Below are 57,671 nucleotides of genomic sequence, written 5' to 3'. Positions count from 1 at the left end.
ACGAACAGAAATAGCATACGCCGAAGAGAATTTCGAAGAATGTCCGCCCCGGGCTGAGGCAATGATACACTCACTGAGGGCGTTTGGTTATGACCTCAGCATGGCTGTTGCTGATCTTATTGATAACAGTATCTTTGCTGGTGCAAAAAATCTTTGGATTGAATACGCATGGAATGATGGTAACCCATGGATTCGTATTACGGATGATGGAACAGGAATGACAGAAGATCGGCTGGTTGAAGCTATGAGGCTGGGAACTCAAAGCCCCTTGGAAGAACGGGATTTAAGAGACTTAGGAAGATTCGGGTTAGGGCTAAAGACAGCATCTTTTTCTCAATGCAAGCTTTTAACTGTCATGACAAAAACGAAAGATGGCAAAATCTCGACCAGATTCTGGGATCTCGACAAAGTTCAGACAGCGCGTAACTGGCTCCTAGGCAAAACTCCGCCCACTGATGCCATGAATCTTCTTTCAGGGATTAATGAACTCGGGAGTGGAACAATTGTTCTTTGGCGGAATCTTGATCGTATTGATGAGACATCTGAGACAACCACTTATAACGCTGAGGAGGCATTTCTCGACAAATTCATTACTGTTAAGGAGTATCTTGAAATGGTTTTTCATCAGTACCTTGAACATCATCCAAAAAAGATAAATATTTTTCTCGGCGTGGCTAAATGTGAACCCTGGGATCCATATCTTAGAAAAAATGATTTTACTCAGGAGCTTTCTTCTGAAAAATATGAAGATAGTAAGGTTTCAGTAATTCCCTATGTTTTGCCTCACGTATCTAAAAGAAGTGAATCTGAGAGCACTCATGGCTCAGGACCAAAAGGTTGGAATGCGCAGCAGGGTTTTTATGTTTACCGTAATCGCAGGATGATCATTTCTGGTGGATATCTGAACTTTGATTTGAAAGCAGAAGAACACTATAAGCTGGCAAGGATAAAAGTTAACATTACAAACGATATGGATCATGAATGGTCTATTGATGTCAGAAAGGCAGTTGCAATACCTCCTGACCGATTAAAAGCAGAATTACTGAGAATTGCAAAGGCTACACGGCAGAAGGCTGCGGAAGTGTACAGGGCAAGAACTGGTGCCGTAAGAAAGAGGGGAATTCTGCCACAAACAGATGACGTGTGGATTAAAAAGAAAATAGGGGAGAAGATTTTCTACAAGATAAATCAGGACAACTCTGTGATTAAAATAATTCTTGAAGAAGTTGACAATAAGAAGGGCTGGGCAAAAAAACTCTTTCATGTCATCGAAAGTACGGTTCCCCATCGACTCATTATCATGGACGGGCTGGAACATGAAGATTGCCATGCTGACCTGCCGGCGGACATGAATCTGCCGCCCAAAGAATTGCTTAAAATTTGCTTTGCTCTTTACAACAAATATCGCAGAGAGGGGAAAACTCATGCGCAGACCGCTGATATACTCTGTGGCATGGATATTTTCAGTACTCATCCTGCCTACAGGGCATACTTAGATGATCATGCCCATGAGAGGTTTAAGAAATGAATACATTTGATCAGATTGTTCAACTTTCGTATGCGTATTTTGCCAACAAAAAGGTAACACCTGAAGAGATAAGAAACTTTATCAGCAGAATGATCATTGCATTCCCGGAGGAGCAAATTGACGAGGCAAAGCTTTTCTCCAAAATTGAAAGCATTCATACTGTAACAATTGATGGTTCATTCCTTACGCTTGAAGACAGTGAGGGACATGAAGAGTGGTTTAATGTGTCAACAAATATGTCTATCAATAGGGAATTTCAGTGGCATTTCTGGGATCACCTTAAAACATACCTTATTAATTACAAAGGCCGCACAGCAAGCATAGTCGAGAGCCTTGACCGATTTACAAGTGAAATAATAAGCCGGTTAGAAGATCCTTCTCGCGAGGGAACGTGGGACAGGAGAGGTATGGTCATGGGTAGTGTACAGTCGGGCAAAACCCTTAACTATACTGCTCTCATATGTAAGGCCTTGGATGCAGGCTATAAATTTATTGTCGTACTGACAGGGATACATAATAGTCTTCGCAGTCAAACTCAGGATCGCCTAAACGAAGAGCTTCTTGGCTATGATCTTGATAGAATCCAGAGGCTTACCGGACAGGAAAGGCGTATAGGTGTCAGAAGAATATTTTCTGACCACAGAATTGTTAACACGCTTACAAGCAGTAGCCAAAATGGAGACTTTAGTAGAGCAGTAGCTGCTCAAGCAGGGATAATTCCGTCTCTGACAGGTGATCCGATTGTTTTAATTATGAAAAAGAATGTGACAATTCTTAAGAACCTTGTCAGCTGGCTTAATAGTCTTCCCGGCACGATAGATATTGAGAACCGAAGGGTAGTCCCTGATATCCCATTGCTCCTAATTGATGACGAGTGTGATTTCGCGTCTGTTAACACAAAACAACCGGAAAGAGACGAAAATGGGATTATTGAGGATTGGAATCCAACCGAAACAAATAAGCAAATAAGAACCCTGCTCTTTGGTTTTCAGAAAAGTGCTTATGTTGGATATACCGCGACTCCATATGCAAACATTTTCATCCACAAAGATGATTATCACCCGAGGTATGGGGACGATCTGTTCCCACGGCACTTCATCATAAGCTTGCCTCAGCCCACAAACTATATCGGTCCTGATTATCTTTTCGGAATCACAGGAGATTCTGAGCAGGGGATTGAAAGCATTGACCCGCTTCCGTTGATCAGATATGTAAGAGATCATTCAGGAAAAATTCCTGACACTCACAAGAAAGACCTGAGGGTTGATGATCTGCCCGAATCGATGTTAGATGCCATCAAATGTTTTCTGCTCGTCAGCGCTGCGAGAAGAATCAGGAAAGAAGGTGTCGTGCATAACTCCATGCTTATACATGTTACCCGCTTCACTGCAGTGCAAAGGCAGATTAGGGATCTAGTTGAAAAAGAATTGCGAAAACTTATTGCCAGAATTATGTCTGGTTCGGATTCGTTATCTGACCTTAAGAGAATCTGGGAAACTGATATTGTTCCAACTTCATTAGATATGGAAACAAGGGGCTTCAGCGAAGCAGTGCCTCCTTCATGGAATGAGATTAAGAGAGAACTCTTCAATACTGCCAAAATGGTTAAGGTTAAGGGTATAAACGGAGAAATAGGAGATATTCTGGACTACAGGGAAGCGGATGCTCTGACAAGAGAAAAAATTCAAAGAGGCGAGAATGTATCTTGGGAAGACAGGGGCATTAGTGTAATAGCCATTGGCGGCGACAAACTCTCCCGAGGGCTTACATTGGATGGATTAACAATCTCATATTATTTAAGAGCTTCCCGTATGTATGATACACTCATGCAAATGGGACGATGGTTTGGTTATAGGGAAGGATATAATGACCTTTGCAGAATATACACAACGGAGGAATTGGCAGAGTGGTACCGTCATATAGCACTTGCAAATCAGGAGTTACGCAACGAGCTTGAATATATGGTCGCCATTAATAGTACCCCTGAAAATTATGGTCTAAAGGCAAGAAGCCATCCGGGCAGACTTGCAGTGACCTCGGCTGGCAAGTCGAGAAATGCGGAGAAACTCACTATTTCATTTTCTGGCAAATTCCCCAAAACAATTGTATTCGATCCACGACATCTTGAAAACAACCGGAGAGCACTTCAGACACTGGTCCAGCAAATTGGTAGGGACTGTTCGAGAGATATAGATCCAGAAAAGCCAAGATATCACTGGGAAAAAGTTCAGGCAGCCCCCGTACTGAATTTTCTGAGGAGTTACGCTACGCAGGATGTCGCAAAAAGAGTTGTTGATCCTGCGCGGATTGCTGATTTCATTGAGAGGCAGAACAAGAACGACGAACTCGTTGACTGGCATGTGATTATTGCTTCCAATATCCTGCATGACGCAGAGCATAAGTATCATCTGGGAAAATATACAATCGGATGTGTCAGGAGAACTCCTCTTGAAGTTCTCTCTGACAAAATATCCATAGGGACTCTGACAAGTCCTGCCGATGAATTATTGGACCTCTCGACGCCAGAAATTGAAAGGGCTTCGGAATTTGACCGATCCCGGGGAAAGCAGAGATCGGACAGGCTTCCGACATCCTTGGCCATTCGAGCTGTCAGACCGAAGACAAGAGGACTTATCCTAATATATCTTCCCGCCTGCAAGGATATTGACAATCCAAAGAATAATTATGGGTTAACCGATCAGGAAGTGGTTGGTTTTGCCATCAGTTTTCCGTTTAGTGATACCGCTGTACCCATTGAGTACTGGGCCGGACCGGTCTACATGGAGGAGTACTGATGGGATCAGATGACCGCGTAGATTTTCGTATTAGGCAATTGTGGGAAGAATTAGAGAGAACTTTGCTGCTTGGCACAGGATCTCATCAGCGAGTATATCGCCGTCTTGACCTGGAGACAGAAACAGGGATCAGGCTTGGCTGTGTGGCCCCTGGTAATGTATGGGAATTACTTGTTGAGATTGGGTGCGCAGGAGATTCTTTTTCAGTCGAATATCCGAAGTGGAAAGGAATGGCTTTTGAGACGTTAACTCTGGATGTTCCCAAGGAAAATACCCTTCACATTAGACTTTTTCTCGAGCAAAGAGAAAACAGAGATATTTTTGTAACTGTGTGTGATGATCTTATTCGGGCACTCAATGGCTGCTTGTCAAATGAAAGCCGGCGGAATGAAATTGCGAACTTTCTCGCAAGATGGAGCAGCTTCTTTGAAAAATACGGACAGGAAGGGCTTTCATCAGAAGAACAGCGCGGTTTGTATGGTGAGCTTTGGTGGCTTCGGCGTATGATTCATGCAAGTACTGAGTATTTGGCCGCTATTAATTCATGGAAGGGCTGCAGACGCAACTACCACGATTTTGAAATAAAAGGTCACGTCGTAGAAGTAAAAACAACAATGACAAAAGAACCGCGCAAAGTTCAGATTAATAACGAGCGTCAGCTTGATGACCGAGGATTAAACTCTTTGCATTTGCTTATAATTACTCTTAGAAAATCAGGCGGCGGCGGCGAAACCTTGCCCGATCTTGTTCTGTCTCTGAGAAGCATCTTTTCAGGAAAACCCGTTGCCTATATTTTTGAACAGTCACTCAGAGAGGCCGGATATCTGGATATTCATACAAATCTCTACACCAGCAGCTATACAACCATTAAAGAAGAGCTTTTTCGTATAAGAGAGGGCTCCCCACGCATAACAGATGTGCCGCAGGGCATTGGTGATCTTCATTATACTGTTGTGGTTGCATCTTGTGGAAATTTCGTTTGTGAATTTTCTGAATATTTTGATTTAATCAGGGAATAATGGGATGATTGCCAATGAAGTGATTGATTTCTCCAGAGACTTTCATGATGAAATAAGGGCTGAAGCTCATGCCTATGAGGCACTCAGAGAAGAAGTCTTTGTTGAAAAAATGGGGAATATTCTGGAGGAATATGGAGAAATAGAGAGTCTGGTTCCCTGTCCATACAAGAGCAAAGGCATGAAAGTCGACGGTTACCATTATGATGATGAATTTAAGGATATTACACTAATCGTATCACACTTCTTGGATCATGATGATCCGTCAAAAGCCAAAGTTGCTAATGATGAAATCAACTCTTTATTCAAAAGTGCGACAAATTTTTTGACGCGAAGTCTTAAAGGTTTATATAACAAAATTGATATCTCTAATGAGGCACATGAACTTGCCACACTTATATCGGAATGCAAAGATGATATCCGGACTGCAAAAATTGTTGTTATTACAGACGGAATAACTCAAAAAAAACCTGCGGATATTGATGAGATTGATGGTATTGAAATTATCCGTACCGTCTGGGATATTGAAAGAACATGCCATTTTTATCGAACGGGGGAAAGAGAGAAGATAACTATTGAGTTTGTGGAATACTGCGGTGGACCATTGCCATGTGTATTAAAAAAAAATGAAACAGACCACTATTCTACTTATCTTGGATTTATTCCTGGCTCAGCTCTTGCTGATATGTATGCCAGATGGGGAATCAAAATGCTCGATATGAATGTGAGAGTGTTTCTTTCAGCTCGCGGCAATGTCAACAAGGGAATCAGAGAGACCATACTTAAGGAACCAGATATGTTCTGCGCTTATAACAATGGCATTACGGTTTTTGCCAGAAGTGTTGAAGTCACATCTTCAGAAGCTGGATTCGGACTGGTTAGTGCCGAAGATTTCCAAATCGTCAATGGCGGACAGACCACAGCATCCCTTTATCATTCCAGAAAGAAAGATAGGGCAAATATTGACAATATATTTGTTCAGATGAAATTGACAGTTATAAACAATCCGGAAGATATACCCAAAATTGTACCTAAGATTAGTGAGTATTCAAATACCCAGAATAAAGTTCAGTTGGCTGATCTTGCTGCAAATCAGGCACCTCATCCGGAAATCCAGAATATTTCTAACAACATCTTAGCGCCTGACCCTACCGGAGGTTCCCAGCAGACCTATTGGTTCTACGAACGTGCCCGTGGCAGTTACGAAGAATTCAGGAATCTGAATGCCAGAACTCCCGCACAAAAACGTCAGTTTGATGCTCTCAGACCTAAAAACCAGAAGTTTGATAAGATCAAGTTCGGAAAAGTTTGGAACACATACCTTAGACTTCCACATGTAGTTAGCTTGGGAGGACAGAAAAATTTTGGACGGTTCAATGAATGGTTGAGGGAACAAAAAGAAGAAGACTGGGTTTCTTTTTTCAAAAAAACAGTTGGCTTACTTATACTCTGGAATTCTATGGAAAAGATCGTTCGCAGGCAGGGCTTCCAAGGATATCATCACAACATTGTTTCTTATAGCTTATCATGGTTGTTCCACCTTACAGATTTGCGGATTGATATTGAAAAGATTTGGCAGAAACAGATAGTCAGCGATTCGATTCTTGATGTATTGGAACACATATCACAAATTGTAAATAATCATATTCGTGACACACAACAGAATGTAACGGAGTATTGCAAAAGGGAAGAGTGCTGGAACAGACTGAAAGAGAAAAATTTTTCGCTTCCAGCAAACGTACGGGATGAGTATATCCTTGGAAGCAGAAAATCAGAATATAACCCGAATATCTCAAGCGAAGCAGAAACAATTGAATTCTGCAAAAGTAAAGATGATGAGGCGTGGTTTACCCTATCTAAGTGGCTTAAGGACCGCAATTTTCTGACACCGAAGGCGCGCAGTCAGTGCTTTAATATGGGAAAATTTCTTCGGAAAGGGAAAGAGCCCAGCATTGCACTGAGTATTCCCTGCAAAAAAGCTTGGGAAGAGGCGGAGATTCGTGGTTGGCAGTATAGTCCTGACAAGACGGCATAAGGCTCTCTTAAACATTGAGTTTTTCATTTAAAGCCCCTCACAGGTCGCAATGTTAGTATTCTGGGACAATCCCTTAAGTAATTCAGTAACTTGGGAGCCTTCAAGCCGTGAGAGACCGGGCCATCTTTCAAATAATTTCATGGTCTCGCCTCCGGCGGCTGATTTGCTGTGGGGATGTTCCTACCCGTCGGGCCAGTTCTTTCTGAGACAACCCGGATTCCTGTATCCCGGCTGCGTTTTCATTTTTGGCCTGTCTTTGAGTGAGAATAGATGAGCAATATCATGAAATCAAACGGATGGTCAAGGATATTCCGGCTTCAGTAAACGGATATATGGACGCGCATTACTCCCTTAGACGTCGTGTGAAGAAGGCAATAGGCTTCTGGATAGACCCATGCTTGTAGGCACACCAGACATCCAAGGTATAGGTTTTTTCAAAGACTTTGATTAGGGGCCTTGGCCGGTGCTTGCGGAAGCTTGAGCTTGTATTTATTTGAAGGGATAGCAGTGTAGTCGGTATATTCCATACGCAGTAATTCGTGCATCCGGTGAATTATTACTCCTTTTGTGTAGCATTTTTGAAATAGCCTAAGTCAATAATATCCGGGTCAGCCCAACCAGTCGATCTTTACCAGATGCTCCACTTGTTTGAACTCCGCATCGCCGGTAATTATGGTAGCGTTTTCTTTTAAAGCCGTAGCTACAATGAATGCATCGGCGTAAGCCATAGGATAGCCGGCCTTGATTTCTGCGGCCGTCAGAACCAGATCGTCAGGACAGGAATAAATCCTGATCGGAAGGAGCCTGATCTCTTCCAGAATTCCCCTGGCAAAGGAGATGTCCTGCACCCGGGCACAGCGATAAAAGATTTCGCCCAGGTTGATAATATTCAATATAACCTGTTCATTGCCTCCCTGAGCCCGGTACAAAAGGTCTTCCACCTGTTGCGATCCTTTCTCATTTTGGAGCCAGGCGAGAACGGCGAAGGAGTCGAGCAATGTCTTTTTCTTCACGTTCAACCTCTTTCTTTCTATCTTCCAATAATGCCTTGGTCATGGAAGGCTTCCCTTTCAGAATACCCCTTAAGGATTTGATTGGGTCTTCTGGAAGAGGGGTGATGACCGCCTTATCTTCCACAAGGGTCAGGTTGACCTTCTGGCCGGGTTTTATCTTAAGCTTTTTCCTGATTGCTGCCGGTATGACGATCTGTCCTTTGGCCGAGGTTTTTACAATAGGCATTGGCGTTACCTCTTTTAAAGTTGAACTAAATAAAAGTTTAACTTTTGCAGGGTTGTATGTCAAGATTTTGTTGAACACCATGAAGGGGTCAATTTTCGTTGACAATCTACGGCTCCATGCCTGATAATTAAACAGTAGAATTGTTATTGACTAACCGGAACAATAAGCCGGCCAAAGGGGCCCCACCACATGCAGGAGAGAAAAATCGGACAAAAACGGTATAGGGAAAGCATGGAGATGGCCAAGGCAATAACAGGCTTTTTTATATTTTTTTTCATTGGAATCTTAACGGCCGGCGGGTGTACTAAAAACGAAGAGACGGCCATCGGGAAAAAAGCGGCCTCAGAAACGGCGGGAGACAAAAGAGCGGTATTCAGACTGGCTGTCCAGCCCTGCTGGAGTCCCCCGGATACATTTACCATGTTTACGCCGCTGGCAGATTATCTATCAAGGGAGACCGGACTGAATATAAAGCTGGTTGTCCTGGAAACAGAAGAAGATTTTCATGAGGCATTGGATACAGCGGCATTTACCCTGCAGGACGCCTTTTCCATATACGTGCACAATAAAAAGATTGCTCTTTTTGATCCCTTGGCGATCGCCGTATCGGAAGATGGGGAGACTGAAGAAAGGGGGGTAATCATCGTCAGAGCGGATAGCTCTATTAAAGGCTTAAGCGATTTAAAAGGCAAGACGTTTTTATTTGGCGCCCCGCATAATACGCCAAAGTTCACCGGCGCATACATCACCCTGAAAGAGGCCGGGATCGATCCCGGACGTGACCTGAAAGGCCATGAGTTCGGCGGGGACTGTGACGATAACGCCATGTCCGTATTTTTAGGGGAATACGATGCCGGCGCCGTATGTAAAGATTTTGTGGAGGGGCCGGAGGGTAAAAAGAGGTTCAACTTTAAAACTGACCTGAGGATTGTGGCCGATACCGTGCCCTTACCGAGCTGGATGCTGGCGGCCTCGAAGGATGTGGACAGGGAGGTGGTGGAAAAGGTCAGGAATGCCTTATTAAAAATAGGACCCCGAAGCCCCCTGGCTGAAGAAGTCCTGAAAGAGTGCGAATGGAGCGGATTTATAGCCGTTACCGGCAAGGAATTGTCACGCATCGATAACCTGGTTCGTAAGTATTCGATACCCGTACGGTGATATCAGCCCGCTGGACCCGTGTAATGAAAAACCGGAGTAATAAAAGAGGCGGGGATAGATTATGGCGTACCTCATTAGCTCCCCAGAACTGACTTTCGGCGTGAGATATGAAGCTTAGGACAAAATTAGCCCTTGCCTTTACAGTAATAATAGTCGCTGTTACCGGGACCATTGCCTTCCTGTCCATCCGACGCGAAGTTGAAACCTTTAAAGAAGAGCTAAAAAAACAGGGTCTCATTCTAGCCAATACCCTGGCCGAGGAAAGCAGGGAGGCATTTATTACAGATAAATTTGTTCACACTATGGACTACATCGATACTATCTCCAGGCAGGATTACGTAGTCTATGCCATGGTCATGGATAAGGAAGGCCGGGTGAGGGTCCATAACGATCTTAACAGGGTAGGCAAGGTAATTAAGGACGCAGTCCCTGTTCCGGATAATGTCCTTGCCACAGGCAGGCCGTATATTAGGATCACCGATTCCGGCACAGAAGGCCGGTTATATGACATCGGCGTCCCGGTTATGGTGGGATCAGAGGTGGCTGGAGTGGCCCAAGTCGGTTATTCCTTAAAAAGTATAGAGACCTCCACGGCGAAAGGCATTAGGCAGATAATCCTGGTAACCATGGGCGGCATAATCGTCGGGGGCCTTTTCAACATACTTTACAGCAGACAGTTAGTAAAACCCATTATCAAACTAAAGGAGGCAGCCCATGAGATCGCCGGCAGCCGCTTTAACACAAAAATAGAGGTCATATCCCGGGACGAGATAGGCGAACTGGCCTCTGCTTTTAACCAGATGTCCACCAATCTGAAAAACTCCCGGGATGAATTGATAGAGGCCAAGGGCTATACGGACAATATTATAAGATCCATCGTTGATGCCCTGATCGTAATCGATGCGCAAGGAGTGATAGAGACGGTGAACAGGGCCACGTTGGATATGTTGGGGTACAGCGCAGATGAGATAATTGGGTGGCCCGCAGATAAGATTCTCGCGGGAGACGCACCCCTCAAGGGAGAAGGATTGGATGAACTCATCGCTAAAGGTGAATTAAGAAATTGTGAGACGCTTTATAAGGCCAAAGACGGCAAAGAGATCCCCGTTCTTATCAGCGCCTCGGTAAGAAAGGACAGGGAGGGTAAGACCATACATATAGTCTCTACCGCCAGAGATATCACCGAGCGCAAAAAAATGGAAGAAAATCTCCTGAAGGCCCAGAAACTCGAATCAGTGGGCATTCTGGCGGGTGGTATTGCCCATGATTTCAATAACATCTTGACCGGAATTTTAGGCAATATCGGTCTGGCTATGATACATATGCAATCCGAAGACATAACCTTCAAGAGGTTAACCGCAGCGGAAAAAGCGGCCCTGCAGGCCAGGGATCTGACCCAACACCTGCTCACCTTTTCCAGGGGCGGAGCGCCGGTCAAGAAGGCAGCCTCGATTACAGAACTGTTCAGGGATTCCGTCATGTTTGCGCTGACCGGTTCCAATGTCCAGTGTGATTTTTCCATCCCGGCCGACCTCCGGCCGCTTGACGTGGATGAGGGGCAGATAAACCAGGTTATCAACAACTTGATTATCAATGCCCTCCAGGCCATGCCGGAGGGCGGGACAATTAAGGTAGGGGCGGAAAATATAATCGTGGATGCCGGGCAGGGTCTGCCACTTAAAGAAGGAGCATATGTAAAAATATCTATTGAAGATGAGGGGATCGGTATATCGAAGGCACATCTTCAGAAGATATTTGATCCCTATTTCACTACCAAACAAAAAGGCAGCGGCCTGGGGCTCGCCATTACCTATTCTATTGTCAGACAACATGATGGATATATTGATGTAGAATCTGAGTTGGGGGTTGGGACGAAATTCTCTATCTATCTGCCTGCTTCTGCTGAAAGGATGGTGGCTGGAGGAAAGCCAAAGGAGGAGATAATCGGAGGAGAAGGAATGGTGCTCCTGATGGACGACGAAGAGGTGGTCAGAGACGTGGCCGGAGAGATGTTGAAACACATGGGATACACGGTGGAATTTGCCAAAGACGGCGTCGGGGCGATAGACCTGTATATAAAAGCGAGGTCGTCAGGCAGGCCTTTTGATGTAGTCATCATGGATTTGACTATACCGGGAGGAATGGGTGGTAAGGACGCTATCAAGAAACTACAGGAGATAGATCCTGCCGTCAAGGCGGTTGTATCCAGCGGCTATTCCAACGATCCGGTTATGGCCGACTTCAGGAGTTACGGATTCAGTGGTATCGTAGCCAAGCCCTACAAAATAGAAGAATTGGGCAGGGTATTGAGCATGGTCAGAAAAGGAGACGTTCCGGGTTAAAATCCTCCAACGGTCTTACCGGTACTTCTCAAATTCCTCGCCATACTCGATCTCAGCCTTCTTCTTTAACCCGTCCAGCCACCCTTTTAAGATGACGTCCCTTTGCATAAGTAGAAGTTTTTCCTTTATGGCATCTTTCTGCGTCTCGTAAAGCTCCTTCGGGGCCTCTTTAGTGCCGGCCAGGCTCACAACATAAAAGGCGTCCCCTGTTCTAACCGGTTGTTGGATATACGGATGGGCCGGTGTCAGCATGGACAGTTCCTGCGCGGACCTTGCGAACGGAAATTCATTACCGGAAAGGGCGGTTGGAGCTATATACCCGGTCTCGCGCACCGAAAATCCGTATTTGCGAATCAGATCAGAAAATTGTTGCCCGCCCTTAAGGCCGGATATAAATTTACTGGCCTCTGATTCAGCCAGTTTTGTAGCCTGATTCTCCGTGAAGTCTGCTTTTACCTTTACTTCGATCTCCTCTAATTTTGGTATAAATGACTCTCTTCTCTCCATAACCTCACAGACAAAATAACCCTGGGGCAGTTTAATCAAAGAGCTTACCTCTCCCTTTTTCAGGGCCAGGGCAGCGCGGTTAAAGCCTGCCTCGCGGCCTACTCCATCCACTTCATCCTGTTCAGAAAAAAAGCCGGTCTCTGTCAGAGGAAGGTTTTGCACCCTTGCGTATCTATCGAGACCGCCTGAGCGTATAATCTGTTCGTATGTCCTTGCCGCCCCGGCCATTGCGAACTCCCGGACCTTATTTTCGGTCAGGACCCTTTTGACATCCGCAGCCACTGCGGCCAAGGGTTTTACCGCGGAGGTGACGACCTCAGTCACCTTGATAATATGCAGCCCGGCCTTACTTCTCACCACCGGGCTGATGCCTCCCTTTTCCAGGGAAAAAACCACCTTTTCGAAAGAGGGATCCGTAGTCCCCTGCCGTAAGTATCCGAGGTCTCCACCCCTGAGGGCGCTTTTGTCTTCGGAAAACTGCCTGGCCAGCGCGGCAAAATCCTCGCCGGATCCGGCCTTCTTAAGTGCCTCTTCGGCCCTGGTCTGGGTCCTGGCTATCTCTTCATCCGTCGCCGCAGGCTTCAGGGCAAAAAAGATATGGCTTACCCTTCGCCTTTCCGGTTCTCTAAATGCCTCCGTATTACTTTTATAGTAGTTCTCTACCTCTGCCGGCGACACATTGACCTTAGGCGCATAGTCCTTGAAAAGAAAACGGGCCAGCCGCACCCGCACCCGGGCCGGCACACGATAATCCTCCTGATGGCCGGTAAAATACTGCCGGAGGGCGGGCGACTCTACTTTGACCTGGTTCTTAAAAGCCGCTGCCGTAAACGGGATATAGGCCAGATTTATCCGGCGATTGGCGTACTGAAAGGCATTCCAGACCTCGTCATCCGATACCTTGGCCAACCGGCCCAGCGTATCTGCCACCTTGGCCCAGAGAAGCTCCTTACGCAAATCCTCTTCAAAGGCAGCCGGGGTCATGCGTGCATTTTCCAGAACCCCCCGGTACCTTTCCTCGCTAAACCGGCCTCCTTCATTGAATACCGGCATACTGCGGATATACTCGTTGATCTCTTCATCGCTCACCCGGATATCCAGACCTGCCGCACCTTCCTGTGCCAGGACGTCCTTTATAATACCATCCAGAACCACCTTATCCAGGTTCATCTTCTTAAGCAGGTCCCCGGACAGGGCGTCCCCGTAGATCTGCTGATAGTTTTTCAGGGCGTTATTATAGGCCCTCTGGTAATCAGCCCTGGTTATAATCAGGCCGTTTACTTCCGCCACCATGTCGGCACGCCGGGCGCGTATGGTGCCCACACCCCAGAATATAAAGACCAGGATGACAGCCACCAGGATGATCTTGATAAGCCAGGCACGGGTGTGCCTACGCATAAAGTCGAGCATATAACCTTTCCTCCCTACAGTGTCTCACGGACGTAATTGAGCAGCCCCCCGGCCAGAAGGACATCCCTCTCCCGTTTCTGGACAGTCAGGTTGACCATAAAATGGTGCCCCTGCGTCTCGTTAATAATACGGACCGGTTGTTCAGAAAGGATCTGCTTCCTGATATCCGGGATAGCCAAACGATCATCCGCCTGAATGGAATCATAATCCCCCTTTTTCAGGAACACCAAGGGCAATATGCCAAAGTTAATCAGGTTGCTCCGGTGTATGCGGGCGAAGGACAGGGCCAGCACGGCCTTTATGCCGAGGTACATGGGCCCCAGGGCGGCATGCTCGCGGCTGGAGCCCTGGCCGTAATTCATGCCCCCGACAATGAACCCGCCGCCGGCCTCCCTTGCCCGGTCATAAAAGGTGGGATCGACCTGGCTGAAGATATAGCGGGAAATAGCCGGAATATTGGAGCGGAGCGCGGTAATACTCGCCCCGGCCGGGAGGATGTGGTCGGTGGTAACATCGTGGCCCAGTTTAATCAGGACCAGCCCGGTCAATTCAGAGGGCAGGGCCTCCCGTCCGGGCAGGGCCTGGATATTAGGCCCGCGGATAATCTCTACTCCCTCAGCCCTGGAAGGCTCCAGGGGTGGGATAATAAGCCTGTCATTTATCATGTAGCGTCGTGGGAGGGCTACCCTGACCGGTTCACCCAGGGTCCGGGGATCGGTAAGCGCCCCGGTTAAGGCCGTGACCGCGGCCACTTCCGGACTGGCCAGATAGACCGAGGCGGTCTTTGTCCCGCAACGCCCCTCAAAGTTGCGATTAAAGGTACGGAGACTTACCCCGCCGGTGGGCGGGGCCTGCCCCATACCGATGCAGGGGCCACAGGTATTCTCCAGAATCCGGGCGCCGGAGGCAATAAGGTCACTCAAATAGCCCTTCCTGGCCAGCATGGCCAAGACCTGCCGGGAGCCCGGCGAGATGACCAGGCTTACTCCCGGATGAACCGTCTTACCCCTTAAGATCTCCGCTACCGTGGCCAGGTCTTTATAAGACGAGTTGGTGCAGCTCCCGATGGCCACCTGGTCAACTTTTAAACCCTGCAACTCTGAAACCGGACAGACCTGATCCGGCATGTGCGGCCGGGCCACCAGGGGAACCAGCCGGCTTAAGTCTATCTCTATGACCTCATCATAGACCGCGCCTTCATCAGCCGCCAGCGGAGCAAAAGAATCTCCCCTCCCCTGCGCCCTCAGAAATGCCCGGGTGACCTCATCGCTTGGAAAGACGGAGGTAGTAGCCCCGGTCTCCGCGCCCATATTGGTGATCGTGGCCCGCTCCGGTACGGATAGATGTGCTATGCCGTCACCGCCGTACTCGAATATTCTTCCCACGCCTCCCTTGACCGTGACCCGCCGGAGCAATTCCAGGACAACATCTTTGGCTGTGACCCACGGAGCCATTTCCCCGGTCAGCCTGACCAGTACAATCCGGGGCATAACCAGGTGAAAGGGATATCCGGCCATGGCCAGGGCCACATCCAGGCCGCCCGCGCCGATAGCCAGCATCCCCAGGCCGCCGCCGGTCGGCGTGTGGCTGTCCGAACCGAGGAGCGTCTTCCCGGGCACGCCAAAACGCTCCAGATGGACCTGATGGCAGATGCCGTTACCAGGCCGCGAGAAGTACAAACCATACCGGGCCGCTATGCTCTGCAGAAAACGATGATCATCGGCATTCTCAAAACCGACCTGCAGGGTGTTATGATCGACATAACTTACGGAAAGTTCCGTTTTGACCTTGGGGAGGCCAATGGCCTCAAACTGTAGATAGGCCATAGTTCCGGTGGAGTCCTGGGTCAGTGTCTGGTCGATACGCAGGCTTATCTCCTCCCCTGGCGTCAAGTCCCCATCTACCAGGTGACGTTTTATGATCTTCTCGGCTACAGATAAATACATACGCAAAAATTCCTCACTTTTTGTAGATACTCAGCCACTAAGTCACCAAGACACGAAGGAAGAATGTTAATTTATTGCCGAAAAGAGTTTCAGTATTAAGAAAACTATTCAGTGATCTTAGGGCCTTTGTGTCTTAGTGGCTGAACACACTTACAAATCAGATTTTCTACATAACACCAAAAGGGAAATTTATCAACGACCGCCACAAAAAAGAACCGCCCGGCCGGGACAGGCGGAGCGGTTCGTTCAGAGAACTATGGGTGAGTCAGATCTAAAAACTTAAATTAACTTCGATGTACGGCCAATAATGGCGTTCATAGCCCGAGGCTCCGATAGGCGAAGTCTTGTCGGGGGTGTCGAATTTAAAGTCCATATAACCCAGACGGAACCGGCAATTAGTGGTCAGGTAGTAATCATAATAGATATCCCATATCCGGGCATTTACAGGGTAGAAGCCCACGACCACTGTATCTGTCATAAAAGATGGATTGTAATAGTAATTGTTGGCCGCGTTGTTAACGGACCCCTTACGTCTGAATCCCCTGTAGTTTAAGGGGTTGATCCAGTTGTCATCACCCCGGAAAAATTCCACGCATAACTGCTGGTTGGGGGCAATGGCATCGCCGGTATTCATCCCTACCCACCAGGCATAGCCGTTAAATTTCTCGCCTGAATAGTAATTCGTTGCCGTAGTTGTCCAGGCGTCCGTAGCCGGATCTTTCGTCTGTGTCCGCCAGGAGTGAGGCGGACAACTAAATTCATTAAAGTAAGTCGCCCCATAGACCTGAAACTTCCATATCTGGGTATCCAGATAAGCGCCGGCCAGGGAATAATAGGTAGTAAAATAAGGGATAAATAACCTTTTTAGCCCGTCGGAACTGGTATAGGTCTCACTCCATTTATAAGAACCGGCGGTATCAAAGGAATACCTCGGCATATACCAGTCAGGCATATAGAGGCCGCTGACTACAAGCACAGTATCCCTGGCCAGTTTTAATTGCCCCTGGGCGATATAAACATCCGTATCCGGCCCCTGCCCTTCCAAACCGAGCAGATCTCTCCCGGTGCTTGAACCCTTGGGATTTGTAAAACCCATGTCACGATACTTCGCATAGGACAAGATCAGGCTGTTACCTTCCTTAACTTTCTTTCCATAGGAGCCCAGAGGTCCCTTGCCCACCGGAAATTTCTCTGTCCCCTCTGACGGTATAGCCAGAGGCGACCAGCATTTGTCCAAGGTGGTGTCGGGAAGTTTGTACTCCCACATGACCCCATCTACTTCAGAATCTATAAAAACACGGGGGAACGGGGCATTCTGGCGTGATGGTGGGCCATCCATACCGGCCAGGCGCCCGGCATAGAAATTGGAGTTTATTTTGGGGACGTTAAACTTCGCGTAGATATGTTCTACACGCGTGGATACATCGCTGCCGATACCGGAATGGAAGGAATTGACGCTGTCCAGGGGGTCCTGGTCCGGCCACGTGGCGTAAGTGCCGAACCTTTTGTTGATAGTCAGACGGCCGTAAAGGTCCACCATATCCGGCACCACCTGGGCATCAAAATTCAGACGCAGACGCATCGGAAACCCGGTCTCATTCTTGTATTTTTTGTCGCTGGTAGGCTGGCCGGCTCCGTAAAAACCCTGCGTCGTCTCCGCCCGCTCGGATACCATACGCACCCGGAATTCCCCGCCCCAGTTGATCCGGTCACGACTGGCCTTTTTGGCCACCTTATCGCTGACCTCTTTGGCCGCCTCGGCCTTCTTCTCAACCTGTGTTACCTTTTCCTGGGTCGTGACCTCTTTCTTCTCAAACTCCGCCACTTTTCCTCGCAGTTCCTGCACCTCTTCACGCAGTTTTCTGACCTCCAGTAATAGGTCCGAAAGCTTGGGTTCCTCAGCCAGGGCCGGGATAGTCCATATCAGAACGGCGGCTATCATCAAAAACGCCACCATAGCTCTGAGCCCATTTCTGCGAGCGACGATTGTTTTATGTTCTTGCGCACATCTCAAAAACATATAACCCCCTCTTAAAATAAAAACTCACCTGATCCGGTTAAGGTTAATGAATCAGAATTCATTTTACGTGTGAATTACTACAAACGTTTTCGGAAGTCAAATACAAAATAGAAAACTCCAGTCGCCAAATTATTCTCCTTGCATTATTACTTCCTTTAAATTTAAAATATAAAAAAAGGAGTTAAGTGTACAAAGGAGGTTATATTTTATGGATGATACCAATAAAGAAGTGAAGATAATCGGAGCCTTTTTGCTGGGCGGAATTGTTGGCGCCGGTCTGGCCCTTTTGCTTGCCCCTCAATCAGGCAAAAGGACGCGGGAAGATATCGCCCGCATTGCTACTAAGGCCAAACGTCGGGCTGAAGACGTGGCCGAAGATGCGGCCCATACGGTCAAGAACGTGATTTATGACGTAGGCGAATTATTGTCCGATGTCGTCGGCCACGGGAAGGACCTGACCGAAGATGTGAAGAAAAAATTGCTTGGGGCCATAGAGGAAGGTCAGAAATCATTTGAAGAACAAAAGACAAAAATCTTGAAAATGGTAAAAAAATAGTTGGCGACGGGGCACACAACGCGGCATAGCCGCAGGTAAAAACGCCTTGCGCCAATTTAAATGATAAAACCCAAAGTTCAAATCAATGCCAAATGCCAAAGCTCAAATGGAGTCCGCTGGAGGCGGATGACATTTGTCATTTGAACTTCCTTTGAGCTTTGGGCTTCAGGCTTTCAGCCTTGATCTTTTATTAAGTCCCCACCGTAAACCCGGTTTGTCTCTTGACAAATATCCCCACGATTATTATCGTTAGCAATGTAACGCCAAGAGTGCTAACAGGTTAAGCCAATGGTAAAATCTGATATACAAAGGCAGCGCAAAGTCCTGCAAGCTGTAATTCAGGAGTATATTACGACGGCAGAACCGGTAGGCTCACGTCGCGTCTGTCACAAATACAGCTTTGACGTAAGCCCGGCTACCGTCCGCAATATTATGGCCGATATGGAAGAAATGGGGTTTCTGTTTCAACCCCACGCCTCGGCCGGCCGTATACCGACCGAAAGCGGGTGGCGTTTCTATATAGACAGCATACTGGAGGTCACCCCGCTTTCTGAAGCGGAAAAGGCCTTGGTCGCCGGCAGCCTCAAAAGAAAGCTGCCTGCCGGTGAGGTGCTTAAGGATACTTCACGGGCCTTATCATCCATTTCCGGCCATACAGCCATTGTATCCGCTCCCCGTTTCACACAAGCGGTATTCAAGCATATTGAATTCATCCGGCTGCGTAAAGGTGTTGTTCTTGTAATTTGTGTTTCTCCCGCCGGCATCGTTCAAAACAAGATCATAGAAGTGGAAGAAAACCTTGACCAGGCCAGGCTGGATAGATTGTCCCGCTACCTGACTGAATTGCTAAGCGAAATGACCATAGAAGAGGCAAAGAAAAAAATCTTGCGTGAGATGCAGGCGGAAAAGGACCTGTTTAACCGGTTGCTCTCCAGCGCCCTGGAGATGAGCGAAAAAAATCTTCCGGATGGCGAAGAAGCGGTATATATCGAAGGTAAGACCAACATCTTAAGATACCCGGAGCTCTGCGAAATTGATAAAATGAAGGCTATTTTCGAGACCTTCGAGGAAAAGGGGATCCTCATCAAGCTATTGGACAAATGTATAACCGCGCAGGGAGTACAAATCTTTATCGGCTCAGAGAGTGAATATAATGCCATGGAAGGATGCAGTATTGTGGCCTCACCTTACGTCACCGGGGGAAATGTACTGGGGGCCCTGGGGGTAATTGGTCCGATGCGCATGAATTACGCAAGGCTCATCCCGTTAGTCAGATACACCGCTGACCTCCTGGGTGAATTGATTAAAGAGCGTTCCGGGTAAGCTGAAAGCCGAAATCTGGAATCTCAACCTTGATGGCTTCGTAAAAAGTAAATTTTTACCGCAGAGAACGCTGAGATAACATATTTAATAGCTTACAGTTTTTCTCTGCGGACTCTGCGTGCTCAGCGGTGAAAAAGCTTTTTTGCGAATTCATTAACCTTAAGCTCCGATAAAGGACGGGTTATGTCAATTGACGATAAAGCGACTGAAAATAAAACGGAAGATGTTAAGGTTGAAATAAGCAAAGAGGCCTTGGAAACACAGAAAAGACCTCTTACGGAAAAAAGTGTTGAAGAATTAGCAGCCCTGATTAAAGAAAAAGAACAAGAGGCCATCGCCCATTATGACCGGATGTTGCGTATGGCAGCGGAACTGGAAAATTACAAAAAAAGGGCGGAGAGGGAAAAAGCAGAGCATATTAAGTATGCGAATGAGTCCCTTGCCAAGGAACTCCTGTCCATACTCGACAATCTGGAACGGGCGGCGGAGCACGCCAAAAATGATGATACGGACAAGCAGGCCCTTCTGGCCGGTGTAGAGATGGTTTTGAGGGAATTTATGAATGCGATGGAAAAGTTCGGCCTCAAGGCTGTAGATGCTTGCGGCCAGGTTTTTGACCCGCAATATCATGAAGCGGTTATGGTAGAAGAGAATGATAGCGTGGAAGATAATACCATACTTAATGAGCTTCAAAAGGGGTATATATTTAAAGATCGCCTCTTAAGGCCGGCTATGGTGGTGGTTTCCAGGCGGCCGGTTAGTACCCCAGAAAATGTTTAACATCGACAAATTTAACCAGTTTAACCACAGAGAGCACAGAGAAAAAAATTTTAAAAACTCTGTGTCCTCTGTGGTTAATCTTTCGATAATACGTCTATTTATATAAGGAGGATAAAATGGGTAAGGTTATTGGTATAGATTTGGGAACAACCAACTCTTGTGTAGCTATCATGGAGGGAAACGAGCCTAAAGTAATAGCTAACGTTGAAGGCGGTCGAACCACTCCATCTATAGTGGCTTTTACGGAAAGCGGTGAGCGATTGGCCGGCCAGATTGCCAAAAGGCAGTCTATTACTAATCCGACTAACACTGTTTTTGCCATTAAGCGGCTCATAGGCCGCAAATATAGGGACGCGGAGGTCCAGAAGGCTATTAAAGTCCTCCCATACAAGATCGTGGAAGGAACAGATGGAGACGCCTACGTACAGATCAAGGATAAGGACTATAGCCCGGCAGAGATATCGGCCATGATCCTGCAGAAGATGAAGCAGACTGCGGAAGAATATCTCGGAGAAAAGGTCACAGACGCTGTAGTTACGGTCCCGGCATATTTCAATGACAGTCAGCGCCAGGCCACCAAGGATGCCGGCCGCATTGCAGGCCTGAATGTCCTCCGGATCATAAACGAGCCGACAGCGGCTTCGCTGGCCTACGGCCTGGACAAGAAAAAGGAAGAAAAGATCGCTGTTTTTGACCTCGGGGGCGGTACCTTTGATATCTCCATCCTGGAAATAGGCGAAGGCGTCTTTGAGGTTAAATCCACCAACGGGGATACCTTCCTGGGTGGTGAAGATTTCGATCTGCGCGTCGTTCATTACCTGGCCGATGAATTTAAAAAGGATCAGGGAATTGATCTCAGGCAGGACAAGATGGCCTTACAGAGGCTGAAAGAGGCCGCAGAAAAGGCCAAGATGGAACTTTCCACCTCCCTGGAGACGGATATAAATCTTCCCTTCATCACGGCGGACGCCAGCGGCCCCAAACACCTGGGCATGAAACTTACCCGCGCCAAGCTGGAATCATTAGTGGAAGACCTTATCAATAAAGTGGAAGGACCATGCCGGATGGCCCTGAAAGACGCCGGGCTTAAGCCTTCGGATATAAATGAGGCAATCCTGGTCGGCGGCATGACGCGTATGCCCAGTGTGCAGCAAAAGGTACGGGAGATCTTCGAGAAAGAGCCGCATAAGGGCGTCAATCCGGACGAGGTAGTGGCCGTGGGGGCCGCCATTCAGGCCGGTGTCCTTAAGGGCGAGGTAAAGGACGTCCTGCTCCTGGACGTGACTCCGCTCTCCCTGGGGATTGAGACGCTCGGAGGGGTGCTTACAAAGCTCATCGAGAAGAATACTACCATCCCTACCCGGCGGAGCCAGATTTTTTCCACCGCCGCAGATAGTCAGCCGGCCGTATCTATCCACGTCCTGCAGGGCGAACGCGATATGGCGGCAGATAATAAGACCATCGGCCGTTTTGAGCTCGTCGGCATCCCCCCGGCCCCGCGCGGAGTGCCCCAGATTGAGGTCGCCTTTGACATTGATGCCAACGGTATCCTTCACGTCTCCGCCAAGGATTTAGGGACAGGGCGCGAGCAGTCCATAAAAATTACTGCCTCAAGCGGTCTGTCCGAGGAAGAGATCAGGAAAATGGTCCGGGATGCAGAGGCCCATGCCGAAGAGGACCATAAGAAAAAGGCCCAGGCTGAGGCGCGAAACCATGCCGACACCCTTATATACGCCACTGAGAAATCTATGGCCGATTTAGGGGATAAAGTTGATGCAACCACCAGGAGCAATGTCGAGGATGCCGTTACCCGTCTGAAAAAGGCCATGGAAGGGAACGACGCAGAAGAGATTAAGCGCCTTTCAGAGGAGTTGACCAAGGCCTCCCATAAGCTGGCCGAAGCGCTCTATGCCAAAACAGCTCAGGCTGAAGCGGCCGGCGCCGGCGGCCCGGGGGCTGCGGGCGGCGAAGCGCAGGCAAAAAAGGATGAAGAAGAGGTGGTGGAAGCAGAGTTCGAAGAGGTAAAGTAATTGTGTTTTGTTACGAGTTGCGGGTCCTGTCTAACTCGCAACCCGCAACTCGTAACCCGCAACCTGTAGGTTTCTAATTGATCATCAAATTCATCCAGCTAATTACTCTGACCCTCTTAATCAGCACACCATTTGGTTATTGGCGGGATAAAACCCGTAAATATTCTCTGGCCTGGTTCCTCTCCATTCACATCCCCATCCCCGCTCTTTACCTTATACGGAGGGCGATGGGGCTCTCACTTTACTACTTGCCGGCCGTTAGCGTATTTTTTATTCTGGGCCACATTCTGGGAGCAAGATTGCACAGGCCCCCGGAAAGCCGGTAGAAAATAAGTGCTACTTGTTAATGGCTATTTGTCGAGGTTAGGGGAGGCCAATAGTTAACAATCCTTCACAATTACAAAAAATTTCACTTGTGAAAAAAGTTTTAATCCATCCTCAATCTATGCTATAAATAAAAATTACCGTTATGCCGAAAGGTAATAGAGGTAGTTTAGTGCTCATCCGGAAACCCTGGATTCCGTAGCCTGCCCCGTACTTGATACGGGGTCAGGCACGGAATGACAGATAAGAGGTATTTTCAGGTGAAAACAAGCTTTTTCAAAAAGTCCATACGTAACCGGATCCTTCTGGGTATATTGGCGGTCCCGGCCCTTTCTGTCCTCATCTTCATCCCCTGGAGCCTGAACTTTATCGACAAGACCGCACTAAAACAGGCCCAGGAAAAAGTGGAGTTTGACCTCAATTCTTCCCGCGTTATTTATAACGGCGAGCTTTATCACCTGTCCAGGTTAATACTCTATCAATCCCTGCGGACTTCCATAACTAATGAAATATTTAGCGGCAAACCGGGACCCTTGAAAAAGGAACTGGGAAAGTTAAAGGACCTGGAAAAGGTCGATATCCTCCTGGCCACCGACAATAAAGGACGGGTAGTGGCCCGGGCCGGAATCTCAGAGGTACAGGGTGATGACCTCTCCACAGATAAACTGATATCAAGGGCGCTGAAGGGACAGTGCGTTTATGCCACAGACCTCCTCCCCTTAGAAAGACTGGCCCGGGAGGGAGGAGACCTGGCAGAACGGGCTTGCATTGAGATAATTCCCACACCACGGGCCAAACCGAAGCCCAGACCAAGGCGCCTCGACAGCGGCATGGTGCTGGCAGCGGCTCAACCGGTTATGGCCGACGGCAAGGTAGCAGGAACGCTCTATACTGCACAACTCCTCAACCGCAACTTTGATATTGTGGACAAAACCAGAGATACGGTTTACCGGGATCGGCTCTATAAAGGCCGCATGGTAGGCACCTCGACTATCTTCCAGGGCGAAGTGAGGATTTCGACCAATGTCCAGACAAGGGACGGCCGGCGGGCCATCGGCACCTGTATATCGGCCGAGGTCGGCGAGGCCTGCCTGGAAAAAGGTGAGCGCTGGATCGGCCGGGCCTTTGTGGTCCACGACTGGTACATCACGGCCTATGAGCCTATCTACGACCTCGATAAAAAGACTATCGGCATACTTTATGTGGGAACGCTGGAGTCGCCCTATGTCGGTTTAAAGGATGAGCTATTTACCCAGATCGTCCTCTTCGTCATAGGTATTACCCCCTTTGGGGTGGTGATCTCTATATTTGTCTCCAAGAAGATAGTACGACCCATAAAAGAACTTGCTGTTGCTACAGAGAAAATTGCCGAAGGCGACTACACCAGACGGGCTATCATAGAAAGTCCGGACGAAGTCGGGATGCTGGCCTCCTCTTTCAATCGTATGACGGAAAGTATCCAGGCCAAGACTGAGGCCCTGAATGAGGCGCAAAAAAGTCTCTATAATTACTCCAAAAATCTGGAAGAGTTGGTTAAAGAACGGACCGAACGGCTTCTGGCTACAGAGATGCGCTATACTAACCTCTTCGAGATAGCCAATGACGCCTTTTTCACGATAGACAGAAATTATATCTTTACCTCTATCAACAGCTACGGAGAAAATCTAACCGGATATTCCCGGGAGGATATGACAGGAAAAATGCATCTCCTGGACATCGTCCATCCCGATGAACGGGATCTGGTAAGGAATAAAATCGAAAGGGTCATTGCCGGTAAGGCCGCAACAGTGGGAATCGCTTTCCGCTTAATAGATAAGACCCGTACCGAAAAAATCATAGAAATGCATATTTCCGTACTGAAGGAAGGCAAGGCTGGCGCCGGGATACTGGGCATCGCCAGGGATGTGACCGAACGAAGGAAACTGGAAGAGGATGTGTCCCGCACCAGGGATGAACTTCAGGTGCTCTTTAACAGCATCACCGATGGCATAGACGTCGTGGACAGAGATTACAACGTTATCAAGGCCAATGAAGGTATGGCCAGACAACGTGGCATACCCGTGCAGGACATGATTGGGCGCAAGTGTTACGAAATTTTCTACAAACGTCAAAAGCCGTGCGAGGGTTGTGTGGTTGAGGAGACCTTTAAGACGGGCAAAACATACTTTAAGACACGGGAGCGGACCAGAAGCAACGGGACGGTAGTCAGCGCCGACGTATTTACCTTCCCCATATTCGACCATGAAGACCGGATAATACAGGTGGTAGAGTATTCCCGTGATGTTACAGAAAAAAAACAGCTGGAACAGCAGCTCCTGCAGGCACAAAAGATGGAAAGTATAGGGGTGTTGGCCGGAGGGATTGCCCATGATTTCAATAACCTGCTCTCCGGGATACTGGGTTATGCCTCGCTCCTTAAAACCAGGACCCGGGAGGGAGATTCTTTATATAAGTATGCCGATACCATTGAGCAATCAGCGGTCAAGGCCGCCCGTTTGACCCGGCAATTACTGACCTTCAGTCGTGGGGATAAATCCCGTACAGAACCTGTAAATATAAATAAGATTGCCGAGGAAACCCTTCAACTCCTGGAAAGAACTATCGATAGAAGCATCCGGATACATAAGGAATTCTCGCCGGATATATGGGCCATGGAAGCAGACCCCTCTCAGATGGAACAGGTTCTCCTCAACATCTGCATAAATGCCCGGGATGCCATGCCCACCGGGGGCATCCTAACGATCAAGACGGAAAATGTAACGCTTAACGACGAACCCCTGGCCGATTACCCGGAGACAGCCACAGGCAATTACGTCAAGATTACCATTTCCGATACCGGCACCGGGATAGCCAGGGATATCCAGCACAAGATATTCGATCCATTTTTTAGCACCAAGGACAAGAGGAAGGGAACGGGCCTGGGGTTATCCGTAGTCTATGGCGTGATCAAAAATCATGGGGGGTTCATCAACCTCAAAAGCGAACCCATGAAGGGCACAACCTTTGAGATCTATATCCCGGCGTCAACTAACATAGCTGCCCCATCAGACTCAGCCGCATCAGTAAAGGAATCAAGGGGCGGGCATGAAAATATCCTCTTGGTAGATGACGAGGAGGTAGTAAGGGACCTGGGCAGGGAAGTCCTTGAGAGCTACGGATATAAAGTTATACCGGCGGCTGACGGCATCGAAGCCGTTAGTATCTATGAGAAACAAAAAGACGGAATTGACTTGATTATTCTGGACATGATCATGCCCAGGATGGGTGGTATCGAGACCTTTGAACGGCTACAAGCCGTCAACCCGGCAGTCAAAGTTATCGTCTCCAGCGGTTATAGCTCAGACGGGCACTATCAAGCCGTAGTCCAAAAAGGCGCTAAAGGATTTATCCAGAAGCCTTACAAGATCGACGAATTAATAAGAATGGTCCGCCAGGCCCTGGACGAGAGTTGAGGAACCATGGAAAGCATACTGATCGTGGATGACGAAAAAAACTATTTAATTGTGCTAAAAGAACTGCTATCCGAAGAAAATTATGAGGTCGTAACCGCCGAAAATGCCCCACAGGCGTTGGAAATATTTAAGGAATCTGACTTTGATCTGGTGCTGACGGACATGAAGATGCCCAACATGGATGGCATAGAACTCCTGGAAAACATCCGGTCTGTTAACAGCGAAATCCCGGTAATTGTCATGACCGCCTATGCCACGGTAGAAAAGGCGGTCAAGGCCATGAAGAAAGGGGCGTTTGATTACGTCACCAAGCCTTTTCAGAATGAGGAGTTGAAGATAACCGTCCGCAAGGCAATCGACCTCTATAAGCTAAGACGCGAGAATCTGAACCTCAGACACGAAGTAAGCCGCAAATATCAATTCGGGAATATCATAGGCAAGAGCCCGGCTATGCTTAAACTCTATGAGATGATTGAAAAGGTAGCCGACACCAAGGCTACCGTACTCATCACCGGTGAAACCGGCACCGGTAAGGAACTGGTAGCCAAGGCTGTCCATTATAATAGCCCGCGTAAAAATAATGCCTTTGTCTCTGTAAACTGTGCCGCCATCCCGGAAACCCTCCTGGAAAGCGAGCTTTTCGGCCACGAAAAAGGCTCTTTTACCGGCGCTATAGCGATGCGTAAGGGGCGTTTTGAACTGGCGGACGGAGGCACTATTTTTCTGGATGAAATAGCCGAGATGCCAGCAGCCTTACAGGCCAAACTGCTGAGGGCCCTGCAGGAGATGGAGTTTGAACGCGTAGGGGGTACAAAAACGCTCAAAATAGATGTACGGGTTATTGCCGCCTCCAACAAGGACCCCAAAAAAGAGGTCGAAACAGGTAACCTGAGGGAAGACCTCTATTATCGCCTCAACGTGGTACGCCTGCATTTACCCCCTTTGCGGGAAAGACCCGGTGATATTCCTCTACTCGCCGCACATTTCCTGAATAAATACGGTCAGGCAGTCGGTAAGAGTCATCTGGAAATACTTCCGGCAGCCATGCGTCAACTCTACACCAGATCCTGGCCGGGCAATGTGCGCGAACTGGAGCATGTCATCGAACGGGCGGTTATTCTGGCCTCCGGCCACGAGATAACACCGGCCGATATGGCTTCAGAATCACAGGAAGCAGAAAACATCGACCTGGACATAGACCGTTTTATCCCCATGCAGGTCAAACTAAACGAGGCATTGGAAGACGTGGAGGCCAAGATGATAAAAAGGGCGCTGGCCCGCGCCGGAAATGTGCAGGCCCATGCCGCTGCCATGCTGGGAATTACCAAAAGCCTGTTGCAATACAAGATGAAAAAATACAATATCTAACCACTCATGCCTCCATTTTTTCCCTTGCATATCCATTCGAAAATAGGTTATTAGACTGCAAGTTTTTATAACTAGTTTTCATCCGAAAATTGCCGTTTCCGGATTCAAGCTTTCAGCGATCAGCCGTCAGCTATCAGCTAAAAACCAAGACAAACAACATGTTAAGCTGAATGCTGACCGCTCCATCCGGCCTTAGGCGACCGTAGGCCGGAAACCCGGGGTTTCCGGATGGGAACCAACTAATTACGGGGAGTTTATCGTGAAATTTAAACTGGATATCAACAAGGAAGCCTTGACTGTAGAAGAAAAAAAATCTTTAGAAGTTATGTGGAGAAATTGCGCCCGGCGCATAATCCTGAGCACAACCCTGGCCGGCAGCGGACACCCGGGCGGGTCTCTTTCCTCGCTGCATTTATTAATCATGCTTTATTCCATAATCAGACATAACCCCGTTGATCCGCGCTGGCCTAAACGGGATCGCGTAGTAATCAGTATGGGCCACATATCACCCGCGGCCTACAGTGTCTTAAGTGAGTTCGGCTACTTTTCTGAGGAGCGCTTTTTACTCGAATTCCGCAAGGCCGGGTCACCCTTTGCCGGACATGTGGAACAGGGCGTACCGGGAATAGAATGGAACACCGGAAATCTGGGACAGGGACTCTCCGCCGCCGCTGCCATGGCCCTGGCCTCTAAACTCAAAAAGCAGGACAATCTGGTCTTCTGCCTTATGGGTGACGGGGAGCAACAAAAAGGCCAGGTCTGCGAGGCCAGACGGTTTGCCTTCAAATATCAACTATCCAACCTCATCGCCATCGTTGACCGTAACAGGCTGCAAATCGGCGGCGATACCCAGGAGGTCATGCCGCAAAACCTTCGTGCCGAATACAAAGCTAATGGATGGAATGTTATTTACCTGGAAGACGGTCATGATGTGGAAGATATCTTTGCCGCACTACGGAAGATCAAAAACAGCGAAACAGAAAATCCCCACCTGCCGACTGCAATTATTGCCCGCACCACAATGGGCAAGGGCGTCTCCTTTATGGAAAATCGCAGCAAATACCACGGACAAACGCTGGGATTAGAAGAGGCGCAAAAGGCCTTGGGCGAGTTGGGCTTTACTGACGATCCTTCCCTGTGGATGGAAAAAAGAAAGAAAAACCGAATCCTTTCCCCCTCAACCCATTATACGCCTCCCCTTCCGTCGATTGATAGCGGCGCTCCCATAACTTATGAGGCCGGGAAAATGACCGACAACCGTTCCGCCTATGGAGCCGCCCTACTGGACTTGGCGAAGACTAACAATATCCGCGGCCGCTGCCCGAAAATTCTGGGCTTTTCCTGTGACCTGGAGGGATCGGTCAAGATGGATAAGTTCCGCGACCTATGCCCGGAGGCCTTTTTTGAGGCCGGCATCCAGGAGCATCATGCGGCGTCCATTGCCGGGGCTATGAGCAGAGAAGGGTTTATCAGTTTCTTCAGCACCTTCGGGGTCTTCGGCGTGGGAGAGACATATAACCAGCATCGCTTAAATGACATAAACGAGACCTCCCTCAAGCTCGTATGCACCCACCTGGGGCTGGACGTGGGTGAAGACGGGCCTACCCACCAGTGCATCGATTATATTGGACTTCTTTACAATCTCTTTAACTTTTCCATCTTTCTCCCCGCAGACCCGAACCAGACCGACCGGATTATCCGGTATGTGGCGGCTAATCCAGGGAATCACTTTGTCGGGATGGGGCGGTCTAAGGTACCGGTTATAACCGATAAAAAGGGCAAACCGTTCTTTGGCCCTGCCCATAAGTTTGAACCGGGAGAGGCTGACTGGCTGCGCAGGGGTAAGGACGGCTGTATTATAAGCTACGGAGCCATGATCCCCCGTGCCTTGGCCGCAACAGACATCTTGCAGGAAAAATATGGCCTGGCCGTCAGCTTGCTCAATATGGCCTCTATCAAGCCCCTTGACCGGCGCAGCGTGATCAAGGCTGCACAGACCGGGGTCCTGGTAACAGTAGAAGACCATAATGTCTATACCGGCTTAGGTAAAATCGTAGGAGATGTCCTGGCTGAAAAAGGTATAAAAGTGCACTTCGCAAAATTAGGTGTAACCGGATATGGGGCATCGGGCATCCCGGACGATTTATACCGTATGCAGGGTCTGGATCCGGTCTCTATAGCCAGAACCGTTAAACGCCTGGTTAGGAAGTAAGCTGTCAGCAATCAGCGGTCAGCTTTCAGCTTAGAATTGAAGCTCCCCGCAGCAAGCTGCGGGGAATCTCCGTATGCAACGTAAAATGCATCGTATTCGCTCGCTATGCATGTTCAAGAGTAAAAGTTTTTTATCCTGACTTCTGTATTCTCACCCCATCACTCATCACGTCGCACATGGAAGGCGCTCCTACGGAGGTTGAAGAGATCCTTTGGCGTATCATTCCGTAGGAGCGGCATCCCGGCTGCTAATAGCTACAAAAATTGGCTCTTCGCGTAATCGAATGGGTAATTCTTTACTCTTCTCTATTCCCCTCTTTGGAAAAGAGGGGTTAGGGGAGATTTTATAATTGTTTGCCTTTCAAATCCCCCCTCGCCCCCCCTTGCTAACGGGGGGATAATAAAAAGCATGCCTTATTTTAAGAGAAATTTACCCACACTCTTTCACGATGAGCCCAAAAAATTTTACTATAGTAAAACTACACCCTGCCGATAAGCGTAACAAATGCCGGCACACAGAGGTCTTAGATAATGATCAAGAAGCAATTGATCGAATGGCTTAAATCAGGAAAGGACATACCTGTTCTCTCATGTACAGCCACCAAAGTGATGAAAATAGCCGTGGACGGGGCTACCGCTCAGGAATTAGCCAAGGTCATCCTGGAATCGCCGGCCCTTACGTCCAAGGTCTTGCGCCTTGTTAACTCGCCCTTTTATGGCCTCTCACAAAAGGTCTCCACCATCCAGCACGCTATTGCCCTCCTGGGGTTCAAGATGGTCTGTAATCTGGTGCTGAGCATTTCCATCGTCGAGGCCTTTGCCTTGAAGAAAAAGGGAAGATTTGATCACAAGAGGTTTTGTCGCGATGCCTTTTGTTCGGCAGCAGCCGCAGATATGATTGCCCGCGAATGTGGTTGCCAGGAACCGGAAGAGGTCTTTGTGCTCGGGCTCTTACACGATATCGGTGTGCTGGTCATGGCTACCTATCAGCCTGAACTTTTTGATACGGTCTTAGCAAAAAAAGAGGCATCCGGACAGCCCATGAAGGCTATTGAGCAGGAGATTCTGGGCATCGATCATACAGAGTTGGGAGAAATCATCGCAGAGCAATGGTGCCTGCCTCCTGCCATGAGCCTTACTATAAGGTGCCACCATAATCCGGATCTGATGGTCAGTGACCACATCCACGCCCAAAAACTGTGCCGGATCATCTATCTCTCGGATATTATGCTGGAGATATTCAGGGGAGAAAACGGGTATAGAACAGCCCAATTCTCCCGGGAAGCAAACCGCTTCTTTAAGTTCACACAGGATCAGATAAGTTCACTCCTGAATTCCTTTGTAACCAGGGTCAAGGGCCTGGCCGATGTTTTTGAGATCAATGCATCTGATATCAGGGACTATTATCAGATACTTCAGGAGGCGAATACTAAGCTCGGAAAGATTAACATAGAATATGATGTCTTAGTCAAAAAACTTCACCAGCAACAGGAAAAGCTGGCGATTGAATCGGCCCGGGTTCAGGAGTCGGAAGAGAAATACAGGCAACTCTTTGAAAATGCCTCCGATGCCATAGCCATTCTGGATCCCGGTGGAAATCTGCTGGAAGTAAACAAGAAATTTTTTGAAATGTCGGGCTACAGCAGGGAAGAAATAGCCGCCCTATCCCTACAGAACCTGTTTTCCGTGCATGACGTGGATAACTTCTTGAAAAGTCTGGGTCTTCTGAAAAAACAGGGCGTCCTTTTAAAGCCTCTCAACCTGGTTGTGGTGACAAAAGAGGGTAAAGAGCAGAATATCGAGGTCAAGTTAAGCTGTCTATGTAAAGATGGCAGTCAGACCGGTTTTCAGGCCATTATACGGGATATAACTCATAGAAAAAAAGAAGAAGAGATAAGGATTCAGCAGGAAAAATTAAAGGCTGTAATAGAAATGGCCGGGGCTGCTGCCCATGAACTGGCTCAGCCCATGACCGCCCTTCTGGGGATAACGGAACTCTTAATGCTCAAGATAGCGCCGGAAGATCCAAACTATCAGACTATAAACACCATCTACAAGCAAGTACATAAAATGGCTGAGACGACACAAAAAATAAGCAGGATTACCAGATATATCATCAAAGAGTTCCCCGGGGGCATCAAGATAGTAGATATTAATGAGGCATCCAAACCCTCCCTGAACGATTCCAATAAAAAAACATCGTTTAATTAGTTTCCATCCAGAAAACTCGGTTTTCTGGATGGAGCTGTCAGCAGTCAGCTTTCAGCTTAAGAGGCTGTTTCTCGTATTCTTTTGCTGACAGCTGATCGCTGAGGGCTTTCATTCGGAAACGGCAGTTTCCGGATGAACACTATCTTACATCTGCCGATACCTATCAGCCTATCAATAACAATTGACAACAGATAGCTTCGTGCTATTATTTTATAAAATTTCTGATACAGGGATCCAAATATGAGTGATATCATCCGGTTTGGAATATCCATCCCGGCCGATCTGATTGCCTCCTTCGATCAATTTATAGCGGAACGCCATTATACAAACCGTTCCGAGGCCATCCGCGACCTGATACGTGAAAAACTGGTACAGCGGGAATGGGATGCGAAGATCAAAGGCAAACAGGTAATCGGAACCATTACCTCTGTCTATGACCACCACAAGCGGGAATTACTGAATAAACTGACGGACCTGCAGCATGATTTCCATGAACATATCATCTCGTCGCAACATATTCATCTCGACCACCATAACTGTCTGGAGGTTATCATCGTCCGGGGTGAGGCGGAGAAGGTACGCCAACTGGCGGATAAGATTAACGCCCTTAAAGGCATTAAACATAGTCAATTAACCATGACCACATCCGGACTGGATCTCAAATAAAACTACTGAAGCCGACAAGCAGCAACAACACCCCCAAATTTATTATTGACTTTACGCTGAAATAGTCCCTAGACTATCTAAAAGCGATACAGAGCCGTAAAAAATTTGCGTGTAATTCGCCTCTTATATGGCATACAAAAATCAAAAGGAGGTCAACGATGGCTAAGGAATTTTACATCGCGGCCGAGGACTGCCTGGCCTGCGGATCATGTGCGGAACTGTGCCCTGATTGCTTTCGTTTTGAAGAAGGGGCTATGGAACATGCAGAGGTAACCAGTTTTGACTGTCCCGAAGAGAAGGTTCAGGAAGCCATGGATAATTGCCCGGGCCAGTGCATCTTCTGGAAAGAATAAAAGCATCCTTCCCCCTAAAGTGTGCGGTAATCCCTTAATCTCCGGCATCTAATATCATATATCATGGAGTTGGGTCCATGGGGACGAGTCTGCTTCGTCATCCCTCCCAGCCAATGTTTGCCTAAGATTAAATCAGTCCCTCTCTATTGCATGAAGTACCGGTTTTTGCTATTGTTCTGTTTAAGGGATACTACTGATGCATATCAATCTAAAACTGGGTCAAAAGATATTCTTTTTCTTGGCAGTAGTCATCTTTATTATCTCGATTATAGAGATTGTAGCTTACAACAGCCTCCAGCGGATTGATAACAGGTTGAAATTCGTGGAGATGGCTGACGATCTCACAAAAAACATACTCGAAATGCGGAGGTTGGAGAAAAATTACTTTCTGTACCATGACGAGACCAGTCTGGCGGAGGTCTTAGAGTACGTCTATCGCATTCATGACCTGAGCTATAACTTGCGTAAAGAAGTTATCGAAGTAGCCGGCCTTAAGATGTTCGCAACCTTTCAGCACAATCTGGAGATGTACAAACAGAATGTCGAAAGCCTTCTCAGAGATGGGCCTGTGAAGAGCAGGCAAGCAAACGAATTGCGGATCACCGGGCGTCAGCTCTACGAATTCACCAAGGACCTCGTACGTCATGAAAGGCTGGAAATCAGTTCGTTATTGGAACGATATCAAAAACTCTCCCTTGGAGCTATAGTATTTATTGTATTCTTTGCCGCTGTATCCTACTCTCTGGTTCGCCGTCACATCGTAAAACCGCTCGGCCAGATCGAGGCAACAACCCGCAAGATAGCCAACGGAGATTTCAGTTTTGTACCCGAGATCAAGTCACACGATGAGGTAGGCTCCTGCATAGAAACCTTTAATCGCATGGTCAAAGAGCTTAAGGAAAATCAGGACATGCTCGTACAGACCAAAAAGCTGGCTTCTCTGGGCACCCTGACCTCCGGAGTGGCCCATGAGATTAACAATCCCTTAAACAACATCTCCACGTCCTGTCAAATCCTTATCGAGGAGCTCGATTCTTCGGATAAGGATTATCTCCGCAAACTCTTGCGGAATATCAGTGTCCAGGCGGACAAGGCCAGAGATTTAGTCCGGAATCTCCTGGAATTTTCCCGGGAGAAGGTATTTGCAATCGATCGCGTGCGATTAAGGGAACTAGTGGAAGACAGCCTTGAGCTCGTCCAGAGTGATCTCTCCAGCAATGTGGAGACCAGCGTCCAGATCGCGGATGATATCCCCGATCCCATGGTGGACAGGAGCCGCCTGCAACAGGCTTTTCTCAATATAATTCTGAACGCCATTCATGCCATGCCCGACGGCGGAACATTGTCTGTTAAGGCCCGTACCGAAGATGGTGCGGTGTTTATTGATATCTCTGATACGGGGGTCGGCATTCCTCCGGAAAACCTAAATAAGATATTTGACCCGTTCTTCACCACCAAGGAAGTCGGTCAAGGTACCGGACTTGGCCTTTCGGTAAGCTATGGTATAGTAAAAAAACATGGGGGCCGCCTTACGGTAAAGAGTAAAGAGGGCAAGGGCACGATCTTCACCATCGCACTGCCCCTGGAACAGAAAAAAATGGAGAAAGCGGTTGTCTGACAAGAGCCGAATACTGATCGTCGACGACGAGGAAATTACGCTCGAGAACCTGGAACATGTCCTCAAAAAGGAGGGATACGAGGTTGCCGCCGTGTCCAGTGGGATGCAGGCACTGAAACACCTCGAAGCTTCTCCCTTTGATCTGGTCCTCACAGACCTCAAGATGAAAAAGGTAGACGGCATGGAGATCCTCGAGAAGGTCAAGCAGCGCCACCCGGATACCGAGGTGATCATGATCACCGGTTACGCTACGGTCTCTTCCGCCATCGAGGCCATGAAAAAGGGAGCCTTCCACTATGTCGCCAAGCCCTTCAAACTGGATGAGATACGTCTTGTTGTAGCGAGAGCGATAAAAAAGAAACGGCTTCAGGACGAAAACCGGGAACTCAAACAACAGTTGACCATCCAGGGCAACGCGCCCTTGATCATCGGGAAAAGCAAGAGCATCCTGGAGATTAAACGTCTCATCCAGCAAATAGCCCCCTCCGATTGTAACGTAATCATTACCGGAGAAAGCGGAACCGGCAAGGAACTCGTCGCCCAGTCTATTCACCATTACAGTTTGCGGGCCACAAAGAGATTTGTGGCTGTCAATTGTGGGGCATTCACTGAAGAGCTCCTGGCCAATGAACTCTTTGGCCACGAAAAGGAGGCTTTTACGGGTGCCCTCTCTACCAAGATAGGGCTCCTGGAGACCGCCAACGGAGGAACGGTTTTCCTAGACGAAGTGGGTGATATGCCCCCGTCCATGCAGGTCAAACTGATGCGCGTCATCCAGGAAAAAGAAGTAATACGTCTTGGGGGTACAAACCCCATCCCTATAGATGTGAGGTTTATTGCGGCTACGAATAAGGACCTCAAAAAAACGATAGAGGAAGGAGCCTTTCGCCAGGATCTCTACTACCGTCTGAATGTCGTCTCCCTGCAGATGCCGACCTTGATGGAGAGGAAAGAAGATATTCCCCTCTTAACGTACTATTTTTTGGACAAATATGCGAGAGCCGGTAATAAAGCAGCGAAGGAGATCTCGCTTGATGTCTTGGAAATCCTGACTAGCTATAGTTATCCGGGAAACGTGCGGGAGCTTGAGAATATCATGGAACGAGCAGTAGCCCTCGCCGGCCAGGAAACGATCGAGTTGAAAGACCTGCCCTTTGATTTGCAGCAGATGGAAATCCATACCTTCAGGAGACGTGAGAACCAACTCTTGACTCTAAAAGAGAGGGAAAAAGAATATATTCAATGGATTCTTCAGCAGATGGACGGCAACAAAAGCAGGACGGCAGAAGTGCTCGGCATAGACCGGGTATCCCTCTGGCGTAAGCTCAAGAAATATGGTCTTGAATGATGCAAGGGGGCGGTACGAACATCGAGGTCCGGGATAAAGTACCGCGTTATAGTGGCGGACGCGGAAGCCACTGCCTGGAGCAGTTTGCAATATGTCCTGGAGAAGCAGGGCCACGAGGTCGTCAGGCAGGCCATGCAGAAGAGGATGTACACGCAGGAAAGAGACCCCACACGCTGTTTTATGGGACCGCCGGGGATGAAGAATGCCTTCCCTTGGAGGACCGGACTATCCGGCTCAATGACGTGGAGTATCTCGAGAAGCGCATTCAATCTGCCACACAGGTTATTCGTACAGGTGAATGCCTCCTCGGTAAGCCAGCGGGGTCTCAACCGCGAGCAGGGTCTTCTTATACTGATCCCTCTCCTTGTCCATGGTTTGTCTGGCTGTTTCGAATTCTCCGGCTTCGGCAAAACTGGCCGCAGCCATGCCATCCCATAGCTTCCTCATCGAGTCGCGCATATCGAGCGTGATGTAATCTCCGACTTTGTCCCCATGAAATCCTTAGAAACCACTCCCTTCCCGGAAAGACTTCACTAAAAAATTCACTCGTTTCACACGAGGAAACGTTCAAGACGAATGAACCCATACCTATCTCCTCGCTGAAGAATAGTCAGGCGCGATACTGTTCTCCTTGGGGCTTACGGCCTCCACGCGCGGTCCGTCCATCTCTGCAGGAATCTATTCCACACATGCTTCTCCTTACGCATAAGCGGCCTCGCCGTATCGAACTCCCCGGCCTCAGCAAATGTTACCGCTAAGAGCACCTTTTCTAATGTCTCCTTCAATCCCATTTCCATATTCCTCCTTGCTTGATGCGAAATCGCTCGCCGTTTTATCGACTAAGATAAAGCAAGGTCCGTGCCACATCGCACTTACGCAATAACTAGCTGTAATTATTACATGTTATTTAATCGTTCACCCGCGGCCTTTTGTTACAAAATGCAACCGATTTTTGAGAACAACCTATTTTGTTTGTAATAACAAACGGCTATGGACATGTTACGGTCGTAACCCCTTTGTTGCATTATGAAGCAAAGTGGTGGTATCGCATGCGGGTCGCGCGACAGAAAAAATTTAACTGAGCCACACGATGTCGCCCGGGTTCCAAAAACAGGGAAGAGTCTTAACAGCCGGCACAATTAGTTGTCCAAGGAGGGAAACTTGTGGTATATAAAAACCTTACAGGCGTGGCGTATCTTGGTCTCCGAAGGAGGGTGCTTTTTTATGAAACCAGTGCAAAAGTTATGGCTGTCCAAGCAAGTGAGAAACGTATGCTATGTTTGTCTCTGTATGCTGCTTTGTGCGTGCGCGACCGCTCCGTTCACCGGACGTTCACAGCTCATATTGATTGGCGAAGGAGAAGAGACGGCCCTCGGCCTTAAATCCTATCGGGAGATAATAAGTGAGTCTAAATTATCCAGGGATGAAAAATTAGTCAGCCGGGTAAGGAGTGTCGGACTACGCATTGCCGGGGCCGCAGACCATCCTGAATTCGAATGGGAATTTAATGTCATCGAGGACGATAAGACGGCGAACGCCTTCTGTCTCCCCGGCGGCAAGGTCGCCATCTATACGGGCATACTGCCCTACACTAAAGACGAAAATGGACTGGCCACCGTAATAAGCCATGAGGTGGCCCACGCTATTGCCCGCCACGGGGCCGAACGTATGACCACCACCCTGATCGCCCAGATAGGACAGGAGGCCATGAATATCGCCATAAGCGAGAAAAGCGCTGTAGCCGTACAGGCTGCGAGCATGGCCTACGGGGTGGGGGCGCAGATTGGGTTTATCCTGCCCTTCAGCCGCACGCATGAGCTGGAGGCCGACCGCATCGGCCTCATCCTTATGGCCCGGGCCGGGTATGATCCCGGAGAGGCCATAGCCTTCTGGCAACGCCTGTCTCGGGTGGAAAAGGACAGTATCCCGGCCTTCCTGTCCACCCACCCTGCCGATGAAATCCGTATTCGAAACATCAAGGAGCACCTCCCTGAAGCCCTGCGCTACTACGGCAAAAGACTTGACTAACGTCTGAGATTGATTATATTACCGCACAAAAGTCTTTTCACCGCTGAGCACGCAAAATCCACAGAGAAAAACTGCAAACCATTCAGTATGTTATCTTAGCGTTCTCAGCGATCTCTGCGGTATTTTGGACTTTTTATAAGATCATCATTTGATTATGGGGAAAGATGCCCTGGGCATATAAAATCTATGACGTCCTGGTAAACGTACTTTTTATTCCTTTCTTTCCCCTCTTTTTAGTTTATAGTCTGGTTACCGGTAAACACCGCCGGGGCCTTTGGCAACGCCTGGGATTCTACCCCGCTTCCTTAAAGAAAAAGCTACAGGTGAGCCCCCGTCGATTGTGGATTCACGCCGTCTCCGTGGGTGAAGTAAGGGTAGCGGCTGCCTTAATAGCCTCTCTGAGGGAGATATTGCCTCCTGATTTATTGTTTGTCCTCTCCACAGTTACTGAGCAGGGACAACAAATAGCCAGGGAAAAATTAGGGGATCAGGCCCTCTGTACCTTTTTCCCGATAGACATCGGCTGGGTAGTAGGCCGGGTCTTGCGGTTAGTCTCCCCGGAGGCCGTAATCTGCCTGGAAACAGAGCTTTGGCCGGGTTTTATTTACCGGGCACACCGCCAGGGCAGCAAAATTATACTGGTTAACGGACGTATATCGACGCGTTCCTTGGCCCGTTATCAAAAAATCAGGTCGTTTATGCGGCCTATCCTGGAACGATTTGATTACTTTAGCATGATCCGGGAAGACGATGCTAAACGTATCCTGGCCCTGGGGGCAGAGAGGCATAAGGTCGTGGTCCAGGGCAACGCCAAATATGACCTCCTGTCCCGGCAAGCCGGACCGGAAGTTAAAGAGGCTATGCGGAAACGGCTGGGGATTACGCCTGATAATATAGTCTTTATAGCCGGAAGCACCCATACGGGTGAAGAGGAGATCATCCTTCAGGCTTATCAATTCCTGCAAAGGAAATATCCGGGCATGCTGCTAATCCTCGCCCCGCGGCATATAGAAAGGGTCTCCGGAGTCGAATCCCTGCTCAAGAAAAATGGATGGGGATACACCAAATGGAGTAACCTTGCCCCTGAGACAAGACAATCCGTCATCCTGGTGGATTCGATAGGGGATTTGTTCCATCTCTATAGCATAGGCACGATTATCTTCTGCGGCGGCAGTCTTATACCGTATGGAGGGCATAATATACTGGAGGCCGCCATCTGGGGGAAAGTGGTCTTCTATGGGCCGTCCATGCAGGATTTTCTGGATGCCAAAATCCTTCTCGAATCGGTTATGGCCGGAGTGGAAATCCAGGATGCCCGCGATCTTGCCGGAAAAGCCGTCTGGTTTTTAGAAAACCCGGACGAGTTGCAGACGCGCGGGATGCAAGGGAAAAAGGCCGTGGAGGCCAATCAGGGAACGGCAAAAAGACAGGCCCTTCTCATCAAAGAAGTACTGGAAGGCGCTGGCCGTAAGGAAGCAGCATGAAGGCATTGATCGCACTCGAAGACGGCAGGATTTTTAGCGGACGGGCCTTTGCCGGCCGCGGGGAAGTCTATGGCGAGATAGTCTTTAATACCAGCATGACCGGCTATCAGGAGATCCTGACCGACCCCTCCTATAAAGGTCAGATAGTCACCATGACTTACCCTTTGATCGGCAGCTATGGCATAAACAGTGAGGATATGGAGTCGCGCCGGATTCAGGCCGAGGCCTTTATTGTCAAAGAATACCAGGGCGTCCCCAGTAACTGGCGGTCCGCTCAGACCTTAAAAGAATTTTTGGAAAGATACAATGTGCTGGGCGTCGAGGACGTGGATACGCGCGCCCTTACCAGACACATACGGCTGGCCGGGGCCATGAAAGGGGTAATTTCTACGGAAGACCTTGACCCGGCATCCCTGATAAAAAAAGCCAAGGACTCACCCGGCCTGGTGGGCCGGGATATGGTCAGGGAAGTTACCTGTTCCGCGCCCTATATCTGGGAAGACTGCCCGGTAGAAGGAGCGTCCGCGCCAAAAGGAAACGCCCTCCGGGTGGTGGCCCTGGATTACGGCATAAAATTCAACATCCTGCGCTGCCTGAAAAATAGCGGCTGTGAGGTAATAGTCCTTCCGGCCACAGCGAGCGCCCGTGATATCCTGGCCTTGGAACCGGACGGAATCTTTCTCTCCAACGGCCCGGGGGACCCGGCGGGCATACCCGGTGTAGTCGGGACCGTACGCGATCTTATAGGCAAAAAGCCTATCTTTGGTATATGTCTGGGCCACCAGCTATTGGGTCTGGCCTTTGGCGGTAAGACCTATAAACTCAAGTTCGGCCACCGGGGAGGGAACCAGCCGGTAAAGAACCTGCTTACCGGACGGGTGGAGATCACGGCGCAGAATCACGGCTTCTGTGTGGACGTAAGCTCTTTAGATGAAAAAAAGGTAGAGGTCACCCACGTCAATCTAAACGACCAGACCCTGGAGGGAATGCGACACCGGCATTATCCTGTCTTCTCGGTACAATATCACCCGGAAAACGCCCCCGGCCCTCATGACGCCGCATATCTCTTCGATCAGTTTGCGGCCCTGATGAAAGAAAGAGGCTAAATACCTTGCCCAGAAGAAATGACATAAAAAAGATACTGATTATAGGCTCCGGCCCTATCATTATCAGCCAGGCCTGTGAGTTTGACTACTCGGGGACCCAGGCCTGCAAGGCCCTCAGGGAAGAAGGCTACGAGGTTATTCTGATAAACAGCAACCCGGCTACCATCATGACCGACCCGGAGACGGCCAACCGCACTTATATAGAGCCTATTACCCCGGAGATGGTGGCCATGGTCATTGAAAAGGAAAGACCGGATGCCTTACTGCCCACCTTGGGCGGGCAGACGGGTCTAAACGTGGCCATCAAAGTAGCGGACATGGGTGTCCTGGACCGCTTCGGCGTAGAGATGATCGCGGCCTCAGCCTCCGTAATCAGAAAGGCCGAAGACCGGGATCTCTTCCGGGAGGCCATGCGCAATATTGGCCTCCGGATACCCAACAGCGGCATCGCCCGCAATATGGACGATGTACGCCGCATTGCCGCCGAGATCGGCTACCCGCTCATCGTCCGGCCCAGTTTTACCTTAGGCGGCACCGGGGGCGGTGTGGCCTACAACCGGGAAGACCTGGAAAAAATGGCGGCATCGGGACTTGATCTCAGCATGATAACTGAGATTATGCTGGAAGAATCGGTCATCGGCTGGAAAGAATACGAGCTAGAGGTCATGCGCGACGTTAAAGATAATGTGGTCATTATCTGTTCGATCGAGAACTTCGACCCCATGGGCGTCCACACCGGAGACAGCATAACCGTGGCCCCGGCCCAGACCCTGACCGACCGGGAATATCAAATAATGCGCGATGCGGCCATCGCTATCATCCGCGAAATAGGTGTGGAGACCGGCGGTTCCAATATCCAGTTCGCCGTAAATCCGGAAAACGGAGAGATGGTAGTCATCGAGATGAATCCGCGCGTCTCACGCAGTTCCGCTTTGGCCTCCAAGGCCACGGGCTTCCCCATCGCCAAGATCGCCGCCAAACTGGCCGTCGGCTATACCCTGGATGAGATCCCGAATGATATTACCAGGGAGACCATGGCCTCCTTTGAACCCACCATCGACTATTGTGTAGTAAAAATCCCGCGCTGGACCTTTGAGAAATTTCCGGGCGCCGAGGACTACCTTACCACGGCCATGAAGTCTGTGGGCGAAACCATGGCCATCGGACGCACCTTTAAGGAGGCCCTGCAAAAAGGGCTCCGTTCCCTGGAGATCGGACGTTACGGATGGGGCGCCGATGGGAAGGATGGTTACGAACGCAGCCGGAGCCTTCCCCCTATGGCCGAAATAGAAGAAAAGCTCCGCATCCCCAATTCTCAGCGCATCTTCTATATACGCTATGCCATGCTGGCCGGTCTGGATACCACAAAAATTCACGAATTGACCGGGATAGACCCCTGGTTTCTGGAAAATATGCGGCAGATACTGGATGTGGAACGTAATATCCAGGCCGCAGATAAAAAACTTACCGAAGACCTTCTGCGCCAGGCCAAGAAAACAGGGTTCTCCGATTATCAACTGGGCTACCTGACCGGACGGACTGAGGATGAAATCCGCAGCCGGCGCGAAAAAGCAGGCATAAAACCGGTTTATAAACTGGTTGACACCTGTGCGGCGGAGTTCGAGGCCTATACCCCTTATTATTACTCCACTTACGAAGTTGAGGACGAATCCCGCCTCTCCGAACGCCCCAGGGTGATGATCCTGGGCGGAGGGCCTAACCGCATCGGCCAGGGGATAGAATTTGATTACTGCTGTGTCCACGCCTCGTTTGCCCTGCGCGAAGAAGGCTATGAGAGCATCATGGTCAACAGCAACCCGGAGACCGTGAGCACTGATTATGATACGTCAGATAAGCTCTATTTCGAGCCTCTGACCAAGGAAGACATCCTGAATATCATCGCTAAAGAAAAACCAATGGGCGTCATTGTACAATTCGGCGGACAGACACCTCTCAATCTGGCCGTACCTCTGTCCCAAACCGGGGTAAGGATAATGGGGACATCCCCCGACAGTATCGACCGTGCGGAAGACCGGAAGCGTTTCCAGACCATGTTGCAAAAGCTGGGCCTGAAGCAGCCGCCCAACGGCACGGCTACCGCCAGGGAAGATGCCCTGGCCGTGGCCCGGTCCATCGGCTACCCGGTGGTCATGCGTCCTTCTTACGTCCTGGGCGGACGGGCCATGCGCATTATTTATGATGACCGGGAGCTGGAGGATTTCATCGAATCCGCGGTTAGGGCCTCTTCCGAACATCCGGTGCTTATCGACAAGTTTCTGGAAGACGCTATCGAGATCGATGTAGATGCCGTCTCCGATGGTCAGGAGACCATCATCGGCGGGATAATGGAGCATATTGAAGAGGCCGGTATCCATTCCGGCGACAGCGCCTGCGTCCTTCCCCCTCACACCCTGAGCCCTGATTTAATCGATAGAATAAAAAAGGACACAAAGGCCATGGCCAGGGAACTAAACGTCATCGGCCTCATGAACGTCCAGTACGCCATAAAGGATAAGGATATTTATGTGCTGGAGGTCAATCCGCGGGCCTCGCGCACTGTGCCTTTTGTGAGCAAGGCCACAGGCATTCCACTGGCCAAGGTGGCCACAAAGGTCATGATCGGGAAAACGCTCCGCGAGCTGGGGCTTACCACCGAAAAAAAAATAAGGCATATAGCGGTGAAAGAGGCCGTATTCCCGTTTGACCGCTTCCCGGGGGTAGATACCCTCCTCGGACCGGAGATGAGATCCACCGGGGAGGTTATGGGCATTGACGAGAGTTTCGGCATGGCCTTTGCCAAATCACAGTTGGCCGCCGGCCAGAATCTCCCCCTATCCGGCACGGTTTTTATCAGTGTGCGTGACAAAGATAAAATGGCCGTCCTCCCTGTCGCCCGAAAACTGGCCGATATTGGATTCAAAACCCTGGCCACCCGGGGCACAGCCGCGTTTCTGGCTTCCAACGGGATTGCCTGCGAAACTGTCCATAAGGTGTCGGAGGGCCGTCCCCATGTGGTGGATCACATTAAAAACGGCGCTATTCAGTTGGTAATCAACACCTCTCTGGGAGCCAGCACTACCCGGGATTCCTATAAAATCCGCCGGGCCACGCTTGATTACCGCATATCCTATACTACTACCATAGCCGGGGCCAAGGCCATAGCCGCGGCCATTGAGGCCATGCTGCAAAAAAAGTTGCGGGTAAGCCCTGTTCAGGAGTATCATGGTCTGCAAAGCAATGCCGGATTAAATACTGATGAACTCGTAAAAAGTCAAAGTTTGGACGGCACAGTAAAAAGCTCCAGTTGCAAGGCGCGCAAATAAGAAGAGCAGTCAGCAGTCAGCATTCAGCTCTCAGCTTTCAGGAAGTGGAATAGTGCCTTAAACTGACCGCTGATAGCTGATGGCTGATCGCTATGTTGCAGCAAATGGACTTTTTACGAAGCCGTCAAAGACCGGTACAGGAATTAACCCGGAGTAAAAAATGAATCTGTGTATCCCTAACCGGCCGCGTGAAGAATGCGGTGTATTTGGTATATATAATCATCCGGAAGCGGCAAAGCTGACCTACTTTGGTCTCTATGCCCTGCAACATCGGGGGCAGGAAAGCGCCGGTATTGTAACCTCAGATGGATCCAAAGTCCGGGAACACAAGGCCATGGGGCTGGTTCCCGATGTCTTTAATGAGGCCATCCTCTCTAACCTTCCCGGCCACATGGCAGTAGGGCATGTGCGTTACTCTACCACCGGCTCTTCCCTCCTTAAAAATGCCCAGCCCTTTACTGTCTGTCATAAGGGAAAGACCCTGGCCCTCGCCCACAACGGCAATCTGATAAATGCCCGAAGCATCCGCAGTAAGCTGGAAAATGAAGGTTCTATATTCCAATCCACCATGGACAGCGAGGTCGTTCTCCACCTGATTGCCAAGTCGGCACACAAGGGACTGGAAGAAGCTGTTATAGACGCCTTTTCTCTGTTAAAGGGGGCTTACTCTATTGTCCTGCTGACGGAAGATAAGTTAATCGCTATCCGCGACCCCCGCGGCTTTCGTCCTCTCTGTCTGGGTAAATTAAATGACAGCTACGTATTAGCCTCTGAAACCTGCGCCCTGGACCTCATTGAAGCGCAATATATACGCGATGTAGAACCGGGAGAGATAATAATCATCGATCAAAACGGGCTCCGCTCTATAAAACCTTTTCCTGAAGTAAGGCCCTCTTTCTGTATATTTGAGTTGATCTATTTTGCCCGGCCGGACAGCAATATCTTCGGCACCAACGTTTATATGACCCGTAAACGCATGGGAGAATTATTGGCCCGGGAGGCGCAAGTCCAGGGCGATTTCGTTATGCCCTTTCCTGACTCAGGTAATTATGCCGCGGTGGGCGCGGCCCAGGCCTCAGGCATACCCTTTGAGATAGGCGTAATACGCAATCATTATGTGGGGCGGACATTTATTCAGCCGTCACAAACCATGCGTGATTTTGGAGTGAAGGTAAAACTGAACCCGGTCCGTTGCCTGCTTAAAAACAAACGTGTGATAATCGTTGAAGACTCCATCATAAGGGGCACGACATCGCGTACCCGCGTACACACCATCAGGGGAGCCGGGGCCAGAGAGGTGCACATGCTGGTAAGCTGCCCGCCCCATCGCTTTCCCTGCTATTACGGCATAGATTTTTCCAATCTGGGAGAATTAATCGCTTCCAGGTTCTCTGTAGAAGAAATCCGTCGTTATCTCGGGTTGGATAGCTTACATTATCTTAGCCTGGAGGGACTCCTGAAGTCGGTCAATGGTGAGCAAAACCGTTTTTGTCTGGCCTGCTTTGACGGCAATTATCCCCTGCCGCTTGAAGAAGAATTCTCTAAGTTCTGTTTAGAAAAAGGAAAATCTTGAAATAATTATGACACTCGAGCGGGCCAAAGAAGTCCTTCGGATCGAGGCCGAAGGCATTCTAAAACTCATAGATAAGCTCGATAACGAGTTTGTAAGGGCCGTGGAGCTGATCTACGAGATAAAAGGCAGGGTCATTATCACCGGTATCGGCAAGTCCGGTATCGTGGGCCGGAAAATTGCCGCCACCTTGAGTAGTACAGGCACAGCCGCCCTTTTCCTGCATCCGGTAGAGGCCATGCACGGTGATCTGGGCATGGTAGGCAAACACGATATTGTAATTGCCATCTCCAACAGCGGAGAGACAAGGGAATTAACCGCCCTCATCCCGCAGATCAAGCGCCTGGGAGCCAAGGTCGTGGCCTTAACCGGGAATCTTAAATCCACACTGTCCGCACAAAGTGACATAGCCATAGACGTCGGTGTAAAACGTGAGGCCTGCCCCCTGGGGCTGGCCCCCACCGCCAGCACTACGGCTATACTGGCCATGGGTGATGCCCTGGCCGTAACCCTCCTCCATAAACGTAACTTCAACGAGCGGGATTTTTATCGCTACCATCCCGGCGGCAGCCTGGGTGACAGACTGAAAGTCCTGGTCGGTGAAGTCATGTTGAAAGGTAAGAAGATCCCGGTGGTGCCCGTAGGCGCCCACCTTCCCGAGGCCATAAAAGAGTTGAATACGAAAAATATAGGGGCGGTGCTTATAACCAGAGAAAGACAAAAGCTTGCCGGTATCATTACCGACGGTGATCTCAGACGCGTCATCTTACGGTACGACCGTCTTGACAGCATGAAGGTTGAAGAAATTATGACCGCTGACCCTAAAACCATCAGCGCTGATATGCTGGCCGCCGATGCATTAAGTATAATGCAACAACACGAAATCACGGTGTTGCCCATAGTCGACACCCGAAAAAATATAAAGGGAATACTCCATCTCCATGATCTGCTGGGGAAAGGCGAGTTTAAATTCCTCGTGTAAGTATAGAAACCTCCCTGTCTATTTTTTGGTATAATATTAATAAGTTCTCCATAATTTCCGATATAGCTGGCCAGGGACAAAGATTCGACTAAAAAGGTAATGTCAGAAATTCTATGAAAAACAAACCACAGAGCACACTGAGGAAAAAGAGATTTTTCAAGAAATAAGAAAAAAAGAAAGAGCAGTTAAGAAAACCGGCTCTCTGACTGCTCATTGAACCTCTGTGACCTCCAAAGCAGTTCCGGAGGTATTTGGGGTCTACCGGCGAAAATATTGGGAGATCACAGAGGGAAGAATCTAAAATCTGTTCTAATTTATTTATTTTTGTTGTCTCTGTGTTCTCTGTGGTTGAGTGTTTGACAATACTAAAAAGGGGCCGCCCCATGAAAGAGAGCGATTACACCAAAGAAAAAATTGATACCGCCATACAGACACTCGGGACGGCTAAGATAGGCTCCCCCATCCCGGATATTGACATCGGAAGAGAATATATCAACTTTGCTTCCGATAGCGATCGCATACTCTTTTACCAGAGAGAAAGATACTTTCGCCACTGCCTGGAAAAGAGGATAGATCCGGTTACGCTGGAGCTGGCCGGGCCGCGAAAGAAGATATACTTTGACCCGAAAAAACTGAGATGCGCTATAGTCACTGCGGGGGGGCTGTGTCCGGGCATCAATGACGTAATTCGTTCTATAGTCCTCGCTCTCTACCATACGTACGGCGTACGCCATATCTATGGCATACGCTATGGACTGCAGGGGTTCATCCCCCGATACGGCCATGAGATGCTGGAGTTAACCCCGTCCGTAGTGGCCAATATCCATGAGATGGGGGGGACGTTTCTGGCCTCCTCCCGCGGCCATCAGGACATAGAAGAAATTGTCGATGCCCTGGAAAGACTGAACATCGGCCTGCTTTTTCTTATCGGCGGCGACGGGACCCTTCATGCCGCTGCCTCCATAACGGATGAGGTGGCGCGGCGCGGGGAAAAGATATCCATTATCGGCATCCCAAAGACTATCGACAATGACATCTTCCTCGTGTCCAAGTCGTTCGGATTTGATACGGCGGTGGAAATGGCCGCCCAGGCCATCCGGTCGGCGCATACCGAGGCCATAGGGGCGCCGAACGGAGTCGGCCTGGTTAAGCTCATGGGCCGGCACTCCGGATTCATAGCGGCCAATGCCGCCCTGGCCCTGAAAGAAGTTAATTTGGTACTCATCCCTGAAATCGATTTTGATATTGAAGGTGAACATGGTCTCTTGAATGTCCTACAAAAACGGCTCATCGATCGCAAGCACGCGGTTATTGTAGCAGCCGAAGGGGCCGGGCAAAAATATGTGATGGATAAAGAGGTTAAACGCGATCCTTCCGGTAACATCAAATTAGGTGATATAGGTAAGTACTTACGCGACCAGATCAAAGACTACTTTAATCGGATTAAAATGCCGGTCAACATACGATATATTGATCCCAGTTATATCATCCGCAGCGTTCCGGCGAATGTGAATGACCGTATATTCTGCGGCTTCCTGGGTCAAATGGCCGTCCATGCCGGTATGGCGGGAAAAACAGGCATGCTGGTCAGCCTGTGGAACAACCGCTATGTCCATATCCCCCTGAAGAGCGCCATAGCCCGCCGGAAACAAATTGATCCTAATGGCGGGCTCTGGCTCAGCGTTCTTGAGTCCACCGGTCAGCCGTCTCTTAAGAATCCCGGTCAGCCGTCTGCTGAAATATGCCTTCAGGAGAAAAAACGGACATTGAAAATCACAAGGCGTTCTGCCTCGAAGCGCAGTAAAGGTTGATTGAAGCTCCCCGCAAACAAGCTGCGGGGAATCTCCGTATGCAAGGTAAAATGCATCGTATTTGCTCGCTAACCCTGCTGCAAGCAGCGGGTAATGCGCTCGCTATGCATGTTCAATTACGAATGTCTGGTAAAGTGACTGTCAATTTGGCCTTGACAATGTTGCTCTGTATATGTTAGCTATACGGCCTCTTTCCTGCAAATGCGGGCCGTTAACTCAGGTGGTAGAGTATCTGCCTTTTAAGCAGAGAGTCGCTGGTTCGAGTCCAGCACGGCCCACCAGTAAATAACAAAAGAACGAAGCACGTCCCCATCGTCTAGTCAGGTCCAGGACACCGGCCTTTCACGCCGGCAACACCGGTTCAAATCCGGTTGGGGACGCCAAAAATTAAGGGGCTAACTATAAACGATTAGCCCCTTTTTATTTGCCTGTGCAAATCTGAAATTAATACTCCTCACACTTAATCTGATAATAGCTTTTTTCGTGATCGCAGGAAGGGCATTTTTCCGGCGGCTCGGTCCCGAAGTGTACATACCCGCACTCCCGGCAGACCCACGCCACCTCTTTTGCTTTCTTGAAGACAGTGCCGGCCTCAACCTCTTTTAGTAATTTTTTATATCTTTCCTCGTGATGCTCTTCGGCCCTGGCAATAGCCCTTAACCGCAGCGCGATCTCTGGAAACCCTTCCTTTTCCGCCATATCCGCAAACTCGGGATACATGCTGGTATATTCATAATGCTCGCCCGCGATGGCGGCCTTCAGGTTTTCAGCCGTTGTGCCCAGTACGGTTGGGGCGGCGGCCTCCACTTTGATCTCATCCAGCCGCTCCCCGCTCTTCTTTTTCAATTCATTGATCAGCTTGAAAAGCCAACTGGCGTGTTCTTTTTCATTCTCCGCGGTAATGAGAAAAATCTCGGCAATCTGTTCAAACCCTTCTTTCTTTGCAATCTTAGAGTAGAAGGAATACCTGTTCCTGGCCTGGCTCTCGCCGATAAATGCCTTGACCAGATTTTCAATAGTCTTCTTCATACCCTTTACCTCCGATCATTTTTAAAATATAAAGTTACCTTCGCTTAGTATTTGCCTTAACTTTTCAAAACCTCTTCCCTTAATTCCTGTGATCTTCTGGTGGCCGCCTCAACCGTATCCATCAGGATGCCATTGAAACCGGCCTTGGCCATAACATGCAGACCGGCTATGGTGGTGCCGCCGGGCGAGGTGACCATCTCCTTAAGGCAGCCCAGGTGCTCACCCGTCTCCATAGCTAATTTCACTGAACCGAGTACGGTCTGCAGGGTAAGTACCCTGGCCACCTCACGGGAAAGCCCCATCCTGACCCCGGCATCAATGAAGGCCTCCATAATGGCAAATACGTAGGCAGGGCCGCTCCCGGAAAGACCGGTTACGGCATCCAGATACTTTTCTTCAACAATTACCGTCCTGCCTACCGCAGAGAATACCTGTTCAGCAAGCTGCAAGTCCCTTACGCCGGCATATTTACCTTTGGCCAGGGCCGTCGCTCCCTCGCCGATAAGGGCCGGGGTATTCGGCATGACCCGGATGACACGGCTCTTCTCCGGCAGCCTATCTTCCAGATATCGCAGAGGAATGCCCGCCGCAATGGAAATAACCAGGTGTTCCGGTGTCACTTCAGGCCTTATTTCATCCAGGACTGCGGCCATCACCTGGGGTTTGACCGCCAGTATGATTACGTTACTCCGGGTGACCAGTTCCTTGTTACTCTGACATGCGTTGACGCCGTAAGTCTCTTTAAGATGTTCCAGGCAACCGGCGCTGGAGTCGAACACACAGACCTGTTCAGCCTTTACCACTTTGGCTTTAAGCAGACCCTTAAGAAGGGCCTCTCCCATCTTTCCGCCACCGATAAACCCTATCTTACCTTTTAGTCCCATTTTAACCCCTTTACCTCTTGCATAGTCTCAAATCTTAACCACAGGGCACACAGAGAATTTATTGTCCATAAAAAACTCAAACTTCAATTTACTCCTATACCGCGATAGGTTCAATTCCCTTAAAATCTGAATCATTCAAATGGCTCAGCTCCCAATTATCTTGTAGATTGAGCCAGAATTGAGGACTTCCTCCCAAAGCCTTAGACAGCCTCATCGCCATTTCAGCACTTATACCTCGCTTACCCCGGCATATCTCATTAACTGTTTTTGGTAACACTCCTATATGGTTTGCCAGGGCAGTTTGAGTAAGTCCTATCTCCTCTAATTCATCCTGCAATACTTCACCAGGATGTACAGGCGTAAAATGTATTTTACTCATTTCTTGGCTCCTTGATATTATTAGTGATAATCCACAATCTCGACATCCAACGCATTCTCATTTTCCCACCTAAAACAAATGCGGTACTGTTCATTTATTCGAATGCTGTATTGACCTTTTCTGTTTCCTTTCAGTGCTTCGAAACGATTTCCCCGTATCTCCAGAAGATCTTGCATCGAAGTTACGGCTCCAAGACGAGCCAGCTTTATCTGTGCCTTTCGGTGCAATTCCTTCGGGAGAATCCGCAAGGCATCCTTTGTGACTTTGCCGTAATTAATGTCTTCCGTTCCTTTGTTTTTAAAGTTCCTGATGCTCATTTTTTAATCCAAAAAATTAATTGAAGCTCCCCGCAGCAAGCAGCGGGGAATGCGCTCGCTGTGCATGTTCAACTATACCGGAGTTCGGTATAATGGTCAAACCGTTTTTTGTCATTTGGATAAAGAGAAGGTTTGAGTAAGTCAAAAAGGAATGGCTCCCGCGACATCGAGCCGGGTCTGACGAGGCTATCCTAAGCAGATATCCTATTTCCGTCAAGAGTTATGCAATGTGAGAAACAATGTCCCTATTTTTTGCTATTCAAACTCCCAAATGTCTGGCTATCTCAGCCCTTGGTAACTCCTGGCTCATGAGTTAGTGGTGGAGGAGGCATGGAGCCTAAACCTATTCACTCGTAAGGCGAATAGGTTTCAAGCACGTTATATATTGAAGTATCAACAGGTTCCTGATATTCCGGTCTTGGTCCGCGTGGCAAGCCACTGTAGAGGGCAGGTCTACTTATCGATGTTAAGGGAATTATCAGAACTAAGTCCCCACCTATCGCCACAAAACAAGAAAAGCATATTTACATGAGCCCTTAGTGTTGGCCGCGGTTTCACTCTCCCTCAGGCCGTCCCTGTTGGGAAAATTTCCCATCGTCTGCTTGAACAGCTTGTCCCCCGTCAAGCTCAGACATATCGAGAAATCACCGCAAAGTACATAAGTAGATTACCGAAAATAAAAAAGGCAGGGCCAATTTGGCCCTGCCTTTACTTTACTTTATTAAACCTAACTCGGCTTACTTCTTGAATTTCCTCCGCAATCCTGCAAGTCCAAATAGCCCAGAACCCAGAAGGAATATGGTGGCCGGCTCAGGGATGGGAGGAGGCCCCCCTCCGCTCAGATCCGCAACCAAATTATCCATGGCAAGGGCGTTATTAAACAGGCTGAAATTATTACCGGCTTCGGAAAGGCTAGCTGCTGCGCCTATGCGAAGTTCGGTAAAGTCATTGGGATCATTGAAACCCACAACAGTACCTTTCCCTACCGTGAAGGTGCCAAGGCCGGTCAGTATACTATTGTCATAGATCTCCCACCGTATGTAAGCATCTGAATCAGAGCTCCAACCGCTACCCACATAAAATTCCAGACCGAAGAGTTGTGCCCCATCGGTTGATTTTATCGAGATGTAATCATAGACACCGCCGGATGGATAGAAAAAACCATTTGAGAAACCTGGATGGCTGGGAGGAATGGATGGGAAATAGGCGCCGGAGTGATAATCGACATATGCATAGTTTGTCGTTGAAATCCTAAGATTATCCTCAGCATACCCATCTAAGCTCGTATAGGTCACGATCGAGTCGAACTCTGCACTTCGATCTATTGTTGAGACTGAGGAGCCCGTCCCGATTGTCTGAGTCGGTAAGGCAAAGACAGGAGAGACTGCCAAAAAGAAGAGAACGATTACTGATACTGAAATGACCTTTAAACTTTTCATTTTAACCCCCTTATCTTGCTATATACAAACTTATATTACAAATTCTGTGCCATTTTTTGCTATTTATGAAGATAACCTAAAAACTACTTATCTATCAATATGTTATGCGTTTTTAATATATTATTGTATTAATTTTCGTATTCTCAAAAAGAGAAAATATTTTCTCTTTTTGAGAAATCTTCTTCCCTCTCCGAGGGAAGAAGATTTCCACTTTTTTAATATGGCGAAAATAGGTATTGATTCCGACTTTCGTGGGAAAGCTGTAGCAGAAGAAATGATCAGAATACTCTGCTTAAAACACCGTTCTCTATGCACGGAAAAGGCCTGGGCTGATTTACCTGGATGGTCAGTCTAAGCCCTGGCCATTATAGGCAATAGACTAAGGCGCTATTTCAGGCCCTCTGTCTCTTCGTGCAATCTTTTAAAGAAGTTCACCATAAAACGGTGGCGGCCGCGCGCCAGGCGTTCACCCTCTGCGGTAAGCATGCGGCTGTGGACCTTTTTCAACTTGACGCTAAATTCCCGAAAGGCCGTATCTTCTATACTGTAGGGCTTGGTCTGCAAGATATCTGCTTGAGAGTTGTGAAGCCTGGCGCCGATCTCGCCGGCAAAAAGAAAGGAGCGGCCTATGCCTACCGCCCCAATGGAGTCAAGTTTATCTGCATCAAAGAGTACACTGGCCTCAAGGGTTTGAGGCTTATTATGGCCTCGAAAGCGGTGGGTAGCGATACAATGCGTAACCGCTTTTATCAGGTCTTCATTATGGGTATGCTTCCGTAAAACCTCTGCGGACATTTCTGCGCCGCACGCGGCATGACAAATACCTCCATTGCTTTTCGTCTCGGCCTCCCGTCCAATGTCGTGCAGAATAGCCGCTAATTTCAGGACATGGAGATCAGCCCCCTCCCTCTCTCCGATATGCACGGCCAGGGTATAGACACGCTCCACATGATCCCAGGCATGGCTCCGGCTGCCATTTTTATAGATCTGCCGGGCCTCGTCTCTAATCTTTTTTTCTAATTGTTTAAAATTTTGGATTTTGGTCATTTGGTATTGTTTAGGATTTCGCGCTTCGGGTTTCGAATTTTCCTCTCTTGCGTGCTCTGCGGCCTCTGCGATCTCTGCGGTGAATAGTTACTTAAAATCCGGCGAAGTATTTACCCTGAAAGCCGCCCCTTTCCTTGAGGGCAGTTTTTATGGCATTTATCGTACCCATCTTATCCCTGGCCCAGAGCGGAGCCACCAACTCCTCCGGCCTGGGGTCGCCGGTTAAACGCTGGATAACCACATCCGGAGGTATCAATTCCAGGACAGCGCAGACCAAGTCCACGTATTCCTGCTGCGCAAGGGGGGTATATTCGCCTCTTTTAAAAAGATTTTCCATCCCGCTCCCTTTGACCACGTAGAGGAGGTGGATTTTTAACCCCTGGATGTCCAGCCCCGCGACCAGCCGCGCTGTTTCAAGCATATCCTCTTTTGTCTCTCCCGGCAACCCCAGGATAATGTGCACGCAAACAGGAAGTCCCGCCTTCTTCGTCCTATCCACGGCCTGCAAAAAATCGGCTACCGTATGCCCCCGATTGATAAACTCAAGGGTCCGGTCATGGGCGGATTGAAGGCCATATTCCATCCACACCAGATACTTCTCCTGATAGGAGGCAAGAAGGGCCAGGATATCGTTACTGATGCAATCCGGCCTGGTGCCGACAGCCAGGCCAACGATATCTGCATCAAAAAGGGCTTCCTCATATCTCTGTTTAAGAACAGGAATGGGCGCATACGTATTGGAAAAGGACTGGAAATAGGCAATAAATTTCCCGGCCCCATATCGCCGGCCCAGAAATGATTTGGCCTGCCGGATCTGTTCGGAAATGGACACGCCCTGCCTGAAAGCGCCGGTACCGGAACCATAGGCATTACAGTAAATACAGCCTTGCGTCGATTTCGTGCCGTCCCGGTTAGGACAGGTAAAACCAGCATCTATAGGTATTTTCTGGACCCGGCATCCATAAAGGCCGCGCAGGTAATGGTTAAGGTCGTTATAGAGCCTGTCTTCAGCCATTAACCGTTAGTCCCCTTGTAATAATTCACCGCAAAGGCGCAAAATACAAGGTATTACCGAGGGACTTCCCCTGCATTTTTATGGAAGCCGTTGTTCCTGAGCGAAACTTGCTGGAGCAGTGGGGCACCCTTCGGGGGCGAGCAGGAAGGGGAAAGCCAGTCCGTTAGAGGCTGGAAGGGGCAAGCATTCCCCGCCTGCGAGTCCCGAAAGGGTCACTGCGCAAGCCGTGAAGCGAAGGAATGACGGTTTCCTATCTTATCATTCCAGGTCTTCCTTCGCGCCCTTTGCGCCTTTGCGGTGAGATCCTTCCTTTAAACGCGCCGTCACCCATTCTAGTGCCTCGTCCCGGGTACTTACCCGGCCCTCGACCTGGGCGTCCTCCATCTCCTCCATCAAGACCTTGAAAAAAGGACCCGGCTCAAGATGAAAGATGTTTATCAAATCATGGCCGGTTATAAGCCGCGGACGGGTAAGAAGCGGTTTTACCTTCTCCTTATAGAAAGTAAGCGTGGTCTCGAAAAGCTGCACCAGCAAGGCCTCGCAATCATCCGGCTTGGCCGGCCCAATGCCGGCCAGACTATCGGCCATAGCCAGGACAAACAATCCGGTAAGCTCGTCTCCCGCCTCCCGGATCAAACGCCTCAGGGCCCGCGGGGTCACCTCCCCCGACCTTAAGACATTTACCAGATGAAAGGGACGCATATGGAGATAGATCAGCTTCTCCACAAACTCAAGGTGCTTGTGGCTCCATTTAAGCCTCCGGGCAAAATTGGCAAATATAGCCGCGCCGACCTGATCGTGGTTGTAAAAGGTGGATTTTTCGCCGTTCTCCTCCGCTGTCTTTGGTTTTCCTATATCATGAAAAAGCGCCGCCCATTTCAGGAGGACAGATTTTGCGTCGTGTCGCAGATATTCCTCTATTTCTCCCTTGTACTTATCAGGAAAATAATCTGCCGGATTAGCCTCGATTTTTTCTATATAGTAAAGGGTGAGAAAGGAATGGCCATAAACATCCAGATGATGGTAGCCATATTGCTGTACGCCGTACATGTCCTCTATTTCCGGGCAGATAGTCGAGAAAAGCCCGTCTTCAGCCATCCATCGCAAGGCGGGATAACTATTTTTTGCGCCCAACAGGGCGTTCAATTCATAGGCTATGCGCTCTACAGAAGTATTTTTGATGAGCGCCCCGTATCTTCCTGTCATTTCACGGGATGCGGGATCTATTTTAAAGTCAAGGGCAGCGGCAAAGCGGTAGGCCCTCAGCATACGCAAAGGGTCATCTATTATGCCCTGCCCGCTTATGAAACGGATCAGTCTGCCTTCAATGTCTGCATGCCCGCCCACCGGATCAATAAGGGTCAAGGGGGCCTTAAGCTCATCGCCAGCAAAGCAAACGGCCATGGCATTTATGGTCAGGTCGCGCAGGCTTAGGTCTTCCTCCAGGGTCCGGCTCCCCTTGCGAAATTCCGCAAAGTCTATCTGATAACCCGCGAAGACCACCCGGGCCACCTTCTCAACATCGTCCAGAAGGATAAAGGCGCCGTGCACGATTTCCGCAAAATTCTGCGCCAGCGCCGGCGCATCTCTGGAAACCGTAAGATCAATATCCTTTACCTCCCGGCCGAGAATCACGTCCCGGATAGTGCCGCCCGCCACGCAAATCTTGATCCCTTCACGCGCGCACCTGTGCACGAATCCCAGGACCTCCGGCGGCAAAAAACTCCGGACATCAAGCCTTAAAAAATCAGCCATGAAATACTTTTAACAGGTAGCAGGGGGTTTTTCAAGAAAATCGACAAACCCAGGTCACGAGATTAAAACAAGGAATTGAGAAATCGTAACAATTTAGCGTTTTGAGAATGCATGATAAAAAGTGCAAAGAAACATATCAAATCTGGAACTCAGAAACTCAGGGAAGTGCAAACCCAAATAAAGAGGGCCTATCTTTTCCTGATTTCCTGGGTTCCAGATTAATAGCTTTTTTTGAATGTAGGACGGTTTCAAACACCTAAAGTGTTATGAGAAATCAAATTCGATTTTTGGAACAAACCCCTGATACGGATCAGTGATCCTCCGCCGGTAGGAAGGCAAAAATCGCCAATCGGAATGGATAACTCAGACTTGTTACTTATTCTTTTTGGCCTCTTTATCTTGACCGCAGTCACCACTGCACTCGGAATCGCGCGGAGCCCGGAAGCTTACGGATGATATGGGCATCTCACACAAAGCGCCGCCCAGATAATCCCAGACCTGCCAGCAACGTTCCACACGCGGACAAAATCGACAGTAATAATAGTCGGACATCTTCTTTCTCCTCAACGATGGCAAAAATAATCAAAATAGTCAGAGAGTTCCCCTGCCTCTCCGCAGAACCTTTTCATGCCCTCATCCGGCAAATGCCCCTTATTATCAAGAAAGACCCTTAGCTCCTCGTCCATGAGGTCCGGCCAGGCCAGCATATACAGGTTATAAATCGTTCCTCCTTTTTCCATCACCATTTTCCTGTCGCCCATTTTATTGCTATCATGTCGATTCATAACCGCACCTCCCCCTTGAGTCCGGCTTTTCATCTCTTCTTACTTTTCTTATCGGCAATTGAATCTTTACGCTAAAATATCTAGTTATTACAACGGCAGTTAAATATATAAACTTGCCAAATCCCCCCATCCCTCCTTTTCTAAAGGGGGGTGAGGGGGGATTTAGGCTTTTTAATTGCCGGGGTAATAAATGGAATGATTTTGTAAGTTAGGGTATAATAGATACAAAATTTATCGAACCTTTGTAGTCTATACATGAAGGTATCTATGGCATCAAATACCTTAAGCAAGACGGAAAAATGAAAAACCCTTTCGCAATACTCGGCATAACACCACAGATTGTGGCACGCATGGATGATGAAGCCCTCTATAACCTGGTCAGGGCCTGCTACCGCGCCCTGCAACAGGCCCACCATCCGGACAAACTGCGAAGGCAGACAGAAAGCGCCCGCCGGAAAAGCACAGAACGGGCTGCTGAAAT

Annotated in this window: 43 protein-coding genes and 2 tRNA genes (2 of these 45 cut by a window edge); 28 read left to right on the top strand and 17 right to left on the bottom strand. The window is 49.0% G+C overall.

Features of this window, described 5'->3' with window-relative positions:
• The 4 genes in view from RDU59_08765 to RDU59_08750 are tightly spaced (at most 4 nt apart) and all read left to right on the top strand, a layout consistent with a single transcriptional unit that may run on beyond the window.
• On the top strand, positions 1-1,528 hold the 3' portion of the coding sequence (locus RDU59_08765) for an ATP-binding protein (GenBank protein ID MDQ7838569.1). The gene continues 17 nt to the left of window position 1, outside the view; only the last 1,528 of its 1,545 coding nucleotides appear in the window; its start codon lies beyond the left edge, outside the window; it ends in the stop codon at positions 1,526-1,528.
• Positions 1,525-4,323: a Z1 domain-containing protein gene (locus RDU59_08760; GenBank protein ID MDQ7838568.1), complete on the top strand. Its 2,799-nt coding sequence runs from the start codon at positions 1,525-1,527 to the stop codon at positions 4,321-4,323. Before RDU59_08765 ends, RDU59_08760 begins: the two co-directional genes overlap by 4 nt.
• Positions 4,323-5,342 carry a PD-(D/E)XK motif protein gene (locus RDU59_08755; GenBank protein MDQ7838567.1) on the top strand — a complete coding sequence of 340 codons (1,020 nt, stop codon included), beginning with the start codon at positions 4,323-4,325 and terminating at the stop codon, positions 5,340-5,342. The genes RDU59_08760 and RDU59_08755 overlap by 1 nt, the downstream gene beginning before the upstream one ends.
• Positions 5,343-5,346: 4 nt before the next feature.
• Positions 5,347-7,374, top strand: coding sequence for an AIPR family protein (locus RDU59_08750; protein ID MDQ7838566.1), 2,028 nt, complete (start codon positions 5,347-5,349; stop codon positions 7,372-7,374).
• A gap of 608 nt (positions 7,375-7,982) precedes the next feature.
• On the opposite strand, the gene RDU59_08745 is transcribed toward RDU59_08750, so the two are convergent.
• Positions 7,983-8,387: a type II toxin-antitoxin system VapC family toxin gene (locus RDU59_08745; protein MDQ7838565.1), complete on the bottom strand. Its 405-nt coding sequence runs from the start codon at positions 8,385-8,387 to the stop codon at positions 7,983-7,985.
• Positions 8,332-8,613 (bottom strand): AbrB/MazE/SpoVT family DNA-binding domain-containing protein, encoded by a 282-nt coding sequence (locus RDU59_08740; GenBank protein MDQ7838564.1) that lies wholly within the window; start codon positions 8,611-8,613, stop codon positions 8,332-8,334. Before RDU59_08740 ends, RDU59_08745 begins: the two co-directional genes overlap by 56 nt.
• A 189-nt stretch (positions 8,614-8,802) precedes the next feature.
• On the opposite strand from RDU59_08740, the gene RDU59_08735 reads away from it, so the two are divergent.
• Together RDU59_08735 and RDU59_08730 are read left to right on the top strand one after the other, a co-directional pair.
• Positions 8,803-9,771, top strand: a complete 969-nt coding sequence (locus RDU59_08735) for a phosphate/phosphite/phosphonate ABC transporter substrate-binding protein (GenBank protein MDQ7838563.1) — start codon at positions 8,803-8,805, stop codon at positions 9,769-9,771.
• A 107-nt stretch (positions 9,772-9,878) separates the two neighbouring features.
• A complete protein-coding gene (locus RDU59_08730; GenBank protein ID MDQ7838562.1) occupies positions 9,879-12,113 on the top strand; it encodes an ATP-binding protein in 2,235 nt (744 codons plus the stop codon).
• A gap of 15 nt (positions 12,114-12,128) precedes the next feature.
• On the opposite strand, the gene RDU59_08725 is transcribed toward RDU59_08730, so the two are convergent.
• The 3 genes from RDU59_08725 to RDU59_08715 form a co-directional block, all read right to left on the bottom strand.
• Positions 12,129-14,030 (bottom strand): SurA N-terminal domain-containing protein, encoded by a 1,902-nt coding sequence (locus RDU59_08725; GenBank protein ID MDQ7838561.1) that lies wholly within the window; start codon positions 14,028-14,030, stop codon positions 12,129-12,131.
• Positions 14,031-14,044: 14 nt separating this feature from the next.
• Positions 14,045-15,976: an aconitate hydratase gene (locus RDU59_08720; GenBank protein ID MDQ7838560.1), complete on the bottom strand. Its 1,932-nt coding sequence runs from the start codon at positions 15,974-15,976 to the stop codon at positions 14,045-14,047.
• A gap of 271 nt (positions 15,977-16,247) precedes the next feature.
• Positions 16,248-17,933, bottom strand: coding sequence for a hypothetical protein (locus RDU59_08715; GenBank protein MDQ7838559.1), 1,686 nt, complete (start codon positions 17,931-17,933; stop codon positions 16,248-16,250).
• A gap of 271 nt (positions 17,934-18,204) precedes the next feature.
• Between RDU59_08715 and RDU59_08710 the strand changes: the two genes are divergently transcribed.
• The 12 genes from RDU59_08710 to RDU59_08655 all read left to right on the top strand — a co-directional run bounded on the left by RDU59_08710 (position 18,205) and on the right by RDU59_08655 (position 36,236).
• Positions 18,205-18,552: a YtxH domain-containing protein gene (locus RDU59_08710; protein ID MDQ7838558.1), complete on the top strand. Its 348-nt coding sequence runs from the start codon at positions 18,205-18,207 to the stop codon at positions 18,550-18,552.
• Between the two features lie 288 nt (positions 18,553-18,840).
• Positions 18,841-19,875 (top strand): heat-inducible transcriptional repressor HrcA, encoded by a 1,035-nt coding sequence (hrcA, locus tag RDU59_08705; GenBank protein MDQ7838557.1) that lies wholly within the window; start codon positions 18,841-18,843, stop codon positions 19,873-19,875.
• A gap of 183 nt (positions 19,876-20,058) precedes the next feature.
• Positions 20,059-20,655, top strand: a complete 597-nt coding sequence (grpE, locus tag RDU59_08700) for a nucleotide exchange factor GrpE (protein ID MDQ7838556.1) — start codon at positions 20,059-20,061, stop codon at positions 20,653-20,655.
• A 116-nt stretch (positions 20,656-20,771) separates the two neighbouring features.
• Entirely contained in the window at positions 20,772-22,685 is a 1,914-nt protein-coding gene (dnaK, locus tag RDU59_08695; protein MDQ7838555.1) for a molecular chaperone DnaK, read from the top strand.
• A gap of 584 nt (positions 22,686-23,269) precedes the next feature.
• The gene (locus tag RDU59_08690; GenBank protein MDQ7838554.1) at positions 23,270-26,461 is read left to right on the top strand and encodes a PAS domain S-box protein; all 3,192 of its coding nucleotides are present in this window, start codon (positions 23,270-23,272) and stop codon (positions 26,459-26,461) included.
• 6 nt (positions 26,462-26,467) lie between these two features.
• The gene (locus RDU59_08685) at positions 26,468-27,829 is read left to right on the top strand and encodes a sigma-54 dependent transcriptional regulator (protein ID MDQ7838553.1); all 1,362 of its coding nucleotides are present in this window, start codon (positions 26,468-26,470) and stop codon (positions 27,827-27,829) included.
• A 259-nt stretch (positions 27,830-28,088) separates the two neighbouring features.
• The gene (locus RDU59_08680; protein MDQ7838552.1) at positions 28,089-30,041 is read left to right on the top strand and encodes a transketolase; all 1,953 of its coding nucleotides are present in this window, start codon (positions 28,089-28,091) and stop codon (positions 30,039-30,041) included.
• Positions 30,042-30,571: 530 nt separating this feature from the next.
• The gene (locus RDU59_08675; GenBank protein MDQ7838551.1) at positions 30,572-32,251 is read left to right on the top strand and encodes an HDOD domain-containing protein; all 1,680 of its coding nucleotides are present in this window, start codon (positions 30,572-30,574) and stop codon (positions 32,249-32,251) included.
• Between the two features lie 240 nt (positions 32,252-32,491).
• Entirely contained in the window at positions 32,492-32,917 is a 426-nt protein-coding gene (gene nikR, locus RDU59_08670; protein MDQ7838550.1) for a nickel-responsive transcriptional regulator NikR, read from the top strand.
• A gap of 158 nt (positions 32,918-33,075) precedes the next feature.
• Positions 33,076-33,270 carry a ferredoxin gene (locus RDU59_08665; GenBank protein MDQ7838549.1) on the top strand — a complete coding sequence of 65 codons (195 nt, stop codon included), beginning with the start codon at positions 33,076-33,078 and terminating at the stop codon, positions 33,268-33,270.
• Between the two features lie 196 nt (positions 33,271-33,466).
• Complete coding sequence (locus RDU59_08660) at positions 33,467-34,888, top strand: ATP-binding protein (protein MDQ7838548.1); 1,422 nt, start codon at positions 33,467-33,469, stop codon at positions 34,886-34,888.
• Positions 34,881-36,236: a sigma-54 dependent transcriptional regulator gene (locus RDU59_08655; GenBank protein ID MDQ7838547.1), complete on the top strand. Its 1,356-nt coding sequence runs from the start codon at positions 34,881-34,883 to the stop codon at positions 36,234-36,236. Before RDU59_08660 ends, RDU59_08655 begins: the two co-directional genes overlap by 8 nt.
• Before the next feature lie 282 nt (positions 36,237-36,518).
• Here RDU59_08655 and RDU59_08650 read toward each other — a convergent pair whose 3' ends face one another.
• Both RDU59_08650 and RDU59_08645 read right to left on the bottom strand, forming a co-directional pair.
• A complete protein-coding gene (locus RDU59_08650; protein ID MDQ7838546.1) occupies positions 36,519-36,683 on the bottom strand; it encodes a hypothetical protein in 165 nt (54 codons plus the stop codon).
• Positions 36,684-36,874: 191 nt separating this feature from the next.
• Positions 36,875-37,033, bottom strand: a complete 159-nt coding sequence (locus RDU59_08645) for a hypothetical protein (protein MDQ7838545.1) — start codon at positions 37,031-37,033, stop codon at positions 36,875-36,877.
• A 427-nt stretch (positions 37,034-37,460) separates the two neighbouring features.
• Here RDU59_08645 and RDU59_08640 point away from each other — a divergent pair, with 427 nt between their 5' ends.
• From RDU59_08640 to RDU59_08600, 9 genes are all read left to right on the top strand, one after another.
• Positions 37,461-38,264: a M48 family metallopeptidase gene (locus tag RDU59_08640; protein ID MDQ7838544.1), complete on the top strand. Its 804-nt coding sequence runs from the start codon at positions 37,461-37,463 to the stop codon at positions 38,262-38,264.
• Positions 38,265-38,428: 164 nt separating this feature from the next.
• Entirely contained in the window at positions 38,429-39,748 is a 1,320-nt protein-coding gene (locus RDU59_08635; protein ID MDQ7838543.1) for a 3-deoxy-D-manno-octulosonic acid transferase, read from the top strand.
• Positions 39,745-40,854, top strand: coding sequence for a glutamine-hydrolyzing carbamoyl-phosphate synthase small subunit (gene carA, locus RDU59_08630; protein ID MDQ7838542.1), 1,110 nt, complete (start codon positions 39,745-39,747; stop codon positions 40,852-40,854). The genes RDU59_08635 and carA overlap by 4 nt, the downstream gene beginning before the upstream one ends.
• 5 nt (positions 40,855-40,859) lie before the next feature.
• Entirely contained in the window at positions 40,860-44,177 is a 3,318-nt protein-coding gene (gene carB, locus RDU59_08625; GenBank protein ID MDQ7838541.1) for a carbamoyl-phosphate synthase large subunit, read from the top strand.
• Positions 44,178-44,337: 160 nt separating this feature from the next.
• Positions 44,338-45,750, top strand: coding sequence for an amidophosphoribosyltransferase (gene purF, locus RDU59_08620; GenBank protein ID MDQ7838540.1), 1,413 nt, complete (start codon positions 44,338-44,340; stop codon positions 45,748-45,750).
• A 7-nt stretch (positions 45,751-45,757) separates the two neighbouring features.
• On the top strand, positions 45,758-46,729 hold the full coding sequence (locus tag RDU59_08615; GenBank protein ID MDQ7838539.1) for a KpsF/GutQ family sugar-phosphate isomerase: 972 nt from the start codon (positions 45,758-45,760) through the stop codon (positions 46,727-46,729).
• A 383-nt stretch (positions 46,730-47,112) separates the two neighbouring features.
• Positions 47,113-48,540, top strand: coding sequence for an ATP-dependent 6-phosphofructokinase (locus tag RDU59_08610; GenBank protein MDQ7838538.1), 1,428 nt, complete (start codon positions 47,113-47,115; stop codon positions 48,538-48,540).
• 205 nt (positions 48,541-48,745) lie between these two features.
• A tRNA-Lys gene (locus tag RDU59_08605) sits at positions 48,746-48,821 on the top strand.
• A 24-nt stretch (positions 48,822-48,845) separates the two neighbouring features.
• Positions 48,846-48,923, top strand: a tRNA-Glu gene (locus RDU59_08600).
• A gap of 61 nt (positions 48,924-48,984) precedes the next feature.
• Here RDU59_08600 and RDU59_08595 read toward each other — a convergent pair.
• The 10 genes from RDU59_08595 to RDU59_08550 all read right to left on the bottom strand — a co-directional run bounded on the left by RDU59_08595 (position 48,985) and on the right by RDU59_08550 (position 57,190).
• Positions 48,985-49,569, bottom strand: a complete 585-nt coding sequence (locus tag RDU59_08595) for a rubrerythrin family protein (protein MDQ7838537.1) — start codon at positions 49,567-49,569, stop codon at positions 48,985-48,987.
• 56 nt (positions 49,570-49,625) lie between these two features.
• Positions 49,626-50,453, bottom strand: a complete 828-nt coding sequence (gene proC / locus RDU59_08590) for a pyrroline-5-carboxylate reductase (protein MDQ7838536.1) — start codon at positions 50,451-50,453, stop codon at positions 49,626-49,628.
• Between the two features lie 94 nt (positions 50,454-50,547).
• On the bottom strand, positions 50,548-50,832 hold the full coding sequence (locus RDU59_08585) for a HigA family addiction module antitoxin (GenBank protein ID MDQ7838535.1): 285 nt from the start codon (positions 50,830-50,832) through the stop codon (positions 50,548-50,550).
• 20 nt (positions 50,833-50,852) lie between these two features.
• Positions 50,853-51,149, bottom strand: coding sequence for a type II toxin-antitoxin system RelE/ParE family toxin (locus tag RDU59_08580; GenBank protein MDQ7838534.1), 297 nt, complete (start codon positions 51,147-51,149; stop codon positions 50,853-50,855).
• A gap of 737 nt (positions 51,150-51,886) precedes the next feature.
• The gene (locus RDU59_08575; protein ID MDQ7838533.1) at positions 51,887-52,588 is read right to left on the bottom strand and encodes a PEP-CTERM sorting domain-containing protein; all 702 of its coding nucleotides are present in this window, start codon (positions 52,586-52,588) and stop codon (positions 51,887-51,889) included.
• 387 nt (positions 52,589-52,975) lie between these two features.
• Positions 52,976-53,635, bottom strand: coding sequence for an HD domain-containing protein (locus RDU59_08570; GenBank protein MDQ7838532.1), 660 nt, complete (start codon positions 53,633-53,635; stop codon positions 52,976-52,978).
• Positions 53,636-53,726: 91 nt separating this feature from the next.
• A complete protein-coding gene (locus RDU59_08565) occupies positions 53,727-54,650 on the bottom strand; it encodes a TIGR01212 family radical SAM protein (protein MDQ7838531.1) in 924 nt (307 codons plus the stop codon).
• A gap of 258 nt (positions 54,651-54,908) precedes the next feature.
• The gene (locus tag RDU59_08560; GenBank protein MDQ7838530.1) at positions 54,909-56,405 is read right to left on the bottom strand and encodes an HD domain-containing protein; all 1,497 of its coding nucleotides are present in this window, start codon (positions 56,403-56,405) and stop codon (positions 54,909-54,911) included.
• A gap of 372 nt (positions 56,406-56,777) precedes the next feature.
• A complete protein-coding gene (locus tag RDU59_08555) occupies positions 56,778-56,957 on the bottom strand; it encodes a hypothetical protein (protein ID MDQ7838529.1) in 180 nt (59 codons plus the stop codon).
• An 11-nt stretch (positions 56,958-56,968) separates the two neighbouring features.
• A complete protein-coding gene (locus RDU59_08550) occupies positions 56,969-57,190 on the bottom strand; it encodes a hypothetical protein (protein MDQ7838528.1) in 222 nt (73 codons plus the stop codon).
• A gap of 299 nt (positions 57,191-57,489) precedes the next feature.
• Between RDU59_08550 and RDU59_08545 the strand changes: the two genes are divergently transcribed.
• A protein-coding gene (locus tag RDU59_08545; GenBank protein MDQ7838527.1) for a hypothetical protein crosses the window boundary here: on the top strand, positions 57,490-57,671 show its beginning. It continues 691 nt past the right edge of the window; only the first 182 of its 873 coding nucleotides appear in the window; the start codon lies at positions 57,490-57,492; its stop codon lies beyond the right edge, outside the window.

The sequence above is a fragment of the Thermodesulfobacteriota bacterium genome, from assembly GCA_031082315.1.
In the GTDB taxonomy this organism is placed as follows: domain Bacteria; phylum Desulfobacterota; class QYQD01; order QYQD01; family QYQD01; genus QYQD01.
This window is presented reverse-complemented; position numbering and strand designations above follow the sequence as displayed.

What these genes read in the sequence shown, in the direction of transcription:
- RDU59_08760 (MDQ7838568.1), top strand. Translation starts at nt 1,525, where the DNA reads ATGAATACATTTGATCAGATTGTTCAACTTTCGTATGCGTATTTTGCC.
- RDU59_08755 (MDQ7838567.1), top strand. Translation starts at nt 4,323, where the DNA reads ATGGGATCAGATGACCGCGTAGATTTTCGTATTAGGCAATTGTGGGAA.
- RDU59_08750 (MDQ7838566.1), top strand. Translation starts at nt 5,347, where the DNA reads ATGATTGCCAATGAAGTGATTGATTTCTCCAGAGACTTTCATGATGAA.
- RDU59_08740 (MDQ7838564.1), bottom strand. Translation starts at nt 8,613, where the DNA reads ATGCCTATTGTAAAAACCTCGGCCAAAGGACAGATCGTCATACCGGCA.
- RDU59_08735 (MDQ7838563.1), top strand. Translation starts at nt 8,803, where the DNA reads ATGCAGGAGAGAAAAATCGGACAAAAACGGTATAGGGAAAGCATGGAG.
- RDU59_08730 (MDQ7838562.1), top strand. Translation starts at nt 9,879, where the DNA reads ATGAAGCTTAGGACAAAATTAGCCCTTGCCTTTACAGTAATAATAGTC.
- RDU59_08725 (MDQ7838561.1), bottom strand. Translation starts at nt 14,030, where the DNA reads ATGCTCGACTTTATGCGTAGGCACACCCGTGCCTGGCTTATCAAGATC.
- RDU59_08720 (MDQ7838560.1), bottom strand. Translation starts at nt 15,976, where the DNA reads ATGTATTTATCTGTAGCCGAGAAGATCATAAAACGTCACCTGGTAGAT.
- RDU59_08715 (MDQ7838559.1), bottom strand. Translation starts at nt 17,933, where the DNA reads ATGGTGGCGTTTTTGATGATAGCCGCCGTTCTGATATGGACTATCCCG.
- RDU59_08710 (MDQ7838558.1), top strand. Translation starts at nt 18,205, where the DNA reads ATGGATGATACCAATAAAGAAGTGAAGATAATCGGAGCCTTTTTGCTG.
- hrcA (MDQ7838557.1), top strand. Translation starts at nt 18,841, where the DNA reads ATGGTAAAATCTGATATACAAAGGCAGCGCAAAGTCCTGCAAGCTGTA.
- grpE (MDQ7838556.1), top strand. Translation starts at nt 20,059, where the DNA reads ATGTCAATTGACGATAAAGCGACTGAAAATAAAACGGAAGATGTTAAG.
- dnaK (MDQ7838555.1), top strand. Translation starts at nt 20,772, where the DNA reads ATGGGTAAGGTTATTGGTATAGATTTGGGAACAACCAACTCTTGTGTA.
- RDU59_08685 (MDQ7838553.1), top strand. Translation starts at nt 26,468, where the DNA reads ATGGAAAGCATACTGATCGTGGATGACGAAAAAAACTATTTAATTGTG.
- RDU59_08675 (MDQ7838551.1), top strand. Translation starts at nt 30,572, where the DNA reads ATGATCAAGAAGCAATTGATCGAATGGCTTAAATCAGGAAAGGACATA.
- nikR (MDQ7838550.1), top strand. Translation starts at nt 32,492, where the DNA reads ATGAGTGATATCATCCGGTTTGGAATATCCATCCCGGCCGATCTGATT.
- RDU59_08665 (MDQ7838549.1), top strand. Translation starts at nt 33,076, where the DNA reads ATGGCTAAGGAATTTTACATCGCGGCCGAGGACTGCCTGGCCTGCGGA.
- RDU59_08660 (MDQ7838548.1), top strand. Translation starts at nt 33,467, where the DNA reads ATGCATATCAATCTAAAACTGGGTCAAAAGATATTCTTTTTCTTGGCA.
- RDU59_08650 (MDQ7838546.1), bottom strand. Translation starts at nt 36,683, where the DNA reads ATGAGGAAGCTATGGGATGGCATGGCTGCGGCCAGTTTTGCCGAAGCC.
- RDU59_08645 (MDQ7838545.1), bottom strand. Translation starts at nt 37,033, where the DNA reads ATGGAAATGGGATTGAAGGAGACATTAGAAAAGGTGCTCTTAGCGGTA.
- RDU59_08640 (MDQ7838544.1), top strand. Translation starts at nt 37,461, where the DNA reads ATGAAACCAGTGCAAAAGTTATGGCTGTCCAAGCAAGTGAGAAACGTA.
- RDU59_08635 (MDQ7838543.1), top strand. Translation starts at nt 38,429, where the DNA reads ATGCCCTGGGCATATAAAATCTATGACGTCCTGGTAAACGTACTTTTT.
- carA (MDQ7838542.1), top strand. Translation starts at nt 39,745, where the DNA reads ATGAAGGCATTGATCGCACTCGAAGACGGCAGGATTTTTAGCGGACGG.
- purF (MDQ7838540.1), top strand. Translation starts at nt 44,338, where the DNA reads ATGAATCTGTGTATCCCTAACCGGCCGCGTGAAGAATGCGGTGTATTT.
- RDU59_08615 (MDQ7838539.1), top strand. Translation starts at nt 45,758, where the DNA reads ATGACACTCGAGCGGGCCAAAGAAGTCCTTCGGATCGAGGCCGAAGGC.
- RDU59_08610 (MDQ7838538.1), top strand. Translation starts at nt 47,113, where the DNA reads ATGAAAGAGAGCGATTACACCAAAGAAAAAATTGATACCGCCATACAG.
- RDU59_08595 (MDQ7838537.1), bottom strand. Translation starts at nt 49,569, where the DNA reads ATGAAGAAGACTATTGAAAATCTGGTCAAGGCATTTATCGGCGAGAGC.
- proC (MDQ7838536.1), bottom strand. Translation starts at nt 50,453, where the DNA reads ATGGGACTAAAAGGTAAGATAGGGTTTATCGGTGGCGGAAAGATGGGA.
- RDU59_08585 (MDQ7838535.1), bottom strand. Translation starts at nt 50,832, where the DNA reads ATGAGTAAAATACATTTTACGCCTGTACATCCTGGTGAAGTATTGCAG.
- RDU59_08580 (MDQ7838534.1), bottom strand. Translation starts at nt 51,149, where the DNA reads ATGAGCATCAGGAACTTTAAAAACAAAGGAACGGAAGACATTAATTAC.
- RDU59_08575 (MDQ7838533.1), bottom strand. Translation starts at nt 52,588, where the DNA reads ATGAAAAGTTTAAAGGTCATTTCAGTATCAGTAATCGTTCTCTTCTTT.
- RDU59_08570 (MDQ7838532.1), bottom strand. Translation starts at nt 53,635, where the DNA reads ATGACCAAAATCCAAAATTTTAAACAATTAGAAAAAAAGATTAGAGAC.
- RDU59_08565 (MDQ7838531.1), bottom strand. Translation starts at nt 54,650, where the DNA reads ATGGCTGAAGACAGGCTCTATAACGACCTTAACCATTACCTGCGCGGC.
- RDU59_08560 (MDQ7838530.1), bottom strand. Translation starts at nt 56,405, where the DNA reads ATGGCTGATTTTTTAAGGCTTGATGTCCGGAGTTTTTTGCCGCCGGAG.
- RDU59_08555 (MDQ7838529.1), bottom strand. Translation starts at nt 56,957, where the DNA reads ATGTCCGACTATTATTACTGTCGATTTTGTCCGCGTGTGGAACGTTGC.
- RDU59_08550 (MDQ7838528.1), bottom strand. Translation starts at nt 57,190, where the DNA reads ATGAATCGACATGATAGCAATAAAATGGGCGACAGGAAAATGGTGATG.